The organism is Streptomyces sp. NPDC001231 (assembly GCF_042896885.1).
GTDB lineage: Bacteria > Actinomycetota > Actinomycetes > Streptomycetales > Streptomycetaceae > Streptomyces.
Genome location: NZ_JBIAXS010000041.1, coordinates 1 through 55,812, shown reverse-complemented (window position 1 = coordinate 55,812; position 55,812 = coordinate 1). Strand labels below are relative to the sequence as shown.

The 55,812-nt window shown below is 71.7% G+C and carries 53 protein-coding genes, 6 tRNA genes, 1 other RNA gene and 2 pseudogenes; 31 read left to right on the top strand and 31 right to left on the bottom strand.

Annotated features, from left to right (window positions below; all coding sequences use genetic code 11):
• Positions 1-146: 146 nt before the first annotated feature.
• Positions 147-911, top strand: coding sequence for a TetR/AcrR family transcriptional regulator (locus ACFY3J_RS34765; protein WP_384185615.1), 765 nt, complete (start codon positions 147-149; stop codon positions 909-911).
• On the opposite strand, the gene ACFY3J_RS34760 is transcribed toward ACFY3J_RS34765, so the two are convergent.
• Together ACFY3J_RS34760 and ACFY3J_RS34755 are read right to left on the bottom strand one after the other, a co-directional pair.
• A complete protein-coding gene (locus ACFY3J_RS34760; protein ID WP_384185617.1) occupies positions 912-1,385 on the bottom strand; it encodes a PPOX class F420-dependent oxidoreductase in 474 nt (157 codons plus the stop codon).
• Positions 1,386-1,462: 77 nt separating this feature from the next.
• Positions 1,463-1,813: an STAS domain-containing protein gene (locus ACFY3J_RS34755; protein ID WP_384185620.1), complete on the bottom strand. Its 351-nt coding sequence runs from the start codon at positions 1,811-1,813 to the stop codon at positions 1,463-1,465.
• 222 nt (positions 1,814-2,035) lie between these two features.
• On the opposite strand from ACFY3J_RS34755, the gene ACFY3J_RS34750 reads away from it, so the two are divergent.
• Positions 2,036-2,764: a GAF and ANTAR domain-containing protein gene (locus tag ACFY3J_RS34750; protein WP_390842500.1), complete on the top strand. Its 729-nt coding sequence runs from the start codon at positions 2,036-2,038 to the stop codon at positions 2,762-2,764.
• A gap of 283 nt (positions 2,765-3,047) precedes the next feature.
• Here ACFY3J_RS34750 and ACFY3J_RS34745 read toward each other — a convergent pair whose 3' ends face one another.
• The 3 genes from ACFY3J_RS34745 to ACFY3J_RS34735 form a co-directional block, all read right to left on the bottom strand.
• Positions 3,048-3,869, bottom strand: coding sequence for a YceI family protein (locus tag ACFY3J_RS34745; RefSeq protein WP_384185623.1), 822 nt, complete (start codon positions 3,867-3,869; stop codon positions 3,048-3,050).
• Between the two features lie 147 nt (positions 3,870-4,016).
• Positions 4,017-6,575, bottom strand: coding sequence for an MFS transporter (locus ACFY3J_RS34740; RefSeq protein WP_390842497.1), 2,559 nt, complete (start codon positions 6,573-6,575; stop codon positions 4,017-4,019).
• A 14-nt stretch (positions 6,576-6,589) separates the two neighbouring features.
• Positions 6,590-7,084, bottom strand: a complete 495-nt coding sequence (locus ACFY3J_RS34735) for a MarR family winged helix-turn-helix transcriptional regulator (RefSeq protein WP_384185629.1) — start codon at positions 7,082-7,084, stop codon at positions 6,590-6,592.
• Between the two features lie 318 nt (positions 7,085-7,402).
• Between ACFY3J_RS34735 and ACFY3J_RS34730 the strand changes: the two genes are divergently transcribed.
• Entirely contained in the window at positions 7,403-7,597 is a 195-nt protein-coding gene (locus tag ACFY3J_RS34730; protein WP_376545898.1) for a hypothetical protein, read from the top strand.
• Between the two features lie 258 nt (positions 7,598-7,855).
• Here ACFY3J_RS34730 and ACFY3J_RS34725 read toward each other — a convergent pair whose 3' ends face one another.
• From ACFY3J_RS34725 to ACFY3J_RS34690, 8 genes are all read right to left on the bottom strand, one after another.
• Positions 7,856-8,776, bottom strand: coding sequence for an RNA polymerase sigma factor SigF (locus tag ACFY3J_RS34725; protein ID WP_384185632.1), 921 nt, complete (start codon positions 8,774-8,776; stop codon positions 7,856-7,858).
• A gap of 246 nt (positions 8,777-9,022) precedes the next feature.
• On the bottom strand, positions 9,023-9,919 hold the full coding sequence (locus tag ACFY3J_RS34720) for an RNA polymerase sigma factor SigF (protein WP_384185635.1): 897 nt from the start codon (positions 9,917-9,919) through the stop codon (positions 9,023-9,025).
• A gap of 201 nt (positions 9,920-10,120) precedes the next feature.
• The gene (locus ACFY3J_RS34715) at positions 10,121-10,414 is read right to left on the bottom strand and encodes a Dabb family protein (protein ID WP_384185804.1); all 294 of its coding nucleotides are present in this window, start codon (positions 10,412-10,414) and stop codon (positions 10,121-10,123) included.
• Positions 10,414-10,590: a hypothetical protein gene (locus ACFY3J_RS34710; protein WP_384185637.1), complete on the bottom strand. Its 177-nt coding sequence runs from the start codon at positions 10,588-10,590 to the stop codon at positions 10,414-10,416. The genes ACFY3J_RS34715 and ACFY3J_RS34710 overlap by 1 nt, the downstream gene beginning before the upstream one ends.
• 123 nt (positions 10,591-10,713) lie before the next feature.
• Positions 10,714-10,798, bottom strand: a tRNA-Ser gene (locus tag ACFY3J_RS34705).
• 69 nt (positions 10,799-10,867) lie between these two features.
• Positions 10,868-11,389 carry a tRNA adenosine(34) deaminase TadA gene (gene tadA / locus ACFY3J_RS34700; protein WP_384185807.1) on the bottom strand — a complete coding sequence of 174 codons (522 nt, stop codon included), beginning with the start codon at positions 11,387-11,389 and terminating at the stop codon, positions 10,868-10,870.
• A 47-nt stretch (positions 11,390-11,436) separates the two neighbouring features.
• On the bottom strand, positions 11,437-11,976 hold the full coding sequence (locus ACFY3J_RS34695; RefSeq protein ID WP_384185810.1) for a hypothetical protein: 540 nt from the start codon (positions 11,974-11,976) through the stop codon (positions 11,437-11,439).
• Positions 11,977-12,485: 509 nt separating this feature from the next.
• Positions 12,486-12,722 (bottom strand): hypothetical protein, encoded by a 237-nt coding sequence (locus ACFY3J_RS34690; protein WP_384185640.1) that lies wholly within the window; start codon positions 12,720-12,722, stop codon positions 12,486-12,488.
• 151 nt (positions 12,723-12,873) lie between these two features.
• Here ACFY3J_RS34690 and upp point away from each other — a divergent pair, with 151 nt between their 5' ends.
• Positions 12,874-13,509, top strand: a complete 636-nt coding sequence (upp, locus tag ACFY3J_RS34685) for a uracil phosphoribosyltransferase (RefSeq protein ID WP_141359975.1) — start codon at positions 12,874-12,876, stop codon at positions 13,507-13,509.
• A 72-nt stretch (positions 13,510-13,581) separates the two neighbouring features.
• On the opposite strand, the gene ACFY3J_RS34680 is transcribed toward upp, so the two are convergent.
• From ACFY3J_RS34680 to ACFY3J_RS34665, 4 genes are all read right to left on the bottom strand, one after another.
• On the bottom strand, positions 13,582-14,202 hold the full coding sequence (locus ACFY3J_RS34680; RefSeq protein WP_390842499.1) for a LytR C-terminal domain-containing protein: 621 nt from the start codon (positions 14,200-14,202) through the stop codon (positions 13,582-13,584).
• Between the two features lie 224 nt (positions 14,203-14,426).
• The gene (locus ACFY3J_RS34675; protein WP_004943146.1) at positions 14,427-14,723 is read right to left on the bottom strand and encodes a type II toxin-antitoxin system VapB family antitoxin; all 297 of its coding nucleotides are present in this window, start codon (positions 14,721-14,723) and stop codon (positions 14,427-14,429) included.
• Between the two features lie 191 nt (positions 14,724-14,914).
• Positions 14,915-15,595 (bottom strand): HdeD family acid-resistance protein, encoded by a 681-nt coding sequence (locus tag ACFY3J_RS34670; protein WP_384185643.1) that lies wholly within the window; start codon positions 15,593-15,595, stop codon positions 14,915-14,917.
• Positions 15,596-15,694: 99 nt separating this feature from the next.
• The gene (locus ACFY3J_RS34665) at positions 15,695-16,306 is read right to left on the bottom strand and encodes an HhH-GPD-type base excision DNA repair protein (RefSeq protein ID WP_384185646.1); all 612 of its coding nucleotides are present in this window, start codon (positions 16,304-16,306) and stop codon (positions 15,695-15,697) included.
• Positions 16,307-16,583: 277 nt separating this feature from the next.
• On the opposite strand from ACFY3J_RS34665, the gene ACFY3J_RS34660 reads away from it, so the two are divergent.
• The 6 genes from ACFY3J_RS34660 to ACFY3J_RS34635 all read left to right on the top strand — a co-directional run bounded on the left by ACFY3J_RS34660 (position 16,584) and on the right by ACFY3J_RS34635 (position 22,595).
• A complete protein-coding gene (locus ACFY3J_RS34660) occupies positions 16,584-18,539 on the top strand; it encodes a copper resistance protein CopC (protein ID WP_390842496.1) in 1,956 nt (651 codons plus the stop codon).
• Between the two features lie 240 nt (positions 18,540-18,779).
• On the top strand, positions 18,780-19,070 hold the full coding sequence (locus ACFY3J_RS34655; RefSeq protein ID WP_384185651.1) for a hypothetical protein: 291 nt from the start codon (positions 18,780-18,782) through the stop codon (positions 19,068-19,070).
• Between the two features lie 10 nt (positions 19,071-19,080).
• On the top strand, positions 19,081-19,959 hold the full coding sequence (locus ACFY3J_RS34650; RefSeq protein WP_384185654.1) for a DUF2637 domain-containing protein: 879 nt from the start codon (positions 19,081-19,083) through the stop codon (positions 19,957-19,959).
• 100 nt (positions 19,960-20,059) lie between these two features.
• A complete protein-coding gene (locus ACFY3J_RS34645) occupies positions 20,060-20,404 on the top strand; it encodes an STAS domain-containing protein (RefSeq protein WP_384185657.1) in 345 nt (114 codons plus the stop codon).
• 107 nt (positions 20,405-20,511) lie between these two features.
• The gene (locus ACFY3J_RS34640; protein ID WP_384185660.1) at positions 20,512-21,978 is read left to right on the top strand and encodes an MFS transporter; all 1,467 of its coding nucleotides are present in this window, start codon (positions 20,512-20,514) and stop codon (positions 21,976-21,978) included.
• Between the two features lie 110 nt (positions 21,979-22,088).
• Positions 22,089-22,595 carry a MarR family winged helix-turn-helix transcriptional regulator gene (locus ACFY3J_RS34635; RefSeq protein ID WP_390842495.1) on the top strand — a complete coding sequence of 169 codons (507 nt, stop codon included), beginning with the start codon at positions 22,089-22,091 and terminating at the stop codon, positions 22,593-22,595.
• A gap of 65 nt (positions 22,596-22,660) precedes the next feature.
• Here ACFY3J_RS34635 and ACFY3J_RS34630 read toward each other — a convergent pair whose 3' ends face one another.
• A complete protein-coding gene (locus ACFY3J_RS34630) occupies positions 22,661-23,080 on the bottom strand; it encodes a CBS domain-containing protein (protein WP_384185666.1) in 420 nt (139 codons plus the stop codon).
• Between the two features lie 314 nt (positions 23,081-23,394).
• On the opposite strand from ACFY3J_RS34630, the gene ACFY3J_RS34625 reads away from it, so the two are divergent.
• The 7 genes and pseudogenes from ACFY3J_RS34625 to ACFY3J_RS34595 form a co-directional block, all read left to right on the top strand.
• On the top strand, positions 23,395-24,825 hold the full coding sequence (locus ACFY3J_RS34625; RefSeq protein ID WP_390842493.1) for a magnesium transporter MgtE N-terminal domain-containing protein: 1,431 nt from the start codon (positions 23,395-23,397) through the stop codon (positions 24,823-24,825).
• 479 nt (positions 24,826-25,304) lie between these two features.
• Positions 25,305-26,897 (top strand): NRAMP family divalent metal transporter, encoded by a 1,593-nt coding sequence (locus ACFY3J_RS34620; RefSeq protein WP_384185673.1) that lies wholly within the window; start codon positions 25,305-25,307, stop codon positions 26,895-26,897.
• 67 nt (positions 26,898-26,964) lie between these two features.
• Entirely contained in the window at positions 26,965-27,477 is a 513-nt protein-coding gene (locus ACFY3J_RS34615; protein ID WP_384185676.1) for a hypothetical protein, read from the top strand.
• 227 nt (positions 27,478-27,704) lie between these two features.
• Positions 27,705-28,001: a GYD domain-containing protein gene (locus ACFY3J_RS34610; protein WP_384185679.1), complete on the top strand. Its 297-nt coding sequence runs from the start codon at positions 27,705-27,707 to the stop codon at positions 27,999-28,001.
• Between the two features lie 72 nt (positions 28,002-28,073).
• A pseudogene (locus tag ACFY3J_RS34605) lies at positions 28,074-28,205 on the top strand (site-specific integrase); the annotation flags it as partial.
• 355 nt (positions 28,206-28,560) lie between these two features.
• On the top strand, positions 28,561-29,568 hold the full coding sequence (locus ACFY3J_RS34600; RefSeq protein WP_390842492.1) for a hypothetical protein: 1,008 nt from the start codon (positions 28,561-28,563) through the stop codon (positions 29,566-29,568).
• A gap of 96 nt (positions 29,569-29,664) precedes the next feature.
• Positions 29,665-29,920 (top strand): annotated as a pseudogene (locus tag ACFY3J_RS34595) (site-specific integrase); the annotation flags it as partial.
• A 79-nt stretch (positions 29,921-29,999) separates the two neighbouring features.
• Here the strand turns inward: ACFY3J_RS34595 and ACFY3J_RS34590 are convergent.
• A tRNA-Ser gene (locus tag ACFY3J_RS34590) sits at positions 30,000-30,087 on the bottom strand.
• A gap of 73 nt (positions 30,088-30,160) precedes the next feature.
• On the opposite strand from ACFY3J_RS34590, the gene ffs reads away from it, so the two are divergent.
• The 6 genes from ffs (at position 30,161) to ACFY3J_RS34560 (ending at position 39,017) form a co-directional block, all read left to right on the top strand.
• Positions 30,161-30,255, top strand: an RNA gene (gene ffs / locus ACFY3J_RS34585) — signal recognition particle sRNA small type.
• Positions 30,256-30,302: 47 nt separating this feature from the next.
• The gene (locus ACFY3J_RS34580; protein ID WP_384185684.1) at positions 30,303-32,579 is read left to right on the top strand and encodes a DNA polymerase III subunit gamma and tau; all 2,277 of its coding nucleotides are present in this window, start codon (positions 30,303-30,305) and stop codon (positions 32,577-32,579) included.
• Between the two features lie 146 nt (positions 32,580-32,725).
• Entirely contained in the window at positions 32,726-33,979 is a 1,254-nt protein-coding gene (gene purD / locus ACFY3J_RS34575) for a phosphoribosylamine--glycine ligase (protein ID WP_384185687.1), read from the top strand.
• 293 nt (positions 33,980-34,272) lie between these two features.
• Positions 34,273-36,261 carry a hypothetical protein gene (locus ACFY3J_RS34570; RefSeq protein WP_390842491.1) on the top strand — a complete coding sequence of 663 codons (1,989 nt, stop codon included), beginning with the start codon at positions 34,273-34,275 and terminating at the stop codon, positions 36,259-36,261.
• Between the two features lie 276 nt (positions 36,262-36,537).
• Complete coding sequence (locus ACFY3J_RS34565) at positions 36,538-38,031, top strand: N,N-dimethylformamidase beta subunit family domain-containing protein (protein ID WP_390842490.1); 1,494 nt, start codon at positions 36,538-36,540, stop codon at positions 38,029-38,031.
• Positions 38,032-38,117: 86 nt separating this feature from the next.
• Complete coding sequence (locus tag ACFY3J_RS34560; RefSeq protein ID WP_390842489.1) at positions 38,118-39,017, top strand: phosphoribosylaminoimidazolesuccinocarboxamide synthase; 900 nt, start codon at positions 38,118-38,120, stop codon at positions 39,015-39,017.
• 44 nt (positions 39,018-39,061) lie between these two features.
• Here the strand turns inward: ACFY3J_RS34560 and ACFY3J_RS34555 are convergent.
• The 8 genes from ACFY3J_RS34555 to ACFY3J_RS34520 form a co-directional block, all read right to left on the bottom strand.
• A tRNA-Gly gene (locus ACFY3J_RS34555) sits at positions 39,062-39,134 on the bottom strand.
• A gap of 23 nt (positions 39,135-39,157) precedes the next feature.
• Complete coding sequence (locus tag ACFY3J_RS34550) at positions 39,158-39,781, bottom strand: response regulator (RefSeq protein WP_384185699.1); 624 nt, start codon at positions 39,779-39,781, stop codon at positions 39,158-39,160.
• Positions 39,778-41,037 carry a histidine kinase gene (locus tag ACFY3J_RS34545; RefSeq protein ID WP_384185702.1) on the bottom strand — a complete coding sequence of 420 codons (1,260 nt, stop codon included), beginning with the start codon at positions 41,035-41,037 and terminating at the stop codon, positions 39,778-39,780. The genes ACFY3J_RS34550 and ACFY3J_RS34545 overlap by 4 nt, the downstream gene beginning before the upstream one ends.
• Positions 41,038-41,067: 30 nt before the next feature.
• Complete coding sequence (locus tag ACFY3J_RS34540; protein ID WP_384185705.1) at positions 41,068-41,844, bottom strand: ABC transporter permease; 777 nt, start codon at positions 41,842-41,844, stop codon at positions 41,068-41,070.
• Positions 41,841-42,809 (bottom strand): ABC transporter ATP-binding protein, encoded by a 969-nt coding sequence (locus tag ACFY3J_RS34535; RefSeq protein WP_390842488.1) that lies wholly within the window; start codon positions 42,807-42,809, stop codon positions 41,841-41,843. The genes ACFY3J_RS34540 and ACFY3J_RS34535 overlap by 4 nt, the downstream gene beginning before the upstream one ends.
• 128 nt (positions 42,810-42,937) lie before the next feature.
• Positions 42,938-43,010, bottom strand: a tRNA-Gly gene (locus ACFY3J_RS34530).
• Positions 43,011-43,091: 81 nt separating this feature from the next.
• A tRNA-Gly gene (locus ACFY3J_RS34525) sits at positions 43,092-43,163 on the bottom strand.
• A 148-nt stretch (positions 43,164-43,311) separates the two neighbouring features.
• Complete coding sequence (locus ACFY3J_RS34520; RefSeq protein ID WP_384185710.1) at positions 43,312-43,629, bottom strand: Lsr2 family protein; 318 nt, start codon at positions 43,627-43,629, stop codon at positions 43,312-43,314.
• Positions 43,630-43,993: 364 nt separating this feature from the next.
• On the opposite strand from ACFY3J_RS34520, the gene purS reads away from it, so the two are divergent.
• The 6 genes from purS to purM all read left to right on the top strand — a co-directional run bounded on the left by purS (position 43,994) and on the right by purM (position 50,988).
• A complete protein-coding gene (gene purS / locus ACFY3J_RS34515; RefSeq protein ID WP_225076334.1) occupies positions 43,994-44,266 on the top strand; it encodes a phosphoribosylformylglycinamidine synthase subunit PurS in 273 nt (90 codons plus the stop codon).
• Entirely contained in the window at positions 44,263-44,943 is a 681-nt protein-coding gene (gene purQ / locus ACFY3J_RS34510) for a phosphoribosylformylglycinamidine synthase subunit PurQ (RefSeq protein WP_384185714.1), read from the top strand. Before purS ends, purQ begins: the two co-directional genes overlap by 4 nt.
• The gene (gene purL, locus ACFY3J_RS34505) at positions 44,940-47,198 is read left to right on the top strand and encodes a phosphoribosylformylglycinamidine synthase subunit PurL (RefSeq protein WP_384185717.1); all 2,259 of its coding nucleotides are present in this window, start codon (positions 44,940-44,942) and stop codon (positions 47,196-47,198) included. Before purQ ends, purL begins: the two co-directional genes overlap by 4 nt.
• 127 nt (positions 47,199-47,325) lie before the next feature.
• A complete protein-coding gene (locus tag ACFY3J_RS34500) occupies positions 47,326-48,123 on the top strand; it encodes a sterol carrier family protein (RefSeq protein ID WP_390842487.1) in 798 nt (265 codons plus the stop codon).
• A gap of 235 nt (positions 48,124-48,358) precedes the next feature.
• Positions 48,359-49,888, top strand: a complete 1,530-nt coding sequence (purF, locus tag ACFY3J_RS34495) for an amidophosphoribosyltransferase (protein WP_384185723.1) — start codon at positions 48,359-48,361, stop codon at positions 49,886-49,888.
• A 32-nt stretch (positions 49,889-49,920) separates the two neighbouring features.
• Positions 49,921-50,988, top strand: a complete 1,068-nt coding sequence (purM, locus tag ACFY3J_RS34490) for a phosphoribosylformylglycinamidine cyclo-ligase (protein WP_384185726.1) — start codon at positions 49,921-49,923, stop codon at positions 50,986-50,988.
• A 144-nt stretch (positions 50,989-51,132) separates the two neighbouring features.
• Here the strand turns inward: purM and ACFY3J_RS34485 are convergent, their stop codons facing one another.
• Both ACFY3J_RS34485 and ACFY3J_RS34480 read right to left on the bottom strand, forming a co-directional pair.
• Positions 51,133-51,384, bottom strand: a complete 252-nt coding sequence (locus ACFY3J_RS34485; RefSeq protein WP_384185729.1) for a DUF3073 domain-containing protein — start codon at positions 51,382-51,384, stop codon at positions 51,133-51,135.
• Positions 51,385-51,683: 299 nt separating this feature from the next.
• The gene (locus tag ACFY3J_RS34480; protein WP_390842486.1) at positions 51,684-52,778 is read right to left on the bottom strand and encodes a Leu/Phe/Val dehydrogenase; all 1,095 of its coding nucleotides are present in this window, start codon (positions 52,776-52,778) and stop codon (positions 51,684-51,686) included.
• A gap of 282 nt (positions 52,779-53,060) precedes the next feature.
• Here ACFY3J_RS34480 and ACFY3J_RS34475 point away from each other — a divergent pair, with 282 nt between their 5' ends.
• Together ACFY3J_RS34475 and bldC are read left to right on the top strand one after the other, a co-directional pair.
• Complete coding sequence (locus ACFY3J_RS34475; RefSeq protein ID WP_384185735.1) at positions 53,061-53,927, top strand: hypothetical protein; 867 nt, start codon at positions 53,061-53,063, stop codon at positions 53,925-53,927.
• 563 nt (positions 53,928-54,490) lie between these two features.
• Entirely contained in the window at positions 54,491-54,697 is a 207-nt protein-coding gene (bldC, locus tag ACFY3J_RS34470) for a developmental transcriptional regulator BldC (protein ID WP_003949541.1), read from the top strand.
• 474 nt (positions 54,698-55,171) lie between these two features.
• On the opposite strand, the gene ACFY3J_RS34465 is transcribed toward bldC, so the two are convergent.
• Positions 55,172-55,366, bottom strand: a complete 195-nt coding sequence (locus ACFY3J_RS34465) for a DUF6274 family protein (RefSeq protein ID WP_390842485.1) — start codon at positions 55,364-55,366, stop codon at positions 55,172-55,174.
• 201 nt (positions 55,367-55,567) lie between these two features.
• Positions 55,568-55,642, bottom strand: a tRNA-Asp gene (locus tag ACFY3J_RS34460).
• Positions 55,643-55,812: the final 170 nt, after the last annotated feature.

Below are 55,812 nucleotides of genomic sequence, written 5' to 3'. Positions count from 1 at the left end.
ACCAGTTCGGGCGGCACCGCCGCCGCGCGGCTGCGCGTTCGTCGTGGCCGGTCGCGCGTCGCGGCGGAGCGCCTGCCGGGCACCGCCCCGCGCGCCTCCGGGCGCCCGGCACGACCGGTGGTTCAGGAGTTCGAGGAAGGTGCGCCATGGTGAAGGCAGCCCAGGGGGCCAAGGGCGCGGCGCGGACCAGCGTCTGGCTGGAGGGCAAGGCGCGCCGCGGCGGGCGCGGCGGGCAGCCGTCCGGTCTTGACCGGGAGCGGATCACCGAGGTCACGGTGCGACTGCTGGACGCGGAGGGCCTCGCGAAGTTCTCCATGCGCCGGCTCGCCGCCGAGCTGAACGTGACGGCGATGTCCGTGTACTGGTACGTCGACACCAAGGACGACCTGCTCGAACTCGCCCTCGACGCCGCCTTCGGCGAGCTGCGGCTGCCCGGACCGGACGAGGAGACGGACTGGCGCGACCAGTTGCGCCGGCTCGCCACCGAGTACCGGGCGCTGCTGGTGCGCCATCCCTGGCTGTCGCCGCTCGCCGGGACGTTCCTCAACATCGGCCCGAACTCGCTCGCCTTCTCGGGCACGGTGCAGCGGGTCATCCGCCGTACCGGGCTGCCCGAGCAGCGGCTGGCCGGGGCGATCTCCGCCGTCTTCCAGTTCGTGTACGGCTACGGCACGATCGAGGGCCACTTCGTGGCCCGCTGCGCCGAGGCGGGCATGGCCCCGGACGACTACTTCCGGCACGCGATGCGCGCGGCCACCCGGGCCCCGGACGCCACCGAGGTGCTCCGGGAGTCCGCGAGCCTCATGGCGGCCCGCGGCGGCGACACGGTCGAGGAGATGCTGGACCGCGACTTCGCCTTCGCCCTGGACCTGCTGGTCGCCGGTATCGAGGCGATGGTCGCCCGCGGCTGACTACTCGTCGCGCGGTGCCGGCCGCGCCGGGAACCCGCCGGTCGCCACCGGCCCCCAGCGCCGCGGAGTGATCCGGATGATCGACTTGCCCTGCCTGACCATGGCCTCCCGGTACTCGTCCCAGTCCGGGTGCTCGCCCGCGATGTTGCGGTAGTACTCCACCAGGGGCTCCACGGATTCCGGTGCGTCGAGGACCTCGGCGGTGCCGTCGATCTGGACCCACGGTCCGTTCCACTCGTCGCTCAGCACGACGACGCTGACCCGTGCGTCCTTCTTGGCGTTGCGGGTCTTGGCCCGCTCCGGGTAGGTGGAGACCACGATCCGCCCGGAGTCGTCGACTCCACAGGTCAGCGGTGAGGCCTGCGGGCTGCCGTCGGCCCGCCGGGTCAGCAGCAGGGCGCGGTGGCGGGGCCGTACGAAGTCCAGCAGCTCATCCAGCGAGACGCGGGTGTTGGTCGCGATGTCGGGTGCCATACGCGCAGCCTAGGTGCCGGCCGGGCCCCAAGGCCCTTCGTCGGCCGAGCCCGTCGCGTGTCCTGCGCCCGGCTCGCTCAGGCGAGGGCCCCGCTCAGGTCGTCGTGCACGGGTACGTCGCGGCGGACCCCGGTGACCTCCAGGACGCGGTACGGGACACCGTCCGGCCTCGCCACCACCCGGAGCAGCACTCCAGGGGGCAGTCCGTGCCGTACGTCCTCGACGAGGCGGGCGCCCTGGGAGTCCATGAAGCGGGTGTGGGTGAGGTCCAGGACCAGCACGTCCAGCCGGTCGGAGCGGGCCGCGGCGAAGGCCAGGACGCCGGCGCGCAGGGCCGGGGCGTTGGACAGGTCGATCTCCGGGGGCAGGACGAGCAGGAAGCGGCCGGGGTGGTCGCGCACCCGGCAGGGGCTCGGGAAGTGGGTCACCGCACTCACCTGGTAGAAGGCAGAGGTCCATCCGGTCTCGAAAGGCCGCTTCCTGACCCGTCCGGCTCCATTGCACCATTCCCGCGCGCCGGTTCAGGGGCCGGGGCCGACCGTCAACCAGGCGGAACCTGCTGGGAAGGACGAGATAAAGTTCTGTTCGTCCTGTGCTCGCAGTCGGGAATGTGCTGCGGAGCTCTCCTGCGCATGGCCGTATGGCCGTGCATGCCGAAGAGGTTCGTGGTGCCTGCGTCCGACTTTTCTGAATTGCCCCGTTTTCCGGGGGATCTTGAGCTGGCCGAAGCGCTGACGACGGTGGCCCGGCAACTGCACGACACGGTCACCCCGCACAGCACCATGCGAGCCGCCGTAGGGCTCGCCGTGCGCCTGCTGCCGGGCGCCGAGCACGCGGGCATCTCGGTGCTGGAGCGCGGCAGCGGCCGCCGCACGGTCGCCTGGACCGACGAGCTCGTGCGCACCGCCGAGGGATCCGGCGACGGTGACGGGGGCGGCCCGTCACCGTACTGGGATCACCTGTGGCATGCGCCCGTCGTGCACCTGACGGACAGTGAGGCCGAGGACGGCGGCGCGTCGCTGGCCGGCCTGGGGCTGCGCTCGGCGCTCGCGCTGCGGCTGCGCGCCGACAAGCGGCGGCTGACCGTGCTCACCGTCTACGCCCGCGAGCCGGACGTCTTCGACGACGCGGCGACGCGCGTCGGACGGCTGTTCACCGCACACGTCAGCCTCGCCCTGGACTCGGTCACCGTGCGCGAGCAGCTCACCGAGGCGATGCGCACCAGGGACCTCATCGGCCAGGCCACCGGCATCCTCATGGAGCGGCTGAACATCGACGCGGCGGAGGCCTTCGACAGCCTGGTGCGCGCCTCGCAGCGGGAGAACGTCAAGCTGCGCGACCTCGCCCGCCGGATCGTCGATGCGAACAACGCCACGTGAGCGACGGGTAGTTGATCGGCGCCCGGGGGACACCAGCGCCGAGGCAGGCAACGTTTGCCCGTGGAGGAGCGGCGTCCGGTGCGTGCCGGGCGCCGCGACGGGGCGAACGTCGTCCGCCGGGGCACTGGCAACCGCATGAGCGCCGAGGGGGCCCCTGACCCGCTGGAGCAGGCGATCGCGCGCAGCGGCGGTCCGCGATCCGGCCACGGACCTGGTCTTCCGCGTCACGGACCCGGGCCGCCCCCGTCCGGCGGCCGGTGGGGCGGGCCGCGGGTCCGGTGGACTATGCCGAGGGGAGCACGGTGCCCTGGACCGCCTGGATGTCCAGCTCGACCCTCAGGGTGGTGCCGATGGCCGCGATACCGGCCTGGAGGACCTGGTTGTAGTTCATGGCGAAGTCCTCGCGGCGCAGCTCGGTCGTCGCGCGGAAAGCGGCGCGGGTGCCGCCCCAGGGGTCGGCGCCGGTGCCGAGGTAGGCCAGGTCGAGATCGACCGGGCGGACCACACCGCGCATGCCCAGCTCGCCGTGGACGGTCCAGCGGTCGGGGCCGGCGGCGGTCACGCCGGTGGAACGGTAGGTGATCCGCGGGTGCCGCTCCACGTCCAGGAAGTCCGGGGACTTCAGATGGCCGTCGCGCATGCCGTTGCCGGTGTCGATGGAGTCGGCGCGGATGACCGCCTCCACACGGGACTTGGTGACGTCGTCGGGAGCGATCTCGACGGTGCCGGCGAAGTCCGTGAACCGGCCGTGCACGCTGGAGATCCCCAGGTGCTGGGCGACCGCGGCGACCGAGGAGTGCGCCGGGTCGATGGTCCACGGCCCCGGCGGGGGCAGCTCGGCGCCGCCCTGCCGGGCCAGTGTGACCGTGCCGACCTCGGCCCGGCCGCTCGCGGTGACGATCGCGCTGGAGGCGGCGGGCGCGTACCCGACCGCCGTGACGATCACCGTGTACGCACCCGGTCCCAGCACCGTCGTGTCCCGTACGGTGCCCTCCGTGTCGGCTTCGGCCCGCAGCACCTGCGTGCCCGTCATGTCGGTCATCGTGACGACCGCGTGCGACACGGCCCATCCGTCCCGGGTGCGGATCCTCGCCGTCAGTCCCATCCCGTTTTCTCCCTGCGCAGCCTTGCAAAATGGTCGGAAAGCGACCGGCCCGCGGCACGGCGCGGCTCCCCTCGGAGCGCGCCCCGCCACGGGCCGGACCGAGACCCGGGACCTTGCCCGGGCCTCATGGGCACCCTGGCCCGGGGGTTACTCGCCGGGGTGGGCGAGCTCGATGTCGTGGTCGTCGACACCGCGGCCCGTGACCGTCAGTGCGGTCGCCACCGGCGGGTAGCCCGTCGCGATGACGGTGTAGTCACCGCCGCTCAGGTCGGTGAAGGCGTACGCCCCGTCCGCGCCGGTGGTGGACGTGCCGACCACGTTGCCCGCCGCGTCGACCAGGGTCACCCGGGCGTCCGCGAGGGGACCGTGCGGAGCGCGGACCACGCCCTGGAGCTGCGCCCCGGCCTCCAGGTCGATCTCGACCCGGGTCACCCCGGTGCCGCCCACCTCGACCGGCAGCGCCCGCGGCCGGTACCCGGCGGCGTTCACCGCGACGGTCACCGCGCCCGGCACCAGCTCGGCGAAGGAGAACTCGCCGCTCTCCCCGGTGGTCCCGGTGGCCAGCAGGTCGCCGCGCACATCGGTGACGATCACCATCGCGTCCTTCACCGGCAGCCCGGACCCGGCGGCCCGGACCACACCGCCCAGCCCGCTGGTGCCGCTGAGCAGGATGTCGTACGCCACCGGCTCGCCGTTGACGACCACCGTGGACGCCTGCGGCTGGAAGCCGTCGGCGGAGGCGATCAGGACGTACGAGCCCGCGCCCGGCGCGTCCACCGTGTAGGCGCCGTCGGCCTGCGCGACCGACCGGCCCAGCTGGCGGCCCGCCAGCGAGATCAGCGTGACCGCGGCCTGCGGCACCGGCGCGCTCTCGGCGCCCCGGACGAAGCCGTGCACCGGAATCCCGCCGCCGGCACCGGCGCCCGGCGCACCGGGCGCCACCGTGGCGACCGCGGCCAGTCGCTGCGTGCCCTCGGGACCGGTCCCGGCACCCTCGGCGGGGGAGGCGGCCATCGCCCAGCTGGGCACCCGCTCCCCGGCGGAGCCGGCCGCGGCCTCGGCGGACCGGGCCTCGGCGACGACGGGGGCGGCGGCCGGGTCCACCGGCGCGGACTCGGCCTCGCCGGCCTGCGCCAGCGCGCCCTTGGTCCGCAGCGGGACCTCCTTGATGAACAGCGTGATCAGGAAGGCCACCGCCGCCAGCGCGGCGGCGATCAGGAAGATGTCGGCGATGCCGTGCCCGTAGGCGCTCTCCATGACCGTGCGCAGCGGCTTGGGCAGCGCGTTCATGTCCGGGATGGTGTCGCCGGAGGCGGACATGGCGGCCGCGTACTTCGGGCTGAGGTCGGCCAGGCCGTCCTTGGCGTAGTCGGTGATCCGGTGGGCCATCACCGCGCCGAGCGCGGAGACGCCGACCGCACCGCCGAGGGAGCGGAAGAAGGTGACCGTGGAGCTGGCCGAGCCGAGGTCGCTCGCTGACACCTGGTTCTGCGTGCACAGCACCAGGTTCTGCATCATCATGCCGATGCCGAGACCCAGCAGGGCCATGAAGACGGCCGTCTTCCAGTACTCCGTGTCGTAGCGGATGGTGCCGAGCAGGCCGAGACCCGCCGTCACCAGCACGCCACCGCTGACCAGCCAGCCCTTCCACCGGCCGGTACGGGTGATGAACTGTCCGGAGACGGTGGAGGAGACGAACAGACCACCGATCATCGGGATGGTCATGACGCCCGACATCGTGGGGGACTTGTCCCGGGCCAGCTGGAAGTACTGGCTGAAGAACACGGTGCCGCTGAACATCGCGATACCGACGAACAGGGAGGCGAGCGACGCCAGCGTGATGGTGCGGTTGCGGAACAGCCGCAGCGGGATGATCGGCTGGCTCGCCTTGGACTCGACGAACACGAAGAGCAGACCGAGGACGATCGAACCGGCGACCATCGCGTACGTCTGCCAGGACAGCCAGGCGTACTTGTCACCGGCGAAGGTGACCCAGATCAGCAGCAGCGACACGGCGGCGGAGATCAGGGACGCGCCGCCCCAGTCGACCTTGACCTCCCGCTTCACCACGGGCAGGTGCAGGGTCTTCTGCAGGACGATCAGCGCGATGATCGCGAAGGGCACGCCGACGTAGAAGCACCAGCGCCAGCCCAGCCAGGAGGTGTCGGTGATGACACCGCCGAGCAGCGGGCCGCCGACGGTGGCCACGGCGAAGGTGGCGCCGAGGTAGCCGGAGTAACGGCCGCGCTCCCGCGGCGAGATCATCGCGGCCATGACGATCTGGGCGAGGGCGGACAGACCGCCGGTGCCTATGCCCTGCACCACACGGCAGGCGATCAGCATGGCCGGGTTCTGGGACAGGCCCGCGCAGGCCGACGCCAGGACGAAGATGACGAGCGCTATCTGGACGAGCGCCTTCTTGCTGTAGAGGTCGGCGAGCTTGCCCCACAGGGGAGTGGCCGCGGTCATCGACAGCAGGGCGGCCGTGACCACCCAGGTGTAGGCGGACTGGCCGCCGCCGAGGTCGCCGATGATGTGCGGCAGCGCGTTGGAGACGATCGTGGACGACAGGATCGCCACGAACATGCCGAGCAGCAGCCCGGAGAGCGCCTCCATGATCTGCCGGTGGGTCATCGGAGCGCTGCCGGGGGAGCCTCCTCCGTGCTTGGCGTGGGCCCGCACACCGGCTGGTGTGGTCGTTGCCATGGGCTTCCTTTTTCTTACGTGCTTGCGGGTGTACGGGTGGTCTTGGGGGCAACGGGTGCGGGGATCCGGGCCGGAGCGGAACGGCAGTCTCCGAAGCTGGCGCGCAGGCGTGTCATCAGCCGGATCAGCTGGCCGACCTCGTCGTCGGTCCAGTCGCTCAGCCGCTCGCTGAGCAGGCGGGTGCTCCGCAGGGTCAGCTCGTCGAGCTGGTCCAGCCCGGCGGGCGTCAGGCGCAGGATGCGCGAACGCTTGTCCGCGGGGTCCTGGATCCGCTCGATCCAGCCGCGTGCGGCGACGTGCGCGACGTGCCGGCTGGTCACCGACATGTCCACGGAGAGCAGCTCGGCGAGCTTGCTCATGCGCATGTCCCCGTGGCGGCCGAGCAAGGTCAGCACGGCGGCCGAGCCGGCCGGGCAGTCGGGCGGCAGGATCCGCCCCATGTCCCGTTTCACGGCTCCGACGGCACTGAGCTGACGCGCGAGCTCTTCGTACTGCGTCTGCTCGGCCATCACACCTCCCGAATTCGTTGCTCAGGGCAACGGTAGAGTGGTTGGTTGCCACAGGCAAACAAATCGGACCCCGGCGGCGCAAAAACATGGCAAAGGCAAGTATTGGCGAATGTAAACCCGCAGGTGAAGTGTCGTCCGCTGTCCCGGGACCACGGTGCGACGCGGTCGGCGTCCAGTCGCCCGTCGGAGTTCCTTGCCGAGCGACGTGCCGAGCGACGTGCCGAGCGGGGTGCCGAGCGGGGTGCCAGGTGGGATGCCAAATGAGCTGCAGGGCCCCCCGCTTGGGCGGCGGCAGCGTTTTCGCTAGGGTCTCGGGCCATGGCTAACACCCAGGGCCCGCAGGGCAACTACGACCCCGCCGGCAGCACCCAGATGTTCCGCGCGTTCGTCGACGACGCGCCTCCCCAGAGCGCGCAGCAGCAGGCCTCCTCCGGCCCGCGTGTCGGACTGATCGTCGCTGTCGTCGCCGCGGTGGCGGTCGTCGCGGCCGTCGCCTGGCTCGCGCTCAAGTAGGGCGAACCGCCCTTTCGGTACGAACCACTCTTTCCGGCTCCCAGGCTCCGTCCATCGGCGCCGGCCGCCCTCTCTCCCCCGTCGGCTCCCTCTCCGCCGGCCCCGCCGCCCCCGCGCGCGGCCGGGAAACGGCTCCCAGACATACGACGGCCGCCGACGCGCCCGAACGGCGCCTCGGCGGCCAGGAGTCGACGTCACCACGGCAGTGCGCCGTGATGTCCGACGCCCCGTCGAAAGACAGGCGCCGGACCGTACGGATCAGTCGCTGATGAGCCCCTCCCGCAGCTGTGCCAGCGTCCGGGTCAGCAGCCGGGAGACGTGCATCTGCGAGATGCCGACCTCCTCGCCGATCTGCGACTGGGTCATGTTGGCGAAGAAGCGGAGCATGATGATCCGCCGCTCCCGGGGCGGCAGCTTGGCCAGCAGCGGCTTGAGCGACTCGCGGTACTCCACGCCCTCCAGCGCCGTGTCCTCGTAGCCGAGGCGGTCGGCCAGGGAGCCCTCGCCGCCGTCGTCCTCGGGGGTCGGGGAGTCGAGCGAGGAGGCGGTGTAGGCGTTGCCGACCGCGAGGCCGTCGACGACGTCCTCCTCCGACACGCCCAGCACGGCGGCCAGTTCCGTGACGGTCGGGGAGCGGTCGAGCTTCTGCGAGAGCTCGTCGCTGGCCTTGGTGAGCGCCAGACGCAGCTCCTGAAGGCGCCTGGGTACCCGCACCGACCACGAGGTGTCGCGGAAGAAGCGCTTGATCTCGCCCACGACCGTCGGCATCGCGAAGGTCGGGAACTCCACCCCCCGCTCGCAGTCGAAGCGGTCGATCGCCTTGATCAGGCCGATGGTGCCGACCTGGACGATGTCCTCCATCGGCTCGTTGCGCGAGCGGAAGCGGGCCGCCGCGTAACGGACCAGCGGGAGGTTCAGCTCGATCAGGGTGTCCCGGACGTAGGCGCGCTCGGGACTGTCCTCGTCGAGTGCGGCGAGCCGCAGGAACAGGGAGCGGGACAGGGTGCGGGTGTCGATGATCTCCGAGGCCGGCAAGGCCGACGCGGCCGGAACAGCCGGGGCGGGAGCGGCCTCGAGGGCCGCCACGTCGTCGAGGGCGTCGAGCGGCTCGAGCGCCGGGGAGGGCGTCTCGCTCTTCGTGAGCGTCAGCACCTTGGAGCTGCCCTGGTCTGCGGACATGCCACCCCCTCTGGGTCGCGGGACGGTCGCGGCCACGCTCTCTGACGAGGAGAACGCAGCCCTCACCTGAATACCGGAGCCGAAGCCACGGCAAACGCGCTTCCCGCAGAATGTCACATGTCGGCAACGCGCTGTAGGGACTTGTCGACAAGTCAGAACCGAATCGGCCCTGGAAAAAAGGGGTCTGACGGCTTTTCTGCTTGAAGATGTCGGGAAGTGCCCTGATGGGTGATTCGCTCTTCCCGGTTACGCGTCGATCCTGTTTGCGGATCGCAATCGCTGGAAGCTACGGGCGAGTAGCCGGGACACGTGCATCTGGGACACGCCGAGTTCCGCACTGATCTGCGACTGGGTCAGATTGCTGTAGTAGCGCAGCAACAGGATCCGCTGTTCCCGTTCGGGAAGCTGGACGAGGAGGTGGCGGACCAGGTCGCGGTGCTCGACACCGTCCAGGGCCGGGTCCTCGTAGCCGAGCCGGTCCAGCAGCCCGGGCAGCCCGTCGCCCTCCTGGGCCGCCTCCAGGGAGGTCGCGTGGTACGAGCGTCCGGCCTCGATGCAGGACAGCACCTCCTCCTCGGTGATGCGCAGCCGCTCGGCGATCTCGGCGGTCGTGGGGGAGCGGCCGAAGGCGGTCGTCAGGTCCTCGGTCGCGCTGTTGACCTGCACCCACAACTCGTGCAGCCGGCGCGGGACGTGGACCGTGCGGACGTTGTCGCGGAAGTAGCGCTTGATCTCGCCGACGACCGTCGGCATGGCGAAGGTCGGGAACTGCACGCCCCGGTCCGGGTCGAAGCGGTCGATGGCGTTGATGAGCCCGATGGTGCCGACCTGGACGACGTCCTCCATCGGCTCGTTGCGGGAGCGGAAGCGGGCGGCCGCGTAGCGCACGAGCGGCAGGTTCGCCTCGATGAGCGCCCCGCGCACGCGGGAATGCTCGGACGTGCCGGGTTCGAGCTCCTTCAACTGGGTGAAGAGCACCTGCGTGAGGGCCCGGGTGTCGGCACCGCGCCGCTTCTCCGGAGCCGGGGCCGGATCCGCAGCGGGAGTCTCGGCCGGAGCCGGGGTGGCCGTGGTCGAGGCCGTGGCCGTGGTGGTGGCCGGGGCCGAGACGGGATCCTGGGGCGGCGCAGTCTTGGCCGACACGGTCAACGCCACCTCTTCGTCGATCAACTCATCCGTCAAAAGCGGTCATAGCATCACAAGACAGGTGCATCGTGTTCAAGCACCGCATATGCACGTGTTGAGGGATGAAATAGGGCATAAGACGTCGAGAGGCCCCGCACCGTTCCGATGCGGGGCCGAGCGTGCATCCGTACGGCCGTACGGCTGAGAAGTGCCGGGCCGTCAGAACTCGTAGTCGGCGATCACCCACGTGGCGAACTCGCGCCACTGGGCGACGCCCGCCTGGTGGGCCGGGTGCTCCAGGTACCGGCGCAGCGCGTCGGTGTCCTCGACCGCCGAGTTGATCGCGAAGTCGTAGGCGATGGGCCGGTCGCTGACGTTCCAGGCGCACTCCCAGAAGCGCAGGTCCTCGATCTGCCCGCCGAGGGCGCGGAAGGCCTCGACGCCCGCCACGACGCGCGGGTCGTCCCGCTCGATGCCTTCATTGAGCTTGAAGAGGACCAGGTGGCGGATCATCATTTTCCTCCGTCGGCGGCCCACGTCATGAAGTCGCCTATGGCCTTGGCGGCGTCCGATATGCCCTCGAAGCCTATCTCGACGTAGCCCGCGGCCCCCTTCGGGTCTGTGATGATCACGTACAGCACGAAGACCACGAGCACATAGACGACGATCCTCTTGGCGTTCATCGCCATCGCGGCCTCCCCCTGTCGGTGATTTCCCTGTCGCTGAGCTGCCTGTAGTCGGTACCGCCCGGGCCGAGCGCTGTAGATGATCGCACAAAGGGCCCCGTCCAGGTGGACGGGGCCCTTCTCAAGCGGTAGCGGAGGGATTTGAACCCTCGGTGACTTGCGCCACACTCGCTTTCGAGGCGAGCTCCTTCGGCCGCTCGGACACGCTACCGAGGGAGACCTTACAGCACACCGGGCCGTGCTCCGAAATCCGTTTCCGCCCCGCCCCGGCGGCCCGGGTTCAGCGGCCGCGGAAGAAGTCGGTCAGCAGCGCGGCGCACTCCTCGGCGAGCACGCCCTCGATCACCTCGGGCCGGTGGTTGAGCCGCCGGTCCCGTACGACGTCCCACAGGGAGCCGGCGGCGCCGGCCTTCTCGTCGCGGGCGCCGTAGACCACCCGGTCCACCCGGGACAGCACGATCGCTCCGGCGCACATCGTGCACGGCTCCAGCGTGACCACCAGGGTGCAGCCCGACAGCCGCCACTGCCCGGTCTTCGCGGCGGCCCGCCGGATGGCGAGCACCTCCGCGTGGGCGGTCGGGTCGCCGGTGGCCTCCCGCTCGTTGTGGCCGACGCCGAGCACGGTCGTGCCGTCGGCGGACAGCACGACCGCGCCCACGGGCACGTCCCCGCCCGGGACGGCCTGCCCGGCCTCGTCCAGGGCGAGCCGCATCGCGGCCCGCCAGCGGTCGCGCACCGGGTCCGGAGCCCGGGCATGGTCCGGGGCCCCGGCCGGGGCCGGCGTCCGGCTCGTGTCCGGCATCCCGCTCATGTCGGACGGTCCGCCCGGGGCCGGCGCGTCCGGCCCGGTCAGCGGACGGTCTCCAGCACCTCCGAGGCACCCAGGGCCTCGGCGATGGCGTTCAGCGCGTCCTCCGGGTCCAGGATGCGCAGCTCCTTCGCGCCGACCCCCAGGTCGTCGAGGATCTCGCCGTCGCCCAGCGGGCTGTGCGTGATGGCTTCGGCGGACGCCGACTCCTCCTCCTCGTCGTCCTCGGTGGACGCCGGTTCGCCGTCCTCCGTGCCGTCGAGGTCGAGGGCGTCCAGGTCGGGGCCGTCGTCGCCGGGCTCCCGGCCGAGCAGTTCGTCGGTGAGCAGGATCTCGCCGTACGAGCTACGGGCAGCGGCGGCGGCGTCGGAGACGTAGATACGAGGGTCGTCCTCGCCGTCCACGCGCACCACGCCGAACCACGCGTCCTCCTGCTCGATCAGGACGAGCACCGTGTCGTCGTCGGCCGAGGCTTCCCGGGCCAGGTCGGCCAGGTCGGCCAGCGTCTCCACATCGTCGAGCTCTGTGTCGCTCGCTTCCCACCCGTCTTCGGTGCGCGCGAGCAGTGCGGCGAAGTACACCGTGACTCTCCCACTGGTCATAGGCGTGCCGGTTGGGGGTCCCCCCGGCGGAGGTTCTGGGCGGGGGAGCTGGGCTCCGAGCCCCACCCACTCGGAATCGTGGCAGAAACAAGGCCTTCAGGGGACGTCTTCGGCTCCCTGTGTCCGGCAGTTTTGATCGCACACCGGTAAAGGACTCACCAGCGCACTCGTTGCCGCCACCAGCGGATCGTACGCGGCTTTCCCCCGGCGGCCACGCACACCCACCGTCGGAGACGTCCGTGCGGGTGCAGCTCCACTCCCGTGTGCCTTCCGCGCGTGTCTTGCCGTGTGTCCGGTCCTGCGCCTTCCCTGGGGTTCTCGCTGGGGCCGTGGCGGGAGCCTTCCGCGACCCGCGCCCATGGCCCGAGTGCGTGACTCGGCGCACGGCGGGGGTCCTTCGTGCCCCGATGGCGATTCCGGCGCCCGTGTCCCGGTGGCGCCCGTGTCCGGTGCCCGTGTCCCGGTGGCGCCCGTGTCCCAGTGGTGTCCTACCAGCGGAACGTGCGCATGCGCATGGCGTGCCGCAGCCGGGCGGTCTTGGCGCGGCGCGGCTGGACGCGGTCGCGCAGGGCCCGGGCCTCGGCGAGATCGCGCAGGAACCGGGCCCGGCGGCGGCGCCGTTCGGCGTCGGCGTCCGCCGCGCCGGCCGTCTCCGGGAGGTCCGCCGTCTTCCGTCGCACGCGCGGCGACGGGTCCTTGTCAGGTTCCCGTTCCCGATCAGGCATCGGCTCACCACCCCAGTCCGTCACTCCCACTTTCCCCCGGATGCCGGGTTTGATGCCACAACAGCGCACGCCGGCGGGGGTGCGGCCCGGGCCGCCCGCCGACGGGACAGCGGGCGGGCGGGCGGAATCGGGGCCCGGTTACTGTTGGCCCATGCGTCTCCACGTCGTCGACCACCCGCTGGTCGCTCACAAGCTCACCACGCTGCGCGACCGCCGCACCGACTCCCCGACCTTCCGCCGGCTCGCCGACGAACTGGTCACCCTGCTCGCCTACGAGGCGACCCGCGACGTGCGCACCGAACAGGTCGACATCAACACGCCGGTCGCCCCGACCACCGGCGTCAAGCTCTCCCACCCGCGGCCCCTGGTGGTGCCGATCCTGCGGGCCGGGCTCGGCATGCTGGACGGCATGGTGCGGCTGCTGCCGACCGCCGAGGTGGGCTTCCTGGGCATGATCCGCAACGAGGAGACGCTGCAGGCCTCCACGTACGCCACGCGCATGCCGGAGGACCTCTCCGGCCGTCAGGTCTACGTCCTGGACCCGATGCTCGCCACCGGCGGCACGCTGGTCGCGGCCATCCAGGAGCTGATCAAGCGCGGCGCCGACGACGTGACCGCGGTCGTCCTGCTGGCCGCACCCGAGGGCGTCGCCGTGATGGAGCGCGACCTGGCGGGCACCCCGGTGACCGTGGTGACGGCCTCGGTGGACGAACACCTCAACGAGCACGGCTACATCGTCCCGGGCCTCGGAGACGCGGGCGACCGGATGTACGGCGCCGCCGAGTAGTACCGGCCCGCCGCCTGACGCCTCTCCAGCCGCCCCACGGGGCCACCCGCCACCGACCCGGCCGCGGGGACCTCAGCAGCCCTTCTTCGGGGCGGTTGCCGAGGACTGGGGGGCGGTCAGGGCGGTCAGGGCCTGATCGGCGGCCGCCTGCAGGGTCAGCGCCTTGAAGCCCGTGCCGATGATCAGGTCCACGTCGGTGCCCTTGCGGGTGTCCGTGCGGCTCTCCGCCCCGGCGAGCTGGGTGGCGAGGACGGGCAGCGAGGTGTTCAGCGACGAGGCCGGGCCGAGGAGCAGTCCGGCGCCCTTGACCTTCTTGTCGAACTGCTCGGTCGCGTTGCCCACCTGACCGATGCGGAAGCCGCGCTTCTTCAGCTCGTCCGCGGTCTGCTTGGCCAGGCCGCTGCGGGGCGTGGCGTTCAGGACGTTGACCGTGATCTGGCCCGGCTTGGGCAGCGCCCGGGCCGCGCTCGTCGCCGACGGGCTCGCCGACGCCTTGGTCGAGCAGTCCCCGTCGGTGCCGGCCGCCGAGGCCTTCCGGCCGCCGGTGAAGACATCGATGAGCTGCCACGTGCCCCAGCCGGTCACGCCAAGGACGGCGACGGAGGCGACGGCGAGGAACACGAGCCTGCCGCGCCGCCGGGGCTTGCGCATCCGCGGGTACCTGTTCCCCGTGATCCGGTACTTCCCGCCCATGCCGGGGGGAGTCAGCATGCTCATGAGCGCAGCGTAGTGGGCATGAGCGGTGATTCCTACTAGATGATCATTGGGGCGGCTCAGCAGAACCCGAAAGGTCCAAGCCGTCACCGAACGGCCGGTCCGGACGGCTCGACTCCCGGCTCACGGTCCCGGCTCAGGCCCTGGCCAAGGGCCCGGCTCAGGGGCCCGGCTTCAACGGCGTGGGCCCGCGGCCCGGATGCTCAGTCCAGCTCCAGCACGCGCGCGTGCAGCACCTGGCGCTGCTGGAGCGCCGCCCGCACCGCGCGGTGGAGGCCGTCCTCCAGATACAGGTCGCCCTGCCACTTCACGACGTGCGCGAAGAGGTCGCCGTAGAAGGTCGAGTCCTCCGCGAGGAGGGTCTCCAGGTCGAGCTGCTGCTTGGTGGTCACGAGCTGATCGAGGCGGACCGGGCGCGGCGCGACGTCCGCCCACTGCCGGGTGCTCTCCCGGCCGTGGTCGGGGTACGGCCGGCCGTTTCCGATGCGCTTGAAGATCACACGGAGAGCCTACCGGCCCAGACCTTCCGGGCGCAGCCCGGCCGCCGGAGTGCGGCGCTGGAAATGCCGCAGCAAAACCGGGCGAACCGGGAACGGGGGCTTGAGTTCGGCGACAGCGGGACCGTGCCCGGACCGCACGGTGCGCGAGCCGCCGCCGCAGGACCGTTGTGCACAGGCTGTGGACAACGGGGTCACACGGTGCGGGGGACGCGTTCGGCGTGCCCGCGGATACGGAAGGCGGTGACGATCTCGAAGACGCCGACCACCACCAACCACCACCCGCCGAGCGTGATGAGCACCGCGGCCGACTGGAGCGGGGCGTCGATCAGCACGATGCCGGCGACGAAGGTGAGGATGCCGAGGAAGATCTGCCAGCCGCGCGCGGGCGTGCCGCGGTCGTGGACGGCGGCGATCGTCAGGGTGATGCCACGGATCAGCCAGCCGATGCCGATCCACAGCGCGAGCAACAGGATCGACTGCGTGGCGCCGCGGAAGCACAGCAGGCCCAGCAGGATCGACAGGGTGCCGCTGACGAAGGCCAGCACGCGCAACGAGGTCGTCTTGTGGGTGCCGAACGCGGAGACCAACTGGAGCACGCCGCTGACCAGCAGGTAGATCCCGAAGAGGATTCCGGCGGCCAGCAGGGAGGCGCCCGGCCAGAGCAGCACCAGGATGCCGAGGACCAGGGCGGCCACACCGGCGGCGAGGACCGCCTGCCAGGCGGCGTGGGACAGAAGGTGCAGGGGCCCTTCCAGCGGCGGTTCGTACTGCGGGGGCGGCGATGTCCGCGGCTCCCGCGGGTCACGCACGGCGTGGACGCGGCGATCGTCGTACCCCGGGCCGTCGGGGCCGCTGCTCGGTGGCTCGGTCATGGTTCATGCTGGGACCGGGCGCGCGCGTACCGCCACCCGGGACCGGCCGGTCGGCTGACGTGCGGCGCACGGCCCGCCTCGGCCGCACCGCCCTCCCGGTCACTTCCCGGAGGGCCTGGTCGCCCTGCCCGCTTCGGCTGCCTTGGCCGCCGCCTTCAGCTCCTGCTTGTGCGCCCGCACTCTGGCCAGCGACTCGGGCCCGGTGATGTCCGCGACGGACCGGAAGGAGTCCGGCTCGCCGTACGCTCCCGCCGCCTCCCGCCACCCCGTGGGCCGCACACCGAGCTGCTTGCCGAGCAGCGCCAGGAAGATCTGCGCCTTCTGCTTGCCGAAACCGGGCAGCTCCTCGAGGCGTCGCAGCAGTTCGCGCCCGCTGTCGACGTCCCGCCAGATGGTCTCGGGGTCGCCGTCGTAGTGTTCGACGAGGTATTGGCACAGCTGCTGGATCCGCTTGGCCATCGACGCCGGGTAGCGGTGTACGGCCGGCTTGTCCGACAGGAGCCGGGCGAAGGTCTCCGGCTCGAAGGCCACGATCTCGTGGGCGTCCAGGTCGTCGGTGCCCATGCGCCCGGCGATCGTCGCCGGCCCGGTGAACGCCCACTCCATCGGGATCTGCTGGTCCAGCAGCATGCCGACCAGCGCGGCGAGCGGACTGCGGCCGAGGAGCGCGTCGGCCTCGGGGTCCTGGGCGAGATGAAGGGTGACGTCCATGTCCCGATGGTCGCCCGCCGGACGGCGTGACGCAGCCGGAGGACTCGGGCGGGGCCGGCGGCCGGGACCGCGGCATGGTGTTCCGGGAGTCGGACCCCCTCGGCCCGTGCCGGCCCCGCCCCGCGCCCGACCGGCCCTCCCGCCCCGCAAGTCAGCCTTCTCGCGGGACCCTGGGTGAGCAGAGCGCCGTCTTCGTCCGTACTCATCCAGAAGCCGGCGAGTTCCAAGACGGAGAAGTGACGTGACCGGACGGCGGGGCGAAGGTCGGGACGGCGCTGTGCGCCGTGGACGCGTACGGCGACGACTTGGGAAGCTGACGCTGCTCGGCGGGGTACTGGTCCTGCTCCTCCTCGGCGGCGCCGGACCCGCCTCCGCCCACGCCGCCCTGCGGGGCGCGGACCCCGCCGACGGAATCGTCCTCAAGACGGCGCCCGGCACGATCACTCTGGCCTTCACCGAGTCCGTCAGCCTGCTCGACGACTCCTTCCGCCTGTTCGACCCCGAGGGGCGGCGGGTGCGCACGGGCGAGCCGCAGCACGCGCCCGGACGACCGGACACGGCCCGGGTGGCGTTCCCGGAGGGGCTGGGCGAAGGCACGTTCACCGTGGCGTGGCGGGTGGTGTCGGCCGACAGCCACCCCGTCTCCGGCGCCTTCACCTTCTCCGTGGGAAAGCCGTCCCCGACGATGGCCGCGATCGACACCGGCCCGTCCGAGAACCCCACGACCCGCGGCCTCTACGACCTCGCCCGCTACACCGCCTACGGCGCCGCGGCCCTGCTCATCGGTACGGCGGCCTTCGAGCTGCTGTGCCGTCCGCCGAACGCGAACCCGCTGCGCAAGCCGCTGGCGGCGGGCTGGTGGGCACTGCTGGCCTCCACGCTCGCCCTGCTCGTGCTGCGGGCGCCCTACGAGACCGGGACCGGTCCGGTGTCGGCCTTCGACCCCGCGGCCGTCTCCCGCACCCTGACCGGCCGCCCCGGTCTGATGCTGCTGGCCCGCCTGGCCCTGCTCGCCCCGGCGGCTGTCCTCCTCGTGCGGCTGTCCCGGCGCCGGCCGGAGGAGAAGGCCTCGCGCGCGACCCTGGCGGCGGGCGCCGCGCTGGCCCTCGCCCTGGCGCTGACGTGGGCGGGGTCCGAGCACGCCTCGGCCGGTATCCAGGTTCCGGTGGCGATGACCTCGTCGGTGCTGCATCTGCTGGCGATGGCGGTCTGGCTGGGCGGCCTGACGGCCCTCCTGACCACCCTTCAGCACGTCACGACCGACGAGCCGGAGGCGGGGCACGGCGCGACGGAGCCGGGGCCGCAGGCAAGGGCGGCAGTCACGGTCGCGTCCGAAGGCAGCGGAGGCCGTACGACGGTCGCGGTCGCTGAGGGGAGCAGCGCGGTGGCGCCTTCCGCGGACGGTCCTGCGCTGACCGCGGCGGTGGCGCGCTTCTCCCGGATCGCCTTCGGCGCCGTCACCGTCCTCGTCGTCACCGGGGTCTACCAGTCCTGGCGCGGCCTCGGCTCCTGGGCCACGCTCACCGGCACGGCGTACGGCCGGTTGCTGTTGGTCAAACTCGTGGTGGTGGCACTGCTGCTGGTGGTGGCGGCCCGTTCCCGGCGCTGGACGGCACGGCTGGTGACGGCGGACACGGAGCCGGACGTACCCGACGGGAAGGCACCGGCGGTACCCGACGGGGAGGCACGAGCGGAGGCCTCCGGGACAAAGCCACCCGCGCCCGCATTCGCGCCCGCCCCCGACGCCTGCCGCCGCGCCCTGCGCCGCTCCGTCCTGGCCGAGGTCGCCGTGGGCATCGCGGTCCTGGTCTTCACCACGGTGCTGGCCGGCACCCTGCCGGGCCGCGCGGCCGCCGAGGCGGCCGAGGCCACGCCCGAGGCCGGGGTCCCGGGAGCCACCGTCACGGTCATTCCGTTCGACGTCGGCACCCCGGGCGGTCACGGCAAGGTGCAGATCACCCTGGAACCGGGCCGGGTCGGCCAGAACGCCGTGGAGGCCGTCGTCTACGGCCCGGACGGCGGCCTGACCATCGTCCCCGAACTGCGCCTGTCCCTGTCCCTGCCCGCGCAGAAGATCGGACCCGTCGACGCCGGGCTCACCAACAGGGGCGGCTACTGGGGCACCGACTCCCTCAACCTCCCGATCCCCGGCACCTGGACCATGAAGGCGACGGTACGGGTGTCGGAAATCGACCAGGTGAGTGTGGAACGGAAGGTCCGGATCCTGCGCTAGCGACTGCGGGACGCCGGCCGGTGCGTCGGCGGGTGCGGAACGCGGCGGGTCGATACCCGTGACATGCGACTCCGGGGACGTATTGTCGACGTGCCGCACACCGAACGGCGGATCACCGGCCCATGCCCGTCTCTTCATTTGTACGGATGAGACATCCCATCGCACATATAGGGCTAATCAGGGAATTCCTTCACCCATTTGCCGCGCATCCGGGGAAAGTCGGACGGCGTTAGTCGGGACATGACTAAGGCAACCAGGGAAGGGTACTGGGGTCTGTTCGGGGGTCAGGAGCGAGAGGACCCGGTCGCCGCACACGCGGTGGCGCTGGGTCCCTACACCTACCTTCCCGCCCCGGTGCACTCGTCGGCCACTGTCAACGGCACCCTGACCAGGGGAGGTTTTCCGGTCGCGCTCAAGGTGACGGAGCCCCTGCTGCGGGATTTCCTGGAGGCGATGAGCAGACTGGAAGCCGACCTCGCGCGCCGCTGGCTCGGTTCGGAGGGCCGGTCCCGTTTCTCGGGAGCGGAATAGCCGGCCCGTCATGTACGACGAACGTATCGATCATCGTTCCGGCCATTCGACTGACCATTCGGGCTATCCCGGTTACCCGAGCCGTACGGACGGATACCAGGGGGCGGGCACCGGCCGGCACCGGGGCCCGGCGGAGTTCTTCACGTCTCCCCTGGAGCCGCCGGACGCGGCCTGGGACCCCGCCGAGGAACTGGCCTTCATGCTCCAGGACGCGATGGAGGAGCACCGGCCGGACATCCTCGTCGCCCGGGACGAGGCACCGGTCACCGAGCCCGCCCCGAGCATCAGCACGCCCCTGGAGAACCTCCAGGCGATCACGGAGGAACTGCCTCCGCTGAAGGCGGTCACCCGACGCCATCGAAAGGTCCGGGAACGCAAGCGTCCGAACGTCCTGCGGACCGCCAGTCACGTCATCGCCGCGCTGACCGCGGTGATCGCTTCCTCAGTGAGTTTCTTCGGCGGAATGGTTGCCTACGATCCCCTCCGCGTCGTGGCCATGGCACGGACGCAGGACGGCATCGCGTCCTGGTGGCCCCTGCTGGTCTACGGCCCCTGGCTGGTCGCCTCGCTGTCCGTGCTGCGGGCCGCGCTGCACCAGCGCCGCGCCGTCCACTCCTGGGGCGTGGTGCTGATCTTCTCGTCCATCGCGATGCTTCTGTGCGTGCTGCAGGCACCCCGGACGATCGTGGACATCGCCGTGGCCGCCCTGCCGGGCCTGGCCTCCCTGGCCTGCTTCCAGCAGTTCGTACGCCAGATCACCCTGACCCGACCGCCCCGGCGCACGTCGCCCCGCCACCGCCAGCCCCGCACCCCCCACACCGATACCCCGTCCACGTCCACCACGACGGCGGCGCGACCGGCCGGAGGCACGGCACGCAAGAGTGCCTGAGCCGATCGTTCCCCGGAGCCGGGCCCCAAGGGCGCCACGGACGTGGTCGCGGGGCCACCATGGAGATGGACGGAGTATGGCGGACGCGAAGGAGGCCGCCATGGCAGCCGCGCATCTCCCGGCATCGCCCCTGGTGGTCAGGGCGACCGACGGCCGACGGGCCGAACTGGCACTCGCCGGGGACATCGGGGCGGAAGCCCTGTGGCCACTGGAGGAACGACTCGGAGCCCCGCCGCTGAACGAGGCCGACGAGTGGATCGTGGACATGAGCGAGGCCACCCACCTCGACCTGGCGTGCGCCTATGCCCTGCTGCGGGTCGCCACGCGGTGGCCGGCGACCGCGCTCACCATTCGCGGAGCCCGGCGCACCGTGCACCGGACCCTGCACCACGTCGGGCTCGACACGGTCGCGGTGATGGAGGACTTAGGAGCGGCGGAGCCCTGAGAGGGCTCAGGGTGCTTGGGCGGCTTGGGGGCGGCGGAGGGTCGGTGTCGGAGGGGGCAGGATCGGACGGATCCCGAATATTTCGGTGACCGATGTAATCTGGAGTCATGGCTCCGGATACGACGCACAGCCCGTCCCGTCCGCGCTGGCCCGCCGTGCTCACCGCGGAGCGGGCCCGCCCGGAGGGGATCCGGTCACGACCGAACGCCTGGTGGCTGGCCGTGGCCACGGTGTGCTTCGGGGCCTTCATGGGTCAGCTGGACGCGAGCATCGTGACGCTGACCTACGGGAGCCTGCGCACCGAGTTCCACGCCTCGCTCGCCGCGGTGGAATGGGTGTCGCTGGCGTATCTGCTGGCCCTGGTGGCGCTGCTGGTGCCGGCCGGGCGGCTGGCGGACGCGCACGGCCGCAAGCTGCTGTACCTGTACGGGTTCGCCGTCTTCACGCTGGCGTCCGCCGCCTGCGGACTGGCGCCCTCCTTGGCGGCGCTGGTGGGCTTCCGGGTGGTGCAGGCGGCCGGAGCGGCGTTGATGCAGGCCAACAGCGTCGCGCTGGTGACCACCAGCGCGCCCCGCGGGCGGATGCGCACCGCGCTCGGCGTGCAGGCCGCCGCGCAGGCGCTGGGGCTCGCCCTGGGGCCCACCGTGGGTGGCGCACTGGTGTCCACCCTGGGCTGGCGCTGGGTGTTCTGGGTGAACGTGCCGGTCGGGGTGGTCGCGCTGGTGAGCGGGCACTATCTGCTGCCGCGGACCAGGGCCCGCACGAAGGTCGCCCGCTTCGACTGGGCCGGACTGGTGCTGCTGGCCGTGGCGACGACCTGCGCGCTGCTCGGTGTGTCCGCGGCCTCCGGTCTGCCGGTGCCCGCCTGGGGTGTGGTCCTGCTGTTCGGGGTGGCGGCTCTGGCCGGCTGGGGCTTCGTCCGCCATCAGCGGCGGACCGCCGCGCCCTTGCTCGATCTGGCTCTGCTGCGGGTGCGCGCGGTCGCGTTCGGGCTGGTCGGGGCACTCAGCGGATACCTGGTGCTGTTCGGTCCGCTGGTGCTGGTGCCGGTCGTGCTGACCGCGCGAGGCGTCTCGGAGCTGACCGCGGGACTGGTGCTGACCGCGTTGCCCGCCGGGTTCGCCCTCGGCGCCACCGGCGGCGACCGGCTGCTGCCGCGCTCCCTGACCGACCGTGGCCGGTGCCTGACCGGAGCCGGCGTATTCCTCCTCGCCACGGCCGCGCTCCTGGCCGTTCCCCTCACCATTGCCTGGCTGGTGCCGCTGCTGGCCCTGGTCGGGGCGGGGCTGGGGACGTTCACCCCGGCCAACAACGCCCTGATCATGGGCGCGATCCCCGTCCGTTCCTCCGGCACCGGTGGCGGCCTGGTCAACATGACCCGCGGTCTGGGCACCGCCCTGGGCGTGGCGCTGGTCACCCTCGCCCTGCACCTGGCGGCCGGCGGCGGAACCGAGGCCGGCGCGCGGTGGTCCGCGTCGATTCTGGTGGCGGTGTCGGCCGTCGCCGTCGTCTCGGCCTGGCTGGGGCCGGACCGGGGCGACCACCGTCGGTCCCTTCCGGGGCTCGGGGCGTGAGAACGATGCGTGAGCCGGTGAACAACCCGCACAACTCGCGCGAGCCGGTGGACGACCCGGCGGCGGTACGAGCAGGAGGGCGCGCACGGCGGCCCGGCTACCCTTGCCGCATGTCCGCGCAGCCCCGCTCCGAGCTTCCCCTGCCCGGCCCCGCCACCGAGGCGCCGGACGCCCGGCTGCTCACCGAGGCTGTGACCCGCCTGCGCCGCGCCCTGCGGGCCTCGATCCGCACCGACTATCCATGGGAGAAGCTGCCCATGGCCCAGGTCGAGCTGCTCCAGGTGCTCGGTGAGCACTCGCCCGCCCGGATCAGCGACCTCGCCGCCCGCCAGCGACTCGCGCCGAGCACCGTCAGCGGACTGATCGGCCAGATGATCACCACGGGCCTGGTCGCGCGCGAGGTCGACTCCGCCGACCGCCGCGCCTCCGTCGTCACTCTCACCGAGGCCGGACGGGACCAGCTCGCCGCGTGGACCACCGCCCACGAACGCCGGATGGACGCCGCGCTGGCCTCCCTGGACGGCGCCGATCGGGCCGCCGTCGCCGCCGCCCTGCCCGCTCTCTTCCAACTCGCCGAACAACTCGGTCAGTTGGACAACGGCGGGGCCGCGGGCTGACACGACGAGGGCTCCCACCAGAATCCGGTCGGAGCCCTCGCCGTCCTGCTGGGTGCCCTTCGGTGTCAGGCGGTCGCGCAGACGGCCTCGACGAAGTGGCCCACCTGCGTCTCCGGCAGAGTGCGTGAGAGGTCCGACTCGCTGATCATGCCGACCAGGCGGTGGTTCTCGATGACGGGCAGCCTGCGGATCCGGTGTTCCTCCATGGTCCTCAGGACACTGTCGCTGTCGGCGTTCGCGTCGATCGTGATCGGCTTGCCCTGCTCCAGCTCACCCGCCGTCATGGTCCGGGGATCCCTCCCCTTGGCGAGGCACTGCACCACGATGTCGCGGTCCGTGATGATCCCGTGGAGGCGGTCGTCGGGCCCGCAGATCGGCAGGGCTCCGACGTCCAGCTCCATCATCCGGCGCGCCGCGTCCTCCAGCGTCTCGCTCTCCTGGACGCATGTGGCACCGGTGTGCATGATCTCCCGTGCGGTGGTCATGACCGTCTCCTTCGAGCTTCGGTGGCCGGCACGGAGAGAGCCAAGGTCCTGGCCCGCCCCGGCCAGTTCGGCTTACCACCAGTGTCGGTTCTCCCCGGGCCCGCCGCATGCCGTGGAGGCCCGGCTCCCGCTGAGACACCAGCCCACTCCAGGTGGGGCGTTTGCATGCGTTTGTGGTAATTCAATACCGTTGGTCGCGGGGGCAACCGACGTTCGGGCAGGGCAGAGCGATGACCTTCAGTCCGTCTTCGCCGCGGCCGGCCGCACACCGGGAGCGGGCGCCCGTCCATCTGTCGTCACTGGTGAAGCGACCCGTGGTGGACCGGGGCGACCGGTCGCTCGGCCGGCTCTCCGACGTGATCGTCCGGCTGCGCGGTGCCGACTACCCGGTGGTGACCGGGCTCGTGGTCGGCGTGGGAGGCCGTGAGCTGTTCGTCCCCGTGGAGCAGGTGGCCGCGCTCGACGCCGAGGGCCTGGTGGAGCTCGAAAGCGCACGGCTGGACCTGCGGCCGTTCGAACGCCGCGAGGGCGAGGTGCTGCTGCGGGCGGATGTGCTGGGCCACCGGCTGATCGATGTCGGCGAGGCGCGCCTGGTCCGCGCGCAGGACGTTGAACTGGCCGAACGGGACGGCCAGTGGCTGCTGTCGGGCGTGGACACGCATCGACCGCACCGGCTGCTGGGGATCTTCGGGGACCGTTCGACGGGGCACGCGTGCCGGGACTGGAAGGCGTTCGAGCCGCTGATCGGACACAGCCGCAGTGCGCTGGTCCGCCGCCCCACGGCCCGGATCCGGCGCCTGCGGCCGGCGGAGATCGCCGACCTGCTCGAGGACGCCTCCCGGGACGAGGAGCGCGAGATCCTCGGCGACGTCCGGCAGGACCCGGAGCTGGAGGCGGACGTCTTCGAGGAGTTGGAGGAGGACCGGGCCTCCCGGTTGCTCAACGCCCGCACCGACGTGGAGATCGCCGCCGTACTGGCACGGATGCGGGCGGACGACGCGGCCGACGCCATCGACGATCTACGGCAGGGCCGTCGCCGTACCGTGCTGGAACTGCTGCCCGCCGGACAGCGAGCCAAGGTGCTGACCCTGATGGGCTTCAACCCCGACAGCGCCGGGGGCCTGATGGGGATGGACTTCCTGGCCCTGCCCCCGGACACGCCGGCGAGCGAGGCCGAGGCGGCGGTCCGGCGGGCGAGCCGGCTCCAGCCGGAGGCGCTGACCAGCGTCTACACCGTCGACGAGGACGGACGACTGCTCGGCTGGGTCCGGCTGGTCACCATCCTGCAGAGCGATCCCGCGGTACGGCTGGCCGAGGTGAGCGAGGCGGATCCCGTGCGCGTCGGCCCGGATACGGACCTGGTGGACGTGGCCCTGCTGATGACGGACTACAACCTCATCACCCTGCCGGTCGTGGACGACGAAGGGGTCCTGCTCGGCGTGATCACGGTCGACGACGTGCTGGAGGCGACACTGCCGGAGGACTGGCGGCGCCGGGAGGTGGCTCCGCCGCCCGACGCCCACCGGACCGCTGAGGCCGGTAGTACCACGGGGGTTGGCAGTACCACGGGGGCTGGCGGCACCGCTGAGGCCGGTAGTACCACAGGGGCTGGCGGCACCGCTGAGGCCGGTAGTACCACAGGGGCTGGCGGCACCGCTGAGGCCGGTAATACCACAGGGGCTGGCGGCACCGCTGAGGCCGGCAGCGCGATGGGCCTGGAGGAGCGTGAGGAGCCCTCACCGTGAGCGGGCCCCGGCCCGACCGGCGCCCACCGCAGCAGCCGCCGCCCGGCGCGCGCCCGGATGACGGTCCGCCCAGGCCCGGCGCCCGCCCGGATGACGGTCCGCCCCGGCCCGACCGGCGCCCACCGCAGCAGCCGCCGCCCGGCGCGCGCCCGGATGACGGTCCGCCCAGGCCCGGCGCCCGTCCGGAGGAGCGTCCGCCCCGGCCCGGCGCGCGCCCGGATGACGGTCGGTCCGGGGCCGGCGTCCGTCCTGAGGACCGTCCGCGTACGTCCGGTCCGCCCCCGGCCGGGGGCGGCGACGGGGGCCGGTCCACGCCCGGCCCGCACCCACAGGCGCAGGGCGGTGCCCACCCCGCAGCCCCGGGCACGCCACCGGTCGGCGGCCCCGGCGCTCCGGAGGGCGCCACGACGCCTGGACGCGACGGCGCCCCCTCACCAAGGCCCACCGGCCACCACCGCCCCCACCCCCGTCCCACAGCGGTGCTGGACGATGCCCACCTCGGCGACATCGAAGGTGCCCTGGGACGTATCCGGCTGGAGGAGGCGGACTCCAGCCGCAGCCTGAAGCGGCGGCTGCTGACGTTCCTGGCGATCGTCGGCCCCGGCCTCATCGTGATGGTCGGCGACAACGACGCCGGCGGGATCTCCACGTACGCCCAGGCGGGCCAGAACTACGGCTACAGCCTGCTGTGGGTGCTTCTGCTCCTCATCCCCGTCCTCATCGTCAACCAGGAGATGGTGGTCCGGCTCGGCGCCGTCACCGGTGTCGGGCACGCCCGGCTGATCAACGAGCGCTTCGGCAGGTTCTGGGGCTGGTTCAGCGTCGGCGACCTGTTCGTGCTGAACTTCCTGACGATCGTCACCGAGTTCATCGGAGTCTCGCTCGCCCTGAGTTACCTCGGCGTCGACAAGTACATCGCCGTGCCCGTCGCCGCCCTCGCCCTGGTCGCGATCACCGCCACGGGCAGCTTCCGGCGCTGGGAACGCGCGATGCTCGCCTTCATCGCCGTCAGCCTGCTACTGGTGCCGCTGGCGCTGATGAGCCACCCGCGCTACGGAGCGGCCGTCCACCACCTTTTGGTCCCGGGTGTGCGCGGCGGGGTCACCTCCGAGGCCGTCCTGCTGATCATCGCGATCGTGGGTACGACCGTCGCCCCCTGGCAGCTGTTCTTCCAGCAGTCCAACATCATCGACAAGCGCATCACACCGCGGTTCGTGGGCCATGAGCGCGCGGACACCGTGCTCGGGTCCCTCGTCGTGATCGGCGGTGCCGTCGCGATCGTCGTCGTGGCCGACTACGCCGTGAGCGGTACGGGAGCGGCCGGGCACTTCACCGACGCGCTGGGTGTCGCCGAGGCCCTGGGCGGGCACAGCCGCGTGCTGGGAGTGATGTTCGCCGTCGTGCTCCTGGACGCGTCGATCATCGGCGCCGCTGCCGTCACCCTGGCCACCAGCTACGCCTTCGGCGACGTGTTCAACCTGCGCCACTCCCTGCACCGCAGCTTCCGCGAGGCCAAGGCGTTCTACGGGACCTACGCCGGGATGGTGCTGCTCGCCGCCGCCGTCGTGCTGATCCCCGGTGCGCCCCTCGGACTGATCACGACCGCCGTTCAGGCCCTGGCGGGACTGCTCCTCCCCTCCGCGTCGGTGTTCCTCCTGCTGCTGTGCAACGACCGGGCGGTCCTCGGTCCCTGGGTCAATCCGCGCTGGCTCAACGTGGTGGCCTCGACCATCATCGCGGTGCTCCTGATGCTGTCCGGAATCCTCGTCGCGACGACCCTGTTCCCGACGCTGGACACCGCCCGGGTCGCGCTGTGGCTCACCGGTGTGCTGATCGTGGGGCTGCTGGGCGCGGCCGTGGGGCTGCGCGTCGTCCGCGCCCGCCGGGGCACGGCCCTGCCTCCGCCTCCGAGAATCCCCCGCCCCGAACGCGAGAGCTGGCGCATGCCTCCCCTGGCGCTGCTGGAGCCGGTCGTCTGGTCCCCCGGGATCAAACTCGGAATGAGCCTGCTGCGGGGCTACCTGGTGATCGCCGCGCTGCTGCTGGTGGTCAAGGCCATCCAGATCGGCTGAGCCGGGTCGGGGGCCTGGCCGAGGACCGGAGGCGGAGTGAGGATGGAGGTGTGAGGGAGGCCCTGCGGTGATCCTGCCCTACCCGCACCACGGCGATCGGCTGATGGCCTATCTGCTGCCGGTGTGGACGAGGCTCCCCGCCGCCGATCGCATGGGCGTGGCCGCTGCCGTGCTGGCCGTGGCGTTCATGCTGCTCGTCGGCACGAGGGTGCGGCGGGCCCGTCCCCGTCCGTTCAGGCGCCCACGGGCCCGGGCCACCGAGCCGGTCGACACCTCGTGGTTCACCGCCCACACCCTGGACGGCTTCCCGGAAGAGGCGGTCCGCGCCATCCTGAAGACCCCGGCCGCGCCCTCCCGCGAACGCCTCTACGCCGCCTGGGTCCTCGCCACCCACACCCAGGGCGCGGACGCCGTATGGCTGGAGAAGAACCTGGCCCTCCCCGCCGACGCGGCCCACCTGATCGCCGAAGCCGCCGAAGCCAGACGCCGAGAACTGCCGGCACGCGAGAGCCACGACACGGAGGCCGCGAAAGCGACCGCCGTGAGCGGTGACGAGGAAGACCCGCCTGAACGGCCATGAACGGGGGCGTGCCCGAGGTGGAAGAGGCCCTCCGAAACCTGCTCGACGCGGCGAGCTGACGTGGTCCACGGGTGACGTGCTGGCTTGTGGCCGGGATCGCTGTGGCCGTATGGCTCCACCCGCCTGCGGTGTCGGCATGGCTCGTTCGGGTGCGCATCTCGTGCAGGTTTCAGTCCTGATGTCCAGGATTGACCTCGCGATGTGTTTCCTCGTGAAGGTGAGAGAACATGCCGACGTACATCACGCTGCTGAACTGGACCGATCAGGGGGTCCGAAACTACAAGGACACCGCGAAGCGCGCCGAGACCTTCGGCGCAGCGGTACAGAAGATCGGGGCGAAGCTCCTCAACATCTACTGGACCGTCGGTCCATACGACCTCGTGGCCGTCGTCGAGGCCCCCGACGACGAAACTGCCACCGCGGCGCTCCTGCATCTCGGCGGGGTGGGCAACATCCGTTCCACGACTCTGCGGGCCTTCGGGCGTGAGGAGATGGAACGCATCATCGCCAAGACGGCCGGCTGACGACTTCCGCTCACCGCGGGCGATGGCGTCTGGTGAGCCGGCTGAGCAGGGTGCCTTGCGGCCCTGCCGAGGGTGCCCGGCCTGGGCGCCCACAAGCTCGACCGCCTGGAGCCGGAGTCCCTGGAGCGCTTCTGCCGAAAGATGCAGGAAGCGGGGAGAGCCGCCGGCACCGCCCACCACGCGCACCGCACGATCCGGGTCGCCGACGTCGAAGGGCCTCACTGCGAACAGTGGGGCCCTTCGACATCGTGCCCGGCGCAGAGGCCACTCAGGACGTGAGGATGCTGATCCCCAGCCGTGACGTACCCGTTCTCCGCGGCAATGGCCGACTGCGCGGCCTCCTGCACTTACGCACTTCGGCTGCCGGTCGAGCGAAACACCCGAAGACGGAGCGTGTCCGTGCGCACCAAATCCCACCATCACTTTTAACGTACCGCTTATGAGTACTAACTTTCTGTCACTGCTGGCGCGAGGGCTGTCGGCGCTGACAGCCGCCGTGCTGATCTCAGTGACGTCTGCGTCAGGTGTGGCCTCGGCCGGTGGGACGTTCCTCGGCCGTTTGCATACGGTTCGTGAGATTGCCTCCACGGTCCCCGCGAACGGCGACGTGAACCCCTACGGCACGGCCGTGGTTGCGCGCGACGCCGGGAAGCTGCGCAGAGGCAACGTGCTGGTCAGTAACTTCAACAACAGCCAGAACCTGCAGGGCACGGGCACCACCCTGGTTCAGATCAGCCCGCGCGGCACCGCCACGCTGTTCGCCCGGATCGACCCGGCCCACCTGCCCGGCCCCTGCCCCGGCGGTGTAGGTCTCACCACCGCCCTGAGCATCCTTCCCGGCGGGTGGGTGGTGGTCGGCAGCCTGCCAACCGCCGACGGCACCTCCGCCACCGCCCGGGCAGGCTGCCTGCTCGTACTGGACAGCCACGGCAAGGTCCGCGAGACGCTCGCCGGAGGCGGCATCAACGGACCGTGGGACATGACCGCCACGAGCTACGGCGACCGTACCGACCTGTTCGTCACCAACGTGCTCAACGGCACCGTGGCGGGCGACGGCGACGAAGTGGACCGGGGCACCGTCCTTCGCATCACCCTCAAACGCCATGACAACCGGCCGCCGAAGCGGCTGAAGACCACCAAGATCGGCTCGGGCTTCGCGCAGAAGACCGACCCCGCCGCCCTGGTGATCGGCCCGACCGGCGTCGGCCTCGCCAAGGACGGCTCGCTCTACGTCGCCGACACGGTCAAGAACCGGATCACCGTCATCCCGCGCGCGGTGACCCGGGGATCCAGCGCCGGCACCGGCAGGGTCGTCAGCAGCGGCGGCAGGCTCAACGGCCCCCTCGGCCTGGCCATCGCGCCCAACGGCCACATCCTGACCGTCAACGGCGGTGACGGCAACATCGTCGAGACCACACCGGCAGGCCGCCAAGTGGCCTTCCGGCAGCTCGACAACAGCGGCTCCCCGCCCGGCGCAGGCGCGCTCTTCGGCCTTGCGGTGGATGTGGACCATGACGCCGTGTACTTCGTCGACGACGCCACCAACTTCCTGAACGTCCTGAAGTGATCCACGACAAACGCCAGAGGCCCCGGATCCCTCCGGGGCCTCTGACCTGTGCGCACTCCGCAGGTGTCGAACCTGCAACCTTCTGATCCGTAGCTCTGGAAGCGCCTGCTCCGGGATGCCGGTGTCCGGGACGGCCGTCTCCACGGTGCTCGCCACACCGCCGCGACCGTACTCCTGGTCCTCGGTGTCCCGGACGTCGTGATCGACTCGATCACGGGCTGGGAGCCCGGGGGGAGCGGCCCGGATGCGCGCCCGGTACACGCATGTGACGGGAGTCATGCTCCGCAAGGTCGCCCGGCAGGTCGGCGAAGCGCTCTGGGTGCCGACCGGCTCTGAGGAAAAAGCCAACTGAGACGGAAACTGAGGCGGACAACGTCGAAGGGCCCCACCGCAAGCGGTGGAGCCCTTCGACATCGTGCCCGGTGAGGCACTGGCGGAGGATACGAGATTCGAACTCGTGAGGGGTTGCCCCCAACACGCTTTCCAAGCGTGCGCCCTAGGCCTCTAGGCGAATCCTCCGCCGGAAACATTACATGACTCGGAGGAGTGCTCGCGAACTCGTTGTCGGTCCCCGGGATCGGGTACTCTTTGCGGAGCCCCTCACGCGGCGCTATCTGACTGAACTCCCCCAGGGCCGGAAGGCAGCAAGGGTAGGTCGGCTCTGGCGGGTGCGTGGGGGGCGCTTGCGTCCGCGGCCGGACAGGTTGTCGGTGGGCGCCTATAACCTCGTATGCGTGTCGTCTCTCGCGCTGTACCGCCGCTATCGCCCGGAGTCGTTCGCCGAGGTCATCGGGCAGGAGCATGTCACCGACCCGTTGCAGCAGGCGCTGCGGAACAACCGGGTCAATCACGCGTACCTGTTCAGCGGTCCGCGCGGGTGCGGCAAGACGACCAGCGCGCGGATCCTCGCCCGTTGCCTGAACTGCGAGAAGGGACCGACGCCGACCCCCTGCGGGGAGTGCGACTCCTGTCGTGACCTGGCCAGGAACGGCCCGGGGTCCATCGACGTCATCGAGATCGACGCCGCTTCGCACGGTGGCGTGGACGACGCCCGGGACCTGCGCGAGAAGGCCTTCTTCGGGCCCGCCCGCAGCAGGTACAAGATCTACATCATCGACGAGGCCCACATGGTCACGTCGGCCGGTTTCAACGCGCTGCTCAAGGTTGTCGAGGAGCCGCCGGAGCACCTGAAGTTCATCTTCGCCACGACCGAGCCCGAGAAGGTCATCGGGACCATCCGGTCGCGCACCCATCACTACCCCTTCCGCCTGGTGCCGCCGGGCACCCTGCGGGACTACCTCGGGGAGGTCTGCCAGAAGGAGGGCATCCCCGTCGAGGACGGGGTGCTGCCCCTCGTCGTGCGGGCCGGCGCCGGGTCCGTGCGTGACTCCATGTCCGTCATGGACCAGCTGCTCGCCGGGGCGAGGGAGGAGGGTGTGACGTATCCCATGGCCACCTCGCTCCTCGGGTACACCGACGGCTCGCTGCTCGACTCCGTCGTCGAGGCATTCGCCTCCGGGGACGGCTCCGGCGCCTTCGAGGTCGTCGACCGGGTGATCGAGGGCGGCAACGATCCCCGTCGGTTCGTGGCCGACCTGCTGGAGCGGCTGCGGGACCTGGTGATCCTCGCCGCCGTTCCGGACGCCGCCGAGAAGGGGCTCATCGACGCCCCGGCCGACGTCGTCGAGCGGATGCAGGCCCAGGCCCGTTCCTTCGGCGCCGCCGAACTGAGCCGAGCCGCCGACCTCGTCAACGAGGGGCTGACCGAGATGCGCGGCGCCACCTCGCCCCGCCTCCAGCTCGAACTCATCTGCGCCCGCGTACTACTGCCCGCCGCCTACGGCGACGAGCGGTCCGTGATGGCCCGCCTCGACCGGATCGAGCGCGGCGTCAGCTTCTCCACGGGCGGGGGTGCGCCCGCGATGGGGTACGTGCCCGGACCCGACGTGCACGCGGGGGCGCCGACCGCGGCGGGGGGTCCCGCGGGCGCGGCGCCGGCACCTGCGGCTCCGCCTGTTCCGCCGGGCGGTGGGCCCGCCGCGGCTCGGGCGGCCGTGCGGGGCGCGGGTGCCCCTGACGCGCCCCCCGCACCTCCCGCGCCCGCCGCGAGTGACCGTCCCCAGGAGGCGGCTCCGCCCGCCCCGCCGACCGCTCCCGCTCCCACCGCCGCCCCGCCGGCCGCCGCACCCTCCGCGCCCGGTGCTTGGCCCACCGCGGCGGCCGCGGGCGGTGGCCGTCGGCCGGGTGGCTGGCCCACGGCGGCAGCCCCGGGCGGTGGGCAGGCGCCGGTTGCGGAGGGTGCGCCCAGCGCCCCGGCGCCCGCACAGCAGGCACCCGCGGCGAGGCCTGCCGCCGCACCGGTGTCCCCCGCCCCACCGGCCCCGGCGGGCGGCGGGCTCGACCCCCGCGTCCTCTGGCCGAACATCCTCGAAGCGGTGAAGAACCGCCGTCGCTTCACCTGGATCCTGCTCAGCCAGAACGCCCAGGTCTCCGGTTTCGACGGCACCACCCTCCAGATCGGCTTCGTCAACGCCGGCGCCCGCGACAACTTCGCGAGCAGCGGCAGCGAGGACGTGCTGCGCCAGGCACTGGCCGAGCAGTTCAACGTCCAGTGGAAGATCGAGGCGATCGTCGACCCCACGGGAGGCGGCGGCTCCGGGGCCCCACCCGCGGGCGGCGGCTACGGCGCAGGCCCCGGAGGCGGCGGCTACGGAGGTGGCGGCGGTTACGGCGGCGGGGGAGGTGCGGCAGCGCAGCGTACGGCGGCTCCCCAGCCCACGGCTCCGGCGGCGGCCGCCCCCGCCTCGTCCCCGAGCCGGCCGCCGTCCGCGGCGGCACCCGCGCCCGCCCCGGCACCCCGGCCCTCCGCCCCCGAGCCGGCTCCCGTCGCCCCCGAGGACGACATCCCCGAGGACGACGACCCGGACCTCGACGAGTCGGCCCTGTCCGGTCACGAACTGATCGTGCGGGAGCTGGGCGCGACGGTGGTCGAGGAGTATTCGACGGAGTAGCGGCGTAACAGAGGGGCGGAGCAGCGCAGTGGCGCCTTGGCGCGGTTCCGCCCCAGCTCTGCTCGGAGGAACCTACGAACACCCCGCCGCCGTCCCCTCGGCGGCCCGCACAAAGGTCCCCGCGCCGCTGCCGTTAGGCTGACCTCGTGAAGGTCCTCGTCATCGGCAGCGGCGCCCGCGAGCACGCCCTGTGCCGTTCCCTGTCCCTCGACCCCGCCGTCACCGCGTTGCACTGCGCGCCCGGCAACGCCGGCATCGCCGAGGTCGCCGAGCTGCACCAGGTCGACGCCCTCGACGGCGCGGCCGTGTCCGCGCTGGCCGCAGAGCTGGGTGCCGACCTCGTGGTCGTCGGCCCCGAGGCCCCGCTGGTCGCGGGGGTCGCCGATGCCCTGCGCGAGGCGGGCGTCCCGGTGTTCGGCCCCTCCAAGGAGGCCGCGCGGCTGGAGGGCTCCAAGGCCTTCGCCAAGGACGTGATGGCCGGGGCGAGCGTCCCCACGGCCCGTTCGTACGTCTGTACGACGGCCGAGGAAGTCGACGCGGCCCTCGACGCCTTCGGCGCCCCCTACGTCGTCAAGGACGACGGGCTCGCCGCCGGCAAGGGCGTCGTCGTCACCGACGACATCGAGGCGGCCAGGGCGCACTCGGCGGCCTGTGACCGTGTGGTGATCGAGGAGTATCTCGACGGACCCGAGGTCTCTCTCTTCGCCGTCACCGACGGCGAGACGGTCCTGCCGCTCCAGCCCGCCCAGGACTTCAAGCGGGCGCTCGACAACGACGAGGGCCCGAACACCGGCGGCATGGGCGCGTACTCGCCGCTGCCCTGGGCCGACCCCAAGCTCGTGGACGACGTGCTGCACAGCGTCCTTCAGCCCACCGTCGACGAGATGCGCCGCCGCGGCACGCCGTTCTCAGGCCTGCTCTACGCGGGGCTCGCCATCACCAGCCGCGGCATCCGCGTGATCGAGTTCAACGCCCGTTTCGGCGACCCCGAGACCCAGGTGGTCCTCGCCCGCCTCCAGACCCCGCTGGCGGGTGTCCTGATGGCCGCCGCCACCGGCGATCTCGCCCATCTGGAGCCGCTGCGCTGGAGCGACGACGCGGCCGTCACGGTGGTCGTCGCCTCGCACAACTACCCCGGCACCCCGCGCACCGGCGACCCGATCACCGGCCTCGACGAGGTGGCCGCGCAGGACGCCCCGCACGCGTACGTGCTGCACGCCGGCACCCGGCGTGAGGGCGATGCCGTTCTGAGCGCGGGTGGCCGCGTGCTGTCCGTCACGGCGACCGGCAAGGACCTGACGGAGGCGCGCGACCGCGCGTACACAGCCGTCGCCCGTGTCCGTCTCGACGGCTCCCAGCACCGCTCGGACATCGCGGCGCGGGCCGCGGCGGACGCGTAGCGCGGCAACCCGCCCCTTCCTCCGCACCGGTGCTCCTCACCGGCCCCGTTCTTCACCAGCAGGCCCCGGCTCCATGAGCCGGGGCCTGCTCATTGCGCTCTGTCGATCGGCTCTGACCAAAGCCATTCCATCGAGTGACCAATGCTCCATCCGGCTGACGCGGCCCGGGGGCCCAACTAGGGTGCGCGCAGGCATTCCGGCACTTGGCCCACCGGCATTGCGATGTCAGTCATGGGTGCCACAGTGGGGGAATGAGCAACGCCAGGACAGTCGGGAGGGGGTGACGGGCGGTCGTGACCGGTATGGGTGTGGAGGTCGCTGTGCAGGCCGCGCGCTCCAGGGCCCTGGCCGTGCTGCGCGTGCGCAGCCGGGCGCTGGCCCTCGCCCTGCTGCCCGCCGCCCTTGCCGTGATCCTGCTCGCCGGCGGCTCGGCAGGGCACCTCGTGGGCCACGGCTGGGACGTCGCCCGCTGGGTGGTCGGCGCCGTCGCGGTCGTCGTCCTGCTCCTGGCCGCGGGCATCGGGCTGGTCGTGGCCCGTGCCCGCCCCGCGATGAGCCCGACCGTCCCGATAGCCGAGGAGTCGGCCCCGGACCTGTACCGCCTGGTGCACGATCTGGCCGACCGCCTCGGCGTTCCCGCCCCGTCGGCCATAGAGCTCACCCCGGACTGCGACAGCTGGCTGGAGGACCGTACGCACCCGGCCCACGGCCCCCCTCCGGATGACCATCTCCACGGCGGGCCGGACGCCCTGCGCGGACTCTCCTCGGCCCGCCCGCGCCGTACGGCGGCGACGCCCGTCCTCATCATCGGCTCCCCGTTCCTGTGGTGGATGCGCGTCGGCGAGCTGCGGGCCGTGCTCGCCCCGGTCGTCGCCGGTACGGGACCCTCGGCGCACCCGGACATAGCCGCCGCCCGGCGTTTCGTCCGCGGTCTGGACGCTGCGGTGGCCGTCGCCTCGGCGCCCGGCCGCCGTCCTCTGATCCGCCCGGTGTGCGCCGGACTCGGCTGGGTGGTCCGGCTGCTGCTGCGCGGCTGCCGGGAGCACGCGGCCCAGATGGAGCGCGGCGTGGCGGCCGCGGCGGCGGAACGCGCACAGGCTGTGGACTACGGGCTCAGGATCGTCGCCCAGGAGCAGGTGGGCCTGGCGTACGCGGGCTGGGACCGGCTGCTGACCCGGGTCGCGCTCCCCGCCTGGCGCATGGGCCGCTGGCCCTCCCGCCTTGACGCCGGTGTCGTCGCGGCCCTCACCGAACTGTCCCGCCGCGACCGCCTGGCCGAGGGTTTCGCCTCCCGGCTCGGCGAGCGCCCGGCCTGCGATCTGCTGGAGGAGCCCGGTGTCATCGACGAGGCCGCCTCGCTGCTGGCCGCGCGCCTCTTCCACGGCGGCCCGGCCGAGCGCGGTCCGGACTGGTGCCCGGTGGACTGGCAGGAGTACCCGGACGAGGTCGTCGACCGCAAATGGCGTGCCGACGCCGCTCGCCTCCACCGCGTCCTGGACGCCCTGGGCGTCCGCCGCTCCCCCGGCTCCGCCGCCGATCCGCACGGACCGACCCTGGCCCGGGTCCTGGAACACCTGTCCGCACCGTCCCCCTCCGGCAGGCTCTCCGAGCGGAGGGGACTCCCGGCCGGCGACGTCCGGCCGGCTCACGACGACGGCGCGTACCACCCGTACGGCGAGCACGGCGGGCACGGCGAGCACGGCGGGCACGACGACAACCAGGGTCACGGCGAGTACCGCGAGCCGACAGAACGCGTAGATCACGTAGGCCATGCAGACCGCGCAGACCGAGCAGACCGCGACCGGCACGCAACTCCGGAGAACCACGCCGCCCCCGAAGAGCCCGCCCCGTCGGACGAGGACCCCGGCCTCGGCAGCGAGCGCGGCGCCGCACTCGCGGCCGGCATCAGCGCCGAGCTGGCCCGCGAGGAGGCGTCGGCGCCACCGGCGTACACGGTGTCGGCGGGAGCCGAGCAGCTCGGCTGCACGCCCCTCCGGAACGAGGACTCGCTGCCCCTCTTCCCGCTCGAACCACCCCGCACCGGCCGCGAACTCCTCGCCGACCACGTCACCGCGATGGTGTGCTGCGCCGCGATGGACACCGCCGACGCCTCCCCGGGCCTCGACTGGCTCGACGGCCCCGCCCTCCTGATCAACGGCGAGAGGGCCGCCGACCTCAGCCCCAAGGTCCTCGCGCTGGTCGAGGACGGCGACCCGGTCCCGCTGCGGACCTGGCTGGTCGACTCGGGCATACGTCCGGAAAAGCCCGTACGGCTGGTCTGACCTGGGTCGACGCCGTTCCGGCGGCCGCGTTAGCGGATCCCGCTCTTCCACTTTCGGCCAATTCGCAACGAATAGTGACAGGATGCGCGCGTTATGTGATGTGCTGGGACCGATAGCGCACGTGGCAAGCGCGTGCGACATACGACAGCCACAGCCACAGCCACAGCCGGACACGCCGACCGTCACACGCCGACCCGACACGTCGGCCACCGCGGCCACCGACAGACCCGCACCGCCGCATGACAGACCACGGGGGCACGAGGGAGGGGATCGGGCATGGGATCGGAGCAGATTCGCCGCTGGGAGTCGGGAGCTCTCGCGCACGCCGTGACGGACCCCTTCGGCCTGGGCCCCGTCCCCTGGCTGCGCGGCAGCGAGACGTACTTCGACGACACCGGCCACGTCGTCCCCTGGTACGTCGACCCGTCTCCGCAGACGCCGCCCGGCGGCCCCCGCGTCCCCGCCCCCCGCACCTCCGGCGTCGGCCCCCGTTCCGCCGACGACGTCCACCGGCAGATCAAGGGCTTCGTCTCCACCGGCGCCGTCACCCCCGGCGAGGCGATCGACTTCCACATCACCGTCGACCCGCCCCAGCAGTTCGGCGTGGACGTCTACCGCATCGGACACTACGGCGGCGACGGCGCCGCCAAGATCACTACCAGCCCGCGCCTGTCCGGCATCGTCCAGCCCCCGCCGCTGACCGCCGACCGCACGGTCTCCTGTCACCACTGGTGGCTGTCCTGGCGGTTGCAGGTGCCGTCCTACTGGAGCGTCGGCGCGTACGTGGCCGTGCTCACCACCGCCGACGGATACCGCTCCCACATCCCGTTCACCGTCCGCGACAACCGCCCCGCGGACCTGCTGCTGCTCCTGCCCGACATCACCTGGCAGGCCTACAACCTCTACCCGGAGGACGGCCACACCGGCGCCAGCCTCTACCACGCCTGGGACGAGCACGGCCGACTGCTCGGCGAGGCCGACGCCGCGACCACCGTCTCCTTCGACCGCCCCTACGCGGGCTCGGGCCTGCCCCTGCACGTGGGTCACGCCTACGACGTCATCCGCTGGGCCGAGCGCTACGGCTACGACCTCGCCTACGCCGACGCCCGCGACCTGCACGCCGGCCGTGTCGACCCCAGCCGCTACCGCGGCCTGGTCTTCCCCGGCCACGACGAGTACTGGTCGCCCGGCATGCGCCGCACCGTCGAACTCGCCCGCGAGCACGGCACGTCCCTGGTGTTCCTGTCGGCCAACACCATGTACTGGCAGGTCGAACTGGGCCCCTCCCCGTCCGGCGTCCCCGACCGCCTGCTGACCTGCCGCAAACGCAAGGGCCCCGGCCGGCCGGTGCTGTGGCGGGAGATCGACCGGCCCGAGCAGCAGCTGGTCGGCATCCAGTACGCCGGGCGCGTCCCCGAGCCGCATCCGCTGATCGTCCGCAACGCCGACCACTGGCTGTGGGAGGCGACCGGGGCCGAGGAGGGCGAGGAGATCGCGGGCCTGGTCGCGGGCGAGGCCGACCGCTACTTCCCGCGCACTCCGCTGCCCGAGTACCAGGACCGCATCCTGCTCGCCCACTCCCCGTACACGGACGGCGAGGGCGTGACGCGCCACCAGGAGACGTCCCTGTACCGGGCTCCGTCCGGTGCCCTGGTCTTCGCCGCCGGGACGTTCGCCTGGTCCCCGGCCCTGGACCGCCCCGGCCACGTCGACGCCCGGGTCCAGCGCGCCACCGTCAATCTCCTGGATCGCATCTGCAAGCGCGACTGAGCGCCACCGCGGAGCCACCCCAGCCCGGAACCGATCCCTCCCATACGGGAGAATCGAGCCATTGGACAGAACCACGGGGAGGAACCGTGTCCGGATTCGTCGAAAAGCCCGAGCCGATCCAGGTTCCGGGCCTGGTGCATCTGCACACCGGCAAGGTGCGCGACCTGTACCAGAACGAGGCGGGTGACCTCGTCATGGTCGCCAGCGACCGCATGTCCGCCTACGACTGGGTGCTGCCGACCGAGATCCCCGACAAGGGCCGCATCCTCACGCAGCTGTCCCTGTGGTGGTTCGACCGGCTCGCCGACCTGGCCCCGAACCACGTCCTGGCCACCGAGGTGCCCGAGAGCGCTCCCGCCGACTGGGCGGGCCGCACCCTGATCTGCAAGTCCCTGCGGATGGTCCCCGTGGAATGCGTGGCCCGCGGCTACCTCACCGGTTCGGGCCTGGCCGAGTACGAGCAGACCCGCACGGTCTGCGGCCTCGCCCTGCCCGAGGGCCTGACCGACGGCTCCGAGCTGCCCGCCCCGATCTTCACCCCGGCCACCAAGGCCGAGGTCGGCGAGCACGACGAGAACGTCTCCTACGAGGAGGTGGCCCGCCAGGTCGGTGCGGAGACGGCCGCCCAGCTGCGCCAGGCGACGCTCGCCGTCTACGGCCGGGCCCGGGACATCGCCCGCGACCGCGGGATCATCCTCGCCGACACCAAGTTCGAGTTCGGCTTCGACGGGGACACGCTCGTCCTCGCCGACGAGGTCCTCACCCCGGACTCCTCCCGCTTCTGGCCGGCCGACCAGTGGCAGCCGGGCCGCGCGCAGCCCTCGTACGACAAGCAGTTCGTCCGTGACTGGCTGACGTCCGCCGAGTCCGGCTGGGACCGCGGGAGCGAGCAGCCCCCGCCGCCGCTGCCGGAGCCGGTCGTGGAGGCGACCCGGGCGAAGTACGTGGAGGCGTACGAGCGGCTGACGGGAACGAGCTGGTCGTAGCAGACGAAAAGACCCCGGTCCGATGGACCGGGGTCTTTTTCCCGAGCGGACGACGAGGCTCGAACTCGCGACCTCAACCTTGGCAAGGTTGCGCTCTACCAACTGAGCTACGTCCGCATTGCGCCGTGGCGCGAGGCCAACTATACCCAACCTCGCTCCCGTGCGAGCCGCACTGCCGCATGTCGGTTCTCCGCGCCCAGTTTGATCACGGCCGACGACAGGTAGTTCCGTACGGTCCCCGGTGACAGCGCGGCCCGCTCGGCGATCTCCGTGACCGGCGCCCCGTCGGCGGCGAACTCCAGTACCTCGGCCTCCCGCGCGGTCAGCGGCGAGTCCCCGGCGGAGATCGCGTCGGCGGCCAACTCCGGGTCGATGTAGCGGTGTCCGGCATGCACGGTGCGGATGATCTCGGCGAGCCGCTGGGCGCTGACGGTCTTCGGGACGAACCCGCGCACACCCGCGGCGAGCGCCCGCTTCAGGTGTCCGGGCCGTCCGTGACCGGTCACGATCAGCACCCTGCAGTCCGGCAGCTCGGCCCGCAGGGATGTGGCGACCTTCACACCGTCCGCGCCCGGCATCTGCAGATCCAGCACTGCCACGTCGGGTACGTGCGCCCGCGCCATGGCCAGCGCCTCCGGTCCGCTCGCCGCCTCCGCGACGACCAGCAGGTCGTCCTCCAGCGAGAGCAGGGCGGCGAGCGCGCCGCGGATCAGATGCTCGTCGTCGGCCAGCAGCAGCCGCACGGGCACGGGGGACGTCGTCATCGGGTGGCCTCGCTCAACGGACGGGCGGTCTCGGGATCGGCGGCGGGCGGCGGCAGCGGCACCTCGGCGGTCAGCCGGAACCGGCCGCGTCCCAAGGGACCCGCCCGCAGGGTGCCGTCGAGTTCCGACAGCCGTTCCCGCAGACCGGCGAGCCCGGAGCCCGGCCGGTCACCGGCGGGGGACTCGGGCACCCCGTCGTTCTCGACGCACAGCTCGGCCCGGCCGTCGGCGACGCGCAGGGACACGGTGCACCGCTGGGCGTCTCCGTGCCGGAGCACGTTCGTGGCGGCCTCCCGGACGACCCAGCCGAGCGCGGACTGCACCGGCGCGGGCAGACCGGCCGGCGAGCCGGTGACCGCGCAGTCGATGCCGGCCGCCGCCAGGACGCCCCGGGCGCCGGCGAGTTCCGCGGCGAGGTCGGCCTCCCGGTAGCCGCGGACCACGGCACGGACCTCGCGCTGCGACTCCTGGGCCAGCCGCTGTACCTCGATCATCTGCTCCACCGCCTCGGGCCGGCCGCGCCGGCCCAGTTGCACGGCCAGCTCCGCCTTCAGCGCGATCACCGCGAGGTTGCGCCCCAGCACGTCGTGCAGGTCCCGCCCGAACCGCAGCCGCTCCTCGGCGACCGCGAGCCGGGCGCGGGTCTCCCGGGCCTCGTCGAGCGCGTAGACGGCGTTCAGCAGCCAGACGGAGAAGACGGAGGTGAAGGCGACGAACGCGCCGCCGACCAGCACCGCGCCCGCCGTGGCCAGCGCGGCGATGCCGGGGATGCCCAGCGGGAAGGTGTAGAGGCCGGCGCCGGCCGCGAAGCCCAGCACGATCGCGACCACACGCCGCCGGTTGCGCACGCCGAGCGCGATGATGCCGGCGCCCAGGACCAGCACGCCCCCGAAGACGGAGCCGGCCGCGGTGACGACGTCGTCGGCCTTCGGGCCGTGCGCGCGCTCCGCCACCGTGATCGCCACGGTGGCGATCACCGCGGTGACGGCGGCCAGCGTCCACAGCATCCGCACGGGCTGTGGACGGCTGCCGCGTGTCCAGTCCAGCGCCCGGGCCGCGGTCACCGCACAGGCGAAGGAGTGCCCGCACACCAGGAGCAGCAGCCAGGTCCCCGGGTTCGGCCCCGCCTGCCGGAAGGCCGAGAGTCCAAAGGCGACCACCTCGATCAGCGCGAAGAAGTGGAACGACCACCGTGTGTACGTCTCGACCTTCGCCGGCGTGCTCTTGCCTCGCCACCAGCCAACGGGCCCGCCCATGGCCTCTCCGCCCACCTCTCCCCCCATCTCTCAGCGCCTCGGCTCCCAGCGGAACCGGCGCCGTACAGCAAACACCGCGATCACGATCCAGGCCAGCGCGACGGCCAGGGCCCGCAGGGTGTCGTGGACGCCCAGGTCTCCGGTCCAGCCGCCGCGCACCAGCGTGATCACCGGAGTCAGCGGCAGCAGCTCGCAGAGCCGGGCCAGCCGCTCGGGCAGCAGCTCCAGCGGCACGGCCAGCCCGGAGCCCACCATCGAGACCATCAGCAGCGGGAGCGAGGTGACCTGGGAGCTCTCGGTGGTCCGGGTGAAGCCCGCGGTGACGGCCGCCAGCAGCACGCCGAGCAGCAGCCCCAACAGCAGTCCGGCGACGGCGAGGTGGGGCGCGCGCGGGGCGGGAACGTGGAGCAGCGCGGTGCACGCGCCGGTCAGCAGCAGGCACTGGACGACGCCGGTGGCGACGGCCGGCAGTGCGGCCCCGGTGAGGATCTCGGCGTCCCGCAGCTCGCCCGTGCGCAGCCGCTTGAGCACCAGTTGCTCGCGCCGGGAGACGAACACGCCGACCAGGGTGGAGTACACGGCGAACAGCAGGGAGAAACCGATCGCGGCGGGCAGGATGACCAGCCCGACGGTCAGCCCGGCGTCCTTCAGGTTCATCTGCGCGGCCGCCGTCCGCACGCTGAACGGCAGCACCAGGGGCAGGAGCACACCCGCCACCAGGGCGCTCCGGCTGCGGGCCAGCAGGGCCAGCTCGGCGCGCGCGAGCGCGGCCATCCGGCCGGCGGGGGTGGTGACGGCGTCGCTCATGCCGCGTACTCCTTGTGCTCCTTGGACCGAGTCGTCCGAGGCGCGGCGGCATTCCGCGCGATGCCGAGGAAGGCCTCCTCCAGCGAGGCCGACCGCACGTCGAGGCCGCGCAGTTCGACTCCGGCCCGCCGGGCCCACAGCAGCAGTTCCGTGGCGGTCCGCTGGAGTTCGCGGGTGCGCAGCCGTACGTCGCGGCCGTCCATCTCGTGATCGCACACGCCCAGTTCGGCGAGCGGGGGCAGATCGCCCAGGAAGAAGCCGACGGGGAGTTCGAAGGAGATCCGGGACGGCTGCGCGGCGGTCACCTCGGCCGGGGTCCCGGCGGCCGCGATGCGTCCCTCGTGCAGGATCGCGATCCGGTCGGCGAGCCCTTCGGCCTCCTCCAGGTAGTGCGTGGTGAGCAGCACGGTCGTCCCGCCGTCGCGCAGCGCCCGCACCAACTCCCAGGTGTCCCGGCGCCCTTCGGCGTCCAGCCCGGTCGTCGGCTCGTCCAGGAACAGCACCTCGGGCTCACCGAGCAGCGCCAGCGCCAGGTCCAGGCGGCGCCGTTCGCCGCCGGACAGCTGCTTGACCCGTACGTCCGTCCGCCGCTCGAGTCCGACCAGCGCCAGCACCTCGCGGGGCGGGCGGGCCCCGCTCACACAGCCCGCCCACATCCGCGCGGTCTCGGCGACGGTCAGCTCGGAGGGGAAGCCGCCCTCCTGGAGCATCACCCCGGTGCGCGGTCGTACCAGTGCCCTCTCCGAGTACGGGTCGTGTCCGAGCACCCGTACGCGCCCCGAGGTCGGCGCCGCCAGGCCCTCCAGGAGTTCGACCGTCGAGGTCTTGCCGGCGCCGTTGGTGCCCAGCAGCGCGAAGATCTCCCCTCGGGCCACGTGGAAGGAGATACCGCGCACCGCCTCGAATCCGCCCTCGTAGACCCGCTGGAGGCCGGTCACCTCAATCACGTGCTCGTCCGTGTTCATGGATCCAGCGTCCCGGCGGCCGGGGCGCCACAGCAGTGCGTGGTGTCATCACCCGGCATGACAAATGTCAGAGCGGACCGGGGGACAACGAAAAGACCCCGGTCCGATGGACCGGGGTCTTTTTCCCGAGCGGACGACGAGGCTCGAACTCGCGACCTCAACCTTGGCAAGGTTGCGCTCTACCAACTGAGCTACGTCCGCATTGCCTCCGACCGGCTCCCACCGATCGGTGCGAGCACCAGCCTACCTGATCCACAGGAGTGGTCGGGACCGGCGGTGCAGAGCGGGTGACAGGAATTGCACACTGCGCCTTCCCCCTGGAAGGGGGATGTTCTACTACTGAACTACACCCGCATGGACTCCGTGGGTCTCGGCCTTCCGGCCTCGCCCCTCGGCGTGCTCCAGACATTAGCTGATCAACAGGGGGTGTGCGCAAGTCGGTTGCCCCCAGGGCCCGCTGACGGGCCCTGGGCCAGGGCCGGGCGCTCCGGGAGCGACCCGCTCACTGGGCCGCGCTGAACGCCTCGTAGACCTTCTTGGGGATGCGGCCGCGGGCCGGCACGTCCATTTTGTGGGCCTGCGCCCAGGCGCGGACGGCGGCGGGATCCGGGGCGACCTCCGTCTGCCGGTAGGTCTTGCCCGACTTCGACCGTTTGCGGCCGGCTTCCACGTACGGCGCGAGCGTCTTACGCAGTTTCTTGGCATTGGCTTGGTTCAGGTCGATCTCGTAGAACTTGCCGTCCAGTCCGAAGGCGATCGTCTCCGCCGCTTCCGAGCCGTCGATGTCGTCAAAGAGAGTGACCACGACACGCTGCGCCACGAATATCGGTCCCTTCGTGCGGCACCTCTGCGGCTCACCGGCTCCGCCATGCCGTGCATGACGTGCGGAGATGTTCGGAGATGCCGACTGTCCGCCTGTTATCGGGAAAAGTATCGGCTGTTGCCAATTCATTTGTACAGTGCCGGGCATTGCAATGGGAAGCCCGACTAAATCTGTCCGCGTGTCCCGGCGCAATACCGGATCGGTCGCCGAACATCGAACTTTCCCAGAACTTTTCACGAAGACCGCCCATCGGCGGTAGGTCGTGACGGGCGTCACGTAGATTCCTACGAGTCTACTCGCGTAGAAATTTTGTGCGGGTAGTCTGAAGGAACCTGCTCAGCACCACACACCGGGAGTGCCAGTGGCACGCGTCGTAGTCGACGTCATGCTCAAGCCGGAGATCCTCGACCCCCAGGGCCAGGCGGTGCAGCGCGCACTGCCGCGGCTGGGTTTCGAAGGCATCTCCGACGTCCGTCAGGGAAAGCGATTCGAACTGGAAGTGGACGGGCCCGTCGACGAGGCCGCGCTCGCCCGCATTCACGATCTTGCCGAATCCTTCCTCGCCAACACCGTGATCGAGGACTTCACCGTCAAGGTCGAGGACACGGCGGAAGTCGCGGAGGCCGCGAAGTGACCGCTCGTATTGGCGTCGTCACTTTCCCCGGCAGCCTCGACGACCGGGACACCCGGCGCGCGATCGGCCGCGCGGGTGCCGAACCGGTCGCCCTCTGGCACCGGGACAAGGACCTGAAGCAGGTCGACGCGGTCGTCCTGCCGGGCGGTTTCTCCTACGGCGACTACCTGCGGGCCGGCGCCATCTCCCGCTTCTCACCGGTGATGGAGACCGTCATCGAGCAGGCGAGGGCCGGCCTGCCGGTGCTCGGCATCTGCAACGGCTTCCAGGTCCTCACCGAGGCCCATCTCCTCCCGGGCGCGATGCTCGGCAACGACCACCTGCACTTCATCTGCCGCGACCAGAAGCTGCGGGTGGAGAACGCGTCGACCGCCTGGACGAGCGACTACACCGCCGGCCAGGAGATCCACATCCCGCTGAAGAACATGGACGGCCGGTACGTCGCCGACGCGTACACGCTGGACAAGCTGGAGGCGGAGGGCCGTGTCGCCTTCCGGTACGTGGACGGCAACCCCAACGGCTCGCTGCGGGACATCGCCGGCATCACCAACGAGGCCGGCAACGTCGTGGGCCTCATGCCGCACCCCGAGCACGCCACCGAGCCGCTGATCGGTACGGGACGTACCGACGGCCTGCCCTTCTTCACCTCGATCCTCAAGAAGCTGGTCACCGCATGAGCAGGACGCCTCTGGACACGGTCGAGCACGCGGCCGCGACCCCCGACGTCGAGCTGCCCTGGGCCGAACTCGGCCTGAAGAAGGACGAGTACGAGCGGATCGTGGAGATCCTGGGCCGCCGCCCGACCGGCGCCGAGCTCGCCATGTACTCCGTGATGTGGTCCGAGCACTGCTCGTACAAGTCCTCCAAGGTGCACCTGCGCCAGTTCGGCGAGAAGGCCCCCGAGAACGACGCGCTGCTCGTCGGCATCGGCGAGAACGCCGGTGTGGTGGACGTCGGCCAGGGCTACGCGGTCACCTTCAAGGTCGAGTCGCACAACCACCCCTCCTACGTCGAGCCCTACCAGGGCGCGGCCACGGGCGTCGGCGGCATCGTGCGCGACATCATCGCGATGGGCGCGCGCCCGGTCGCCGTCGTCGACCCGCTGCGCTTCGGCGCCGCCGACCACCCCGACACCAAGCGGGTGCTCCCCGGTGTGGTGGCGGGCATCGGCGGCTACGGCAACTGCCTGGGCCTGCCCAACATCGGCGGCGAGGTCGTCTTCGACGCCTGCTACCAGGGCAACCCGCTGGTCAACGCGGGCTGCGTCGGCGTGATGCGGCACGAGGACATCCACCTGGCCAAGGCCTCGGGCACGGGCAACAAGGTCATCCTGTACGGCGCCCGCACGGGCGGCGACGGCATCGGCGGCGCGTCGATCCTCGCCTCGGAGACCTTCGACGACGCCAAGCCGTCCAAGCGTCCCGCGGTCCAGGTCGGCGACCCCTTCCAGGAGAAGCTGCTCATCGAGTGCACCCTGGAGGCCTTCGCCGAGAAGCTGGTCGTCGGCATCCAGGACCTCGGCGCGGCCGGCCTGTCCTGCGCGACGAGCGAGCTGGCCTCCAACGGCTCCGGCGGCATGCGCGTCATCCTGGACGACGTCCCCCTGCGCGACTCCACGCTCTCGCCCGAGGAGATCCTCATGAGCGAGTCGCAGGAGCGCATGTGCGCGGTCGTCGAACCGCAGAAGGTCGACCGCTTCCTGGAGATCTGCGAGAAGTGGGACGTCATCGCCACCGTCATCGGTGAGGTGACCGACGGCGACCGGCTGGAGATCTACTGGCACGGCGGCAAGATCGTCGACGTCGACCCGCGCACGGTCGCCCACGAGGGTCCGGTCTACGAGCGCCCGTACGCGCGCCCCCAGTGGCAGGACGCCCTCCAGGCCGACGACGCGAACAAGCTGCCGCGCCCGCGGACGGCCGAGGAGCTGAAGGACCAGGTCCTGAAGCTGGTGGCGTCCCCGAACCAGGCGTCCAAGAAGTGGATCACCCAGCAGTACGACCACTTCGTGCAGGGCAACACCGTGCTGGCCATGCCCGAGGACTCCGGCATGATCCGGATCGACGAGGAGACCGGCCTCGGCGTCGCCCTCGCCACCGACGGCAACGGCCGCTACGCCAAGCTCGACCCGTACACCGGCGCCCAGCTCGCGCTGGCGGAGGCGTACCGCAACGTCGCCACCACGGGTGCGAAGCCGCTGGCGGTCTCCGACTGCCTGAACTTCGGCTCGCCCGAGGACCCGGCCGTGATGTGGCAGTTCGCGGAGGCCGTGCGCGGTCTGGCGGACGGCTGCAAGCAGCTGGGCACCCCGGTGACCGGCGGCAACGTCTCGCTCTACAACCAGACGGGCGAGGTCGCCATCCACCCGACCCCGGTGGTCGCCGTCCTCGGCGTGATCGACGACGTCTCCCGCCGCACCCCGGTCGCCTTCCAGGAGGAGGGCCAGCTGCTGTACCTCCTCGGCGACACCCGCGAGGAGTTCGGCGGCTCGGCCTGGTCGCAGGTGGTCCACGACCACCTCGGCGGCCTGCCCCCGAAGGTCGACCTGGAGCGTGAGCGGCTGCTGGCCGAGATCCTGATCTCCGCCTCCCGCGACGGCATGATCGACTCCGCGCACGACCTGTCCGACGGCGGCCTCGTGCAGGCGGTCGTGGAGTCCGCCCTCCTGGGCGGCAAGGGCGCGCGTCTGGTCGTACCCGACGGCCTGGACGCGTTCACCTTCCTGCTGTCGGAGTCGGCCGGCCGCGCGATCGTCTCGGTGCCGCGCTCCGAGGAGGTCCGCTTCAACGACATGTGCGGCGCGCGGGGCCTGCCCGTCACCCGCATCGGTGTCGTGGACGGCGACTCGATCGAGGTCCAGGGCGAGTTCGAGCTGCCTCTGACCGAGCTGCGCGAGGCCCACGAGGGAACGATCCCGGCGCTGCTGGCGTAAGCCCCCTCGGCACACGCGGTGCGGGCCCCGCCCGGTCCAGGGCGGGGCCCGCCTGTGCGTTCCCCACGGGCGCGGCCGCCGGTCGCAGTCCGAGGCGGCCGAGCCGTGAAGGCATAGGCTCGCCGCCATGCCCCCGGTCAAGAAGCGCACCCGGACCTACGACCCCGGCAAGACCCGCGCCGCCGTGCTGGCGCAGTTCGGCCATGTGCGGGACGCCATACGCACGCTGTCCCCCGAGCAGCTCACGCTGCCCACGCGGCTCGGTGACTGGACCGTGCGGGATCTGATCGCCCACGTCGGCATGGTCCTGTCGGCCGTCGGCCGGCTGCTCGACCGGCCCGAGCCGGCCCGGCAGGACGGCGCCCTGCTCGACTGGCCGTCGGCCATCGGCGCCGACGCCCCGGCCATCGCGGCACACGCCCGCGAACTCGCCGAGCGCAACGCCGACCTCGTCACCTACCTCGACGCCGCCGAACGGAACTTCACGGCCGCCCTCGCCGGCCACCCCGGCACCCGGCTGCTCGACACCAGCGCGGGCGCCCTGCCGCTGGCCGACTACGTCGTCACCCGCGCCGTCGAACTCGTCGTCCACACCGACGACCTGAACGCCGCCGTGCCGGGCCTGGACATCCCCTACGACCGTCAGGCGCTGGCCGCCGCCACACGGCTGCTGGCCGACGCGCTCGCCGCCCGCGCGCCCGGCGGATCGACCGAGGTGCGCATCCCGCCGTACGCCGTCGTGCAGTGCGTGCAGGGCCCCCGGCACACCCGCGGCACCCCGCCCAACGTCGTCGAGACCGACCCGCTGACCTGGGTCCGGCTGGCCGCCGGCCGGCTGGCGTGGCAGGACGCCGTGGCGGCCGCCGAGGTCAGCGCCAGCGGGGAGCGGGCCGATCTCGGCGGACTGCTTCCGCTTCTGGCCTGAACCCGCTCCTCATGGCGTCCACGGCCCGAACGATGTGCGACACCTCACTCATGTCCACTCCGGAAAAGTCCGCAGCGCCTTCCCGGCGGCACCGCCGTCAGCGGATGGATCATCGATGCGGCGCTCTGACCTGCTGAAACGGTGACGGTGCTCGGGAAGTGGCGCGAGAGCGGTCCCGGCCCGGCGCGCATCCCCCAATTCGGACCAGTGGTCGACCTCGCCTACACTCGGAGCCGTGCCACGTGGTGACGGACGACTCAACCACGACCTGCTCCCCGGTGAGAAGGGCCCCCAGGACGCGTGCGGCGTCTTCGGTGTCTGGGCTCCGGGTGAAGAGGTCGCGAAACTCACGTACTTCGGGCTGTACGCCCTCCAGCATCGGGGCCAGGAATCCGCGGGTATCGCGGTCAGCAACGGCTCCCAGATCCTCGTCTTCAAGGACATGGGACTGGTTTCCCAGGTCTTCGACGAGACCTCGCTCGGCTCCCTCCAAGGTCATATCGCGGTCGGACACGCCCGCTACTCGACCACCGGCGCCTCCGTGTGGGAGAACGCCCAGCCGACGTTCCGCGCCACCGCGCACGGATCGATCGCTCTCGGCCACAACGGGAACCTGGTCAACACCGCCCGGCTCGCCGAGCTGGTCGCCGACCTGCCGAAGGACACCAACGGGCGCTCCACCCGCGTCGCGGCCACCAACGACACCGACCTGCTCACGGCCCTGCTGGCCGCCCAGGTCGACGCCGACGGCAAGCCACTGACCATCGAGGAGGCGGCCCACACCGTCCTGCCGCAGGTCAAGGGCGCCTTCAGCCTCGTCTTCATGGACGAGCACACCCTCTACGCCGCCCGTGACCCGCAGGGCATCCGCCCGCTGGTCCTGGGCCGCCTGGAGCGCGGCTGGGTCGTCGCCTCGGAGACCGCCGCGCTGGACATCACCGGTGCCAGCTTCGTCCGGGAGATCGAGCCCGGCGAGTTCGTCGCCATCGACGAGAACGGTCTTCGCACGTCCCGATTCGCGGAAGCGAAGCCCAAGGGCTGTGTCTTCGAGTACGTGTACCTGGCCCGCCCGGACACCGACATCGCCGGCCGGAACGTCTACCTCTCCCGCGTCGAGATGGGCCGCCGCCTGGCGAAGGAGGCCCCCGTCGACGCCGACCTCGTCATAGCGACCCCGGAGTCCGGCACCCCCGCCGCCATCGGCTACGCGGAGGCGTCCGGCATCCCCTTCGGCAGCGGCCTGGTGAAGAACGCCTACGTCGGCCGCACCTTCATCCAGCCCTCACAGACCATCCGCCAGATCGGCATCCGCCTGAAGCTGAACCCGCTGAAGGAAGTCATCAAGGGCAAGCGCCTGGTCGTCGTCGACGACTCGATCGTGCGCGGCAACACCCAGCGGGCCCTGGTGCGGATGCTGCGCGAGGCCGGCGCCGCCGAGGTGCACATCCGGATCTCCTCGCCGCCGGTGAAGTGGCCCTGCTTCTTCGGCATCGACTTCGCCACCCGGGCCGAGCTCATCGCCAACGGCATGAGCATCGACGAGATCGGCACCTCGCTGGGCGCCGACTCGCTGGCGTACATCTCCATCGACGGCATGATCGAGGCGACCACCATCGCCAAGCCGAACCTGTGCCGCGCCTGCTTCGACGGTGAGTACCCGATGGAGCTGCCCGACCCCGAGCTGCTCGGCAAGCAGCTGCTGGAGTCCGAGCTGGCCGCCGGGCCGGCCGCCACGGCCGCGGCCGACGCGATCCGCCGCCCGTAAGCACGCACAACGACACGAAGGTTCCCAAGGTCATGTCTTCCGAGACCACTGGCGCCAGCTACGCGAGCGCGGGCGTCGACATCGAGGCGGGCGACCGCGCCGTAGAGCTCATGAAGGAGTGGGTGAAGAAGACCCGCCGCCCCGAGGTGCTCGGCGGCCTCGGCGGCTTCGCCGGCCTCTTCGACGCCTCCGCCCTCAAGCGCTACGAGCGCCCGCTGCTGGCCTCCGCCACGGACGGCGTCGGCACCAAGGTCGACATCGCACGTCGGCTCGGCGTGTACGACACCATCGGCCACGACCTGGTCGCCATGGTCATGGACGACATCGTGGTGTGCGGCGCCGAGCCGCTGTTCATGACCGACTACATCTGCGTCGGCAAGGTGCACCCCGAGCGGGTCGCCGCCATCGTCAAGGGCATCGCCGAGGGCTGTGTCCTGGCCGGCTGCGCGCTGATCGGCGGCGAGACGGCGGAACACCCGGGGCTGCTCGGCGAGGACGACTTCGACGTCGCCGGCGCCGGTACGGGCGTCGTGGAGGCGGACCGGCTGCTCGGCCCGGATCGCATCCGTACGGGTGACGCGGTGATCGCCATGGCGGCTTCCGGGCTTCACTCCAACGGGTACTCCCTGGTCAGGCACGTACTGCTGGACCGGGCCGGTCTGCCGCTGGAGGCGCATGTCGAGGACCTCGGCCGCACCCTCGGCGAGGAGCTGCTGGAGCCGACCAGGATCTATTCGCTGGACTGCCTGGCGCTGATCCGCACCACCGAGGTGCACGCCTTCAGCCACGTCACCGGCGGCGGACTCGCCGCCAACCTGGCGCGGGTGATCCCGGACGGCCTGCACGCCGTGGTCGACCGCTCCACCTGGACCCCGGCCCCCGTCTTCGACCTGGTCGCCAAGACCGGCGACGTCGAGCGGCTGGAGCTGGAGAAGACCCTCAACATGGGCGTGGGCATGATCGCGATCGTGCCCGAGGAGTCGGTCGACGTGGCCCTCGCCACCCTGGCCGACCGCGGGCTCGACGCCTGGGTGGCCGGCGAGATCACCGACCGCGGCGAGCACACCACGGGCGCGGCCCTGGTGGGGGACCACGCGTGAACCACACCCGTGACCGGCACGCTCCGGCAGCCGGCGCCCGGTGGGCGTCGGCGGGCGCACGAAACCCGGTCCGGTGCGTGAGCCCCGGACCGGGTGAGGTGCGATGCCTACGGCACGCAGGAAACGGCTGAGCCGCCGCGGGCGCTATGCGCCGCGACGGTGCTGCCGCGAGGAGTTGTCGTCCTCGTCCTCGTCGTCGTCCTCGTACAACTCGGCGTACCGTGAGTACAGGTCGTCGTCGTGCTCATCGCCCTCGAAACTGTCGCCGTTCGGTGACTGATTCGACGTCGATGCGCCCAGCTCCTCGGCCAGGCGTGAGAGGTCCGTCCCACCGCTGTTGTACTTCAGCTGGCGGGCGACCTTCGTCTGCTTGGCCTTGGCCCGGCCGCGCCCCATGGCTCGACCCCCTCAACGACGGGGCTCAACGGCCCCAGAGTCTGACACGCGTTCATGATCCGAAACGGGCTCTCCGTGGAGAGACCGGTCCGTAGGGCTTCCACGGTACCTGAGCCCGCGCCCATCCGGTACGTCGCCCACTGGACGCGCGTGTGCGCAGGACCGTCGAGGAAGCCTGTCCTTGCTGGTCAATGGCGATTTTAACCACTTATCCGCAGACGACCCGCCGGTGGAAGTGAGAGTTCTCTCCAACTGTCCACCGGCAGGTACCGCGCGGACGCGCGACGTCCGCCGTGCCGTCAGCCCGCGGCCCGGGCGCTCCTGGCTTCCGACATCCGCTGCTCGGCGATCCGGTCGGCGGCCGCGGCCGGCGGAATCCCGTCGTCCTTCGCACGTGCGAATATGGCCAGCGTGGTGTCGAAGATCTCCGACGCCTTCGCCTTGCACCGGTCGAAGTCGAAGCCGTTCAGCTCGTCGGCGACCTGGATGACACCGCCGGCGTTCACCACGTAGTCCGGCGCGTAGAGGATCGAGCGGTCGGCCAGATCCTTCTCGACGCCCGGGTGGGCGAGCTGGTTGTTGGCCGCGCCGCACACCACCTTGGCGGTCAGCACCGGCACGGTGTCGTCGTTCAGGGCGCCGCCGAGCGCACAGGGGGCGTAGACGTCCAGCCCCTCGGTGCGGATCAGCGTGTCGGTGTCGGCCGCCACCTGAACGGCGGGGTGCCTGTCGACGATGCGCCGCACGGCGTCCTGCCGGACGTCCGTGATCACGACCTGGGCGCCCTCCTTGAGCAGGTGCTCGACGAGGTGGTGCCCGACCTTGCCGACGCCCGCGATGCCGACCTTGCGGTCGCGCAGCGACGGGTCGCCCCACAGGTGCTGGGCGGAGGCACGCATGCCCTGGTAGACGCCGAAGGAGGTCAGCACCGAGGAGTCGCCGGCGCCGCCGTTCTCGGGAGAGCGGCCGGTGGTCCAGCGGCACTCGCGCGCCACGACGTCCATGTCGGCCACGTACGTGCCGACGTCGCAGGCGGTGACGTAACGCCCGCCGAGCGAGGCCACGAACCGTCCGTAGGCGAGCAGCAGTTCCTCGGTCTTGATCTGCTCCGGGTCACCGATGATCACGGCCTTGCCGCCGCCGTGACGGAGGCCGGCCATGGCGTTCTTGTACGACATGCCGCGCGCGAGGTTCAGCGCGTCGGCGACGGCCTGCTCCTCGTTCGCGTACGGATAGAAGCGCGTACCGCCGAGCGCGGGGCCCAGGGCGGTGGAATGGATGGCGATGACGGCCTTGAGGCCGCTGGCGCGGTCCTGACAGAGCACGACTTGCTCATGACCCCCCTGCTCCGAGTGGAACAGGGTGTGCAGGACGCCGTTGGTCACGTCGGTCACGGTGGTGACTCCCGGGGAAGTAGCGGCGAGCGGGGACTGGCCCTCCGAAGACCCCCGCGCGTTGTGGTGGCGGAGGCGGGAGGAGGGGTGGTGTGCGGCGGCCGGTGGGCCGCTCAGCAGGAGATTAGACCCTGACCCCGCCTTCCATGACCCTGGTGGTGGGGATCACCCTCCCCCGGAGTACGCCGCCACCCGGGCGTGGGACGATTTGCAGTGGTTTTCCGTCCACCCGGGTGCGGGCCGGGCGGGTTTCGGGTCCGGTCCGGTGGGGAGGGAGCAGGCGTGCCCAAGGTGTCCTCCGTGGTCGTTCCGTACGCGACCTACTTGCGCGTCTACGAGCCGCTGGCCGCCTTTCCGGAGCCGGAGCGCAGCCACTGGGCGCGCTATGCCCGCCGCCCCGACCGCCCCTCCTACCAGGACGAACTGCGCCGCTCGCTGGCCGACCTGCTGCCCACTCCGCCGGTGCCGGTTCCGGTGCACGAGAGCGCGGACGCGTTCGTGCTCGACGTCGACGGGGTGGTCTGCGTCTGCCCCTGGCGCACCCGGCTGCGCGGCTGGCAGGCCCTGGGCGACCTCGCCGAGGAGTTCCCGGTGGCCGTGCTGGACGCGGTCCTGCCGCCGGTGGTGCGCCGCCAGGCCACCCAGGACTACGAGCGCTGGCTGGCCGACAACCCCGACGCCCGCCCCTGGATCCGCACCGCGACCTGGCAGGTGCCGCTGAACTGGTTCGTGCTGGTCTCGGACGAGGAACGGGAGTACGTCAAGGGCTCCGGTGAGGCCGGGGACCCCGGCTTCGGCGGCGACGTGCCGGCGCTGCGCTACCGGACACCGATGGTGCAGGCGCGGCGGCGGGTGGCGCGCGGGCTGCGGGCGCTCAAGGACGCCATCGACGAGGGGCCGCTGATCGACGGCCTGGTGGACGTCGGACGCTGGCTGGAGGAGTTCCATCCGCGCTCGCTGGTGGAGCTGGACTACGGCGGGCTGGTGCACGCGCTGCCGGCCGGCGAGCTGGAGGGCGACCACTCGGCCGCCGATGTGGCCGAGGGCATCGAGGCGCTGCGCCAGGGCGACGGGGCGGCCGCGGGAGAGGCGTACGGGCGGCTCGTGGAGCGCTGGCGGGCGGTGCGCGACCGGCGCTCCGCGAACTGACGCCGCGCCAGGACCGACCGACCCCGCGCGAGCCCGTGTCCGGGGTGACGCAGATCACGGTTGAACAGGTTGTGAACGGCGTACGGTCGAGGGCGTTTCCGGGAGTTGACGGGACGTAGGTTCCGATCCGGGCGTTTGCATCAAGCGTGACGGACGGCACTTACCCGACCCTTGCGCCGCTTGCCTCTCCTCGTGCCAAAATAGGACAAGGAGTCCGGGGAGGGCTCCATCCGTCCAACTGTGCTCCACTGTGGGCGGAATCTCCGCATTGCACTCTATGGGGGGTCTGGCGACTCCTGATCGTGCTGTGACTGATCGTCACAGTGGCGTGACTGTCCGCTATGGCATGGTCCATCGGCTTCCGTCGCTGATGAACACCTGGGAGGGCAATTCCATCGGTTTGGCCGACGCGGCTGGACAGATGGTGTAGTTGTAGTGCCGAGGACAAGCCGTTCGTCCTATAACCGACTCGACTCGCGTCCGCCATTTCGGGCAACGCGGGTCAAGGTGCAGAATTTAGAGGAAAGAACCGAGAAGGTTCGGTTCTCCCGAGGAGGCCGCTCATGACCGCTCGCACCCCTGATGCCGAGCCGCTGCTGACCCCGGCTGAGGTCGCCACCATGTTCCGCGTCGACCCCAAGACGGTCACGCGCTGGGCGAAGGCCGGCAAGCTCACGTCGATCCGCACGCTCGGCGGGCACCGCCGATACCGCGAGGCTGAGGTCCGCGCACTGCTCGCGGGTATTCCGCAGCAGCGCAGCGAGGCCTGAACAACCGAATAACCGGACGAACCGGCTGGTCCCCCACTGGCCGAGGCGCCCGGAGCCACAGCTCCAAGCGACGGGGGTCCTGCCCCAACAGGCCCCACGCCCAAGCCGTCAGAGCTCCGTAGGCAAGTGAACAAGGGTGCGTCGTCGATCGCGCTGGACTCCGCCGGGTCCAGCGCGATCTTTTTTGTGTGTCTTCCGGAGCCCGAGGGGTGGCTCTGTGAGCGGGCTTGTCGGAGTCTGGGGAGGCTCGGCGGATCATCTGTGGAGCAACACGCAGGGCGGTACAATTGCACATATTAAATTGACCCTGTGTAGGGCGGGTGTAAGTACCGCACTTTTAGAAACTCATTCGGTGACACCCGTCACATGCCGAGGCGCTTGTTGTCGGCCCCGCCTCTGCGCTAGTGGAGGCTCCGGTTCCATCGCCCCATGCCTGCAAGGGAGTTCGGGATTCGAGGTGCGCCCCGGCGCGGCTCACGCCGTCGAGGGGCTGTCGTCCTCCACCGGCCCCTCCGGGGCGCCGGAGGCCGTCCGAGGGGCGCCGGCCATCTCCAGTCGCAGCAGATGGTGGCAGACGGCGCAGCGACGGGTGAGGTGGCGGTACGACGAGGCTGCCGCGAGGTGTGCGCGGAGCAGCGCCCGCGTCTCGTGCCTGGCCGATGCCGCCATACGCCACCTCCAGTGGGCCGCGGGGGAGCGGAGCCTGCTCCCTGGGTACCGAGGGAATGTGACGCCGTCAAGACGCGGCGGCGCGCCACAGGCCGCCACAGGGCCCCTCCGCGCCTCCGGAAGGGGCCGCGCGGACGGGGTGCGCGAACGCACGAGAAGAGGGCCCGTCCCCCCCTCGGGGGACGGGCCCTCTTGACAAAGCGGTCCTGACGGGATTTGAACCCGCGGCCTCCACCTTGACAGGGTGGCGAGCACTCCAAACTGCTCCACAGGACCTCGTTTTGCGGCGCCATTCGTGCGTTGCGCTGCGAGAAGAGACTGTACAGGAGTGGGGGCCCGGGGTCGAACTCACTTAGCTTGAATTTAAAGGTTCCCCCTCGGCCTTCAAGGTCGGGGGGTGTCTTGTTTGTGGGGGTGTTTGCCGACGGGGTGGCGGGGTGCGGGGC

What these genes read in the sequence shown, in the direction of transcription:
- ACFY3J_RS34545 (WP_384185702.1), bottom strand. Translation starts at nt 41,037, where the DNA reads ATGGGCGGGCCCGTTGGCTGGTGGCGAGGCAAGAGCACGCCGGCGAAG.
- ACFY3J_RS34485 (WP_384185729.1), bottom strand. Translation starts at nt 51,384, where the DNA reads ATGGGGCGCGGCCGGGCCAAGGCCAAGCAGACGAAGGTCGCCCGCCAG.
- bldC (WP_003949541.1), top strand. Translation starts at nt 54,491, where the DNA reads ATGACCGCTCGCACCCCTGATGCCGAGCCGCTGCTGACCCCGGCTGAG.
- ACFY3J_RS34630 (WP_384185666.1), bottom strand. Translation starts at nt 23,080, where the DNA reads ATGACCACCGCACGGGAGATCATGCACACCGGTGCCACATGCGTCCAG.
- ACFY3J_RS34610 (WP_384185679.1), top strand. Translation starts at nt 27,705, where the DNA reads ATGCCGACGTACATCACGCTGCTGAACTGGACCGATCAGGGGGTCCGA.
- ACFY3J_RS34710 (WP_384185637.1), bottom strand. Translation starts at nt 10,590, where the DNA reads ATGGCGATGAACGCCAAGAGGATCGTCGTCTATGTGCTCGTGGTCTTC.
- ACFY3J_RS34635 (WP_390842495.1), top strand. Translation starts at nt 22,089, where the DNA reads ATGTCCGCGCAGCCCCGCTCCGAGCTTCCCCTGCCCGGCCCCGCCACC.
- ACFY3J_RS34680 (WP_390842499.1), bottom strand. Translation starts at nt 14,202, where the DNA reads ATGGGCGGGAAGTACCGGATCACGGGGAACAGGTACCCGCGGATGCGC.
- ACFY3J_RS34725 (WP_384185632.1), bottom strand. Translation starts at nt 8,776, where the DNA reads ATGTCCGCAGACCAGGGCAGCTCCAAGGTGCTGACGCTCACGAAGAGC.
- ACFY3J_RS34645 (WP_384185657.1), top strand. Translation starts at nt 20,060, where the DNA reads ATGGCAGCCGCGCATCTCCCGGCATCGCCCCTGGTGGTCAGGGCGACC.
- ACFY3J_RS34665 (WP_384185646.1), bottom strand. Translation starts at nt 16,306, where the DNA reads ATGGACGTCACCCTTCATCTCGCCCAGGACCCCGAGGCCGACGCGCTC.
- ACFY3J_RS34730 (WP_376545898.1), top strand. Translation starts at nt 7,403, where the DNA reads ATGGCTAACACCCAGGGCCCGCAGGGCAACTACGACCCCGCCGGCAGC.
- ACFY3J_RS34745 (WP_384185623.1), bottom strand. Translation starts at nt 3,869, where the DNA reads ATGGGACTGACGGCGAGGATCCGCACCCGGGACGGATGGGCCGTGTCG.
- ACFY3J_RS34540 (WP_384185705.1), bottom strand. Translation starts at nt 41,844, where the DNA reads ATGAGCGACGCCGTCACCACCCCCGCCGGCCGGATGGCCGCGCTCGCG.
- ACFY3J_RS34715 (WP_384185804.1), bottom strand. Translation starts at nt 10,414, where the DNA reads ATGATCCGCCACCTGGTCCTCTTCAAGCTCAATGAAGGCATCGAGCGG.
- ACFY3J_RS34640 (WP_384185660.1), top strand. Translation starts at nt 20,512, where the DNA reads ATGGCTCCGGATACGACGCACAGCCCGTCCCGTCCGCGCTGGCCCGCC.
- ACFY3J_RS34740 (WP_390842497.1), bottom strand. Translation starts at nt 6,575, where the DNA reads ATGGCAACGACCACACCAGCCGGTGTGCGGGCCCACGCCAAGCACGGA.
- ACFY3J_RS34565 (WP_390842490.1), top strand. Translation starts at nt 36,538, where the DNA reads ATGGGATCGGAGCAGATTCGCCGCTGGGAGTCGGGAGCTCTCGCGCAC.
- ACFY3J_RS34690 (WP_384185640.1), bottom strand. Translation starts at nt 12,722, where the DNA reads ATGCCTGATCGGGAACGGGAACCTGACAAGGACCCGTCGCCGCGCGTG.
- purM (WP_384185726.1), top strand. Translation starts at nt 49,921, where the DNA reads ATGTCTTCCGAGACCACTGGCGCCAGCTACGCGAGCGCGGGCGTCGAC.
- ACFY3J_RS34750 (WP_390842500.1), top strand. Translation starts at nt 2,036, where the DNA reads ATGCCGAAGAGGTTCGTGGTGCCTGCGTCCGACTTTTCTGAATTGCCC.
- upp (WP_141359975.1), top strand. Translation starts at nt 12,874, where the DNA reads ATGCGTCTCCACGTCGTCGACCACCCGCTGGTCGCTCACAAGCTCACC.
- ACFY3J_RS34760 (WP_384185617.1), bottom strand. Translation starts at nt 1,385, where the DNA reads ATGGCACCCGACATCGCGACCAACACCCGCGTCTCGCTGGATGAGCTG.
- tadA (WP_384185807.1), bottom strand. Translation starts at nt 11,389, where the DNA reads ATGCCGGACACGAGCCGGACGCCGGCCCCGGCCGGGGCCCCGGACCAT.
- ACFY3J_RS34650 (WP_384185654.1), top strand. Translation starts at nt 19,081, where the DNA reads ATGTACGACGAACGTATCGATCATCGTTCCGGCCATTCGACTGACCAT.
- ACFY3J_RS34500 (WP_390842487.1), top strand. Translation starts at nt 47,326, where the DNA reads ATGCCCCCGGTCAAGAAGCGCACCCGGACCTACGACCCCGGCAAGACC.
- ACFY3J_RS34735 (WP_384185629.1), bottom strand. Translation starts at nt 7,084, where the DNA reads ATGGCCGAGCAGACGCAGTACGAAGAGCTCGCGCGTCAGCTCAGTGCC.
- ACFY3J_RS34655 (WP_384185651.1), top strand. Translation starts at nt 18,780, where the DNA reads ATGACTAAGGCAACCAGGGAAGGGTACTGGGGTCTGTTCGGGGGTCAG.
- purL (WP_384185717.1), top strand. Translation starts at nt 44,940, where the DNA reads ATGAGCAGGACGCCTCTGGACACGGTCGAGCACGCGGCCGCGACCCCC.
- ACFY3J_RS34535 (WP_390842488.1), bottom strand. Translation starts at nt 42,809, where the DNA reads ATGAACACGGACGAGCACGTGATTGAGGTGACCGGCCTCCAGCGGGTC.
- ACFY3J_RS34765 (WP_384185615.1), top strand. Translation starts at nt 147, where the DNA reads ATGGTGAAGGCAGCCCAGGGGGCCAAGGGCGCGGCGCGGACCAGCGTC.
- ACFY3J_RS34465 (WP_390842485.1), bottom strand. Translation starts at nt 55,366, where the DNA reads ATGGCGGCATCGGCCAGGCACGAGACGCGGGCGCTGCTCCGCGCACAC.
- ACFY3J_RS34550 (WP_384185699.1), bottom strand. Translation starts at nt 39,781, where the DNA reads ATGACGACGTCCCCCGTGCCCGTGCGGCTGCTGCTGGCCGACGACGAG.
- ACFY3J_RS34670 (WP_384185643.1), bottom strand. Translation starts at nt 15,595, where the DNA reads ATGACCGAGCCACCGAGCAGCGGCCCCGACGGCCCGGGGTACGACGAT.